Genomic DNA, 57,671 nt, shown 5'->3' with positions numbered 1-57,671 from the left:
TTTTCAAATCAAAACTTATCAAAGTCAGCTTGTCCTGCCACCTTGCTATATTTCACTCCGTCATTTGATTTTTCAGTCCAAATATCTAGTACCATACCAATTGTAAGTAAATCCAGTTCAGAAATGCTTATCCCTATTTCCACGCATCTTAGTAGAAATAGGGCAGTTGTCATTTCCCTGCTACTTTTTGGAAGTTTTTTTTAGACTGAACTTCCGTTTCAAGGTTTGCTCCCCAAAGTTCAAGAATCTCAGGGAGTATTTCATAGATTGAAAACATCTCAAATTGGTCAAGCCAATCATCAATATTTCCAGCAATACTCCTATCTGCATGGTAAGCCATAATATAGGCTACATTTTCAAATATCTCAAGGTCATCTATTTCAAATGAACCCTCACTTGCTTTGAAGGTTTTTTCTAGCTTTGATAGGTCCTTGAAAATATCTCTCTTAAATTTAATTCTGTATAGTCTTGGTATTGTAGCAGATGAACGAAACTTTACATCAACCTCTCCTACTTTTACTGTTTTCTCAAGCATATTTTCCCTCCTTATTCCCCTGCTGGTTTTGGTGTTTCAGAATTAGCCTGTGGAATATAAACGCTCTTATACCAATTAGCATAGGTATCAGCCGATGTAGTATCTCCAGTTCTTGATTTTACAAGTCCATCTTCTCTTGGATCTGCTGTAAGGGACAGTGTTTCTGTCCCTGGTTCAATGGTATCTTCCTTAGTTTCAGATTCAATGGACGGACGAGATGCGGAGCAGTTATATAGGACGTGCCTAATTGCATTTACATCACCGTCAAATTCAAATAAGAGTGCAAACTTTTCTGTTTCCGATACATTTGCCTTTTCTACAAGTACTCCGTTTTTATCCAGTTCTTCCTTTAAGATTTCCGTTCTAAACCATTCAGGTATCAGTGCAATTTCAAGGTCACCACTATATCCGTTATTTGCAGTAGACCTAAAATATACAATACCATCTGCATAAAAAGGACTGGATTCTCCTTCAGCTTCAAGGCTGATACTTACCGCCCCTGGGATTGCTTTAGGATTTTCATAAGAAAATGTCCCTTCGCTTGATTTTTTAAGTTTTGCTGCATGGACATTTTTAAGGTTATATTTCACTTTATTTCCCATGATTTTCTTCCTCCATTTCAAAAATATATAAGACTTCATAGAGCTTTTCTGACTCTATAAAGACCTCTGATTTGTTATAAAAAATGCCATGCTCATCGAGCACAGCTTCTACTTTCTTTTCTATGTTCGGACTTTTGTAATCCGTATAGATTTCAATATGAACTTCATTTGCTTTAAAATACACTCTTCCATCTGCTGAAAAGTTATCGCTTGCTGGCAGTAGATAAATAAGAAAAGGTGACTCTGGCGATTCCCCTTCAGCAAAGTGATGATAAGCATTTGGAAGCCCTATATCCTTTATAATTTCTAGTAGCTTATCCATTGGAAATAGTCTCCTTTATCTCTTCTTCAAAAACCTTTATGGCCTTTTCTTCAGCATTTGCTATATGTGGTCTTGCAGATACTCTTCCTCCACCACGTTTTACATGACCAAATTCAAGAAGGTGAGTAAGCTGATATTTGTTTCTTGAATGAACTACAAGCTCAAGGCTACTTGATGTTTCTCTCACAGTTTTTACAGTCCAGCTTTTCCCATATTTTCCTGTATCACTTGGAGCATTCGCACTGATTTCATCACGCACAATCTTTCCTGCTTTTTGAACTGCCTTTTTCACATTTTCAGTTGTAACATCAGCATATTTTTCAAGCTCCTTCATCACTTCAGATGAAAGACTATCAATTTTTACCTTACTCATCTTTCCACTCTCCTGCAGTGCAGTTTCACACTTTTCTTCTTGTAATTCATATGGTCTATGCCCTCAATTTCATAAATATCATTATGAAAAATAACTCTATATCCAACAGAAGATAAGACCGATACTTCCTTACTATAGCGAATGGTAAAGTCAATCTTGCTTTCATCCCATATAGCACCACTACTTGTTTCTTCCTTTGGACTTTCACTGCTGATAGTTGCATAGCAAGAGTAAAATTTACTCCATACATTTTTGTGGTTTCCTATCTCATCTACCTCGACCATACTTTTTTGAAGTTCGATGCGTTCACTTAAGAGTGATATCTTCATTTTTCTACCTCCATTTTCAATAACAAGAAAAATGTTCTCGTGCCCAACGATAGAAATATAGAAATCTTTGATTTCGTGATATTTCATCGGAAGGGTGCATTAAAATCCCGCCTTTCTTACTCCAAATAACATTGACCTAAGGGTGATCGTTAGTTCATGATGGTCAGCTTCTTCCCTATGCTCATAAAGATAGGCGACAGCATATAGCACTGCCACCTTATATTCTTCAAAATTTTCACCAATGATTTCTTCTTCATCTTTTCTTGCAATAGCAAGGCACATCTTCTCGGAAGACTTTATGAGGGTGCTAATCAGATTATCATCTTCACTGGTATCTACTCTGAGATAATTTTTCATTTCTTCAAGACTTACAACCATAACTAGCACCCCCTCCTTTATTTTGCTTTAATAGTTAAAAGATGAACCGCCTCAGGAAGAATCAGTTTTCCATCCACTCTTTCCTTTGCAATAAAGCCTGTCGTATCCGTTTCAGCATAAAGCTCCGTAAGTTCCTGCATAGACCTTGTTCCTCTGTCTGCAATGTTGTAATAAGAAAAATCACCGAATGCAATGGCAGGTTTTCCCGCTTCTACAAGAGGTGCATACGCTGATGTGAAAATAGGATAACCAAGCAGTCTATCCGGTTCTCCTTCTTTAATGGAAGGCTGCCACATATAGTTTCCGTTACCATCTTTCAGTTTTCTAATGATGGCAATGGTCTGGTCATTCATAATGAATTTAGCCTTTTGACGATATGGTCTTCCAAGTGCATACACGAGACTGATAATATCGTCAGATGAAATAGTTGCTCCTGCTGTTGTTACATCACTAATTGCACCACCATCTTTATGGAAAATTCCAAGTGGCTTTTTCTTTCCATCTCCATTAAGAAACGCATCTTCCTCGGCATTACCGATTGCCTTACCAAACTGCTCAATAATATAATTTTCAAGCGGGAACATACTGTCATATAAAAGCTCGTTTGTAATCTTAACTCCAACAGCAAGTTTAAAGGCATCAATGGTAATTTGGCCGAATGTCGCATCATCAAATGGAATCTTGCCACCTTCTTCAACCCAAAGTGCTGCAGGTTTTGTTGCAGTCACCGTAATTCTATGAAGCCCGGATGTGGTAATCTTTGTTCCAAGAGTTCTCATGATGTTATTTTCCGTTAATACATCAATCAGTCTCTTATCATATTCCTCCGGAACAAGATATCCTCCATCAGTGTCCACTCCTTCCTGCAAAAGGTTTGTAATCTGCTTAAAGTTACTTCTGATTGCCTTAAGCATATCCCTTCTGTATTCATCGGATGCTCTTCCCTTTTTCTCCGGATTGTCATCCACTTTCATTGGTTTTGTTACGATAGCATCAGACATAGGTTTAGATAGCTCTTTGTCCATCTCCTCCATCTTCTGCAATCTTTCAATTTCTAAGCTGTAGTTATGGACTTTCTTTTCCATTTCATCATAGCTTAAAGCATCTTCTTCAGAAATAAGTCCGTCTTTATCTCTCTTACTTTCAAGAAAAGCCTTAGCACCTTCCCAAGCCTTATTACGTTTTTCAATCATTTCTAAAATCTTACTCATTTTTCTTCCTCCTAATTTTATTAATCAATGAAAAATGTTCTCGTGCCCAACGATAGAAATATAGAAATCTTTGATTTCGTGATATTTCATCGGAAGGGTACATAGTGTTCTACCTCCAATTTTTCATTAAAAAAAGACGGTCCATTAATTCGTCCGCCTTAATACCTGTATTTCTTTCTTTGTTTTCTATCCTGCATTTAGAAGCAATCTTATCCATCAGTGAATTTACAACCTGTGCCTTTGAATACATCATGGAAACTTGTGGTACCTCTATGTCTGTAGTTTCACTTCTTTTTAAGATATCATCTGCAAATCCAAGTTCCACAGCTTTATGTGCATCCATCCAAGTTTCTGAGTCCATTAAATGTGACAATTTCGTTCTAGACAACCCTGTCTTAATTTCATAAGCATTGATGATGGATTCTTTTACTTCGTCCAGCATTGAAATTGCTTTTTCCATCTCCCCCTTATTTCCAAACGCTATGGTCATAGGATTATGGATCATGAGCATAGATACTGGACTCATTAATACATTTGTCCCTGCCATTGCAATAACTGATGCTGCACTTGCTGCGATACCATCAACTTTTACTGTGACATCTCCCTTATAGTCAATTAGCATATTGTAGATTTGAGCTGCTGCCACACAGTCACCTCCTGGCGAGTTAATCCAAACGGTAATGTTTCCATTCCCCTGATTTAACTCCTCTTTGAAAAGCTGTGGTGTCACATCATCATCAAACCACGATTCTTCAGCTATCGTTCCATTAAGGAATAGGATGCGTTCTGTCACTTCCTCTTCGTTTTGGTTTCTCATTACTTGATTCTTCCACTTCCAAAACTTCTTCATTAGGTTCTTCCTCCTTTCCATCTTCACCTGCAAATGCTCCTGCCTTTTTAAGCGGGAGCATATTTCCATTTATGAGATATAGGTCACCTCCATCTTCACTTGGAATACGGTCTAGGTTTTCTAATTCTCTAATATCATTGGCAGACATCCATCCGTTTTGTCTTGCTGTAGCATAGCCATTCATTCTTGATTGGTAATCGCCACGAAGGAGTCCGTCCACATTGAATTTGACATAGTACTTTTTCTTTTCCTCCTCAGTAAAAAGCCTTCTGACAATTGCTTGTTCCCATCTTGCTACCCAAGGGTCAAGGGTATACTTTACAAACTCAAGTGACTGCTGCTCAATATTAGAAAAGCTCGACTTCTCAAGGTCACCTACCATATGTGGTGGGACTCTAAAGATTCGAGCTATCTCATTGATTTGAAATTTTCTTGTTTCTAAAAACTGTGCTTCATTTGGAGAAATCGAAATAGGTGTATACTTCATTCCTTCTTCCAAAATCGCTATTTTATGACTATTGCTACCAGAGAATCCTTTTGACCAGCTTTCCCTCATGCCTTCAGGATCTTTTACTGTTCCGGGATACTCTAAGATTCCACTCGGAGTTGCTCCATTAGCAAAGAACTTAGCTCCATATTCTTCTGTCGCAATTGCCATACCTATGGCATTTTTAGCCATCGCAATTGGTGAATAGCCAACAAGTCCATCAAAGCCAAGTCCAGGAATATGAAGAACATCGGACTGGTTTAACTTCACTCTTCCTTGTTTTTCTGTTCCTGCATCAGAATCACTGACAAAGTATTCATAATAAATTTGACCTTTATCATCCCTATCTACATTCATCCTATCCGGCATAAGCGGATAAAGTCCTAATACTTCACCCTTACCGTTTCTAATTACTTGTGCATAAGCATTACCCCATAGAAGTAAATGTGTCATCATAGTTTCTCTAAAGACAAAACTTGTCATTTCAGGATTCGGTTCATCATGAAGGACCTTATATAACGGGTGTGCTATAGCTTTTTCTGTCCCTGTATCGATTCTTTCATACACATGAAGTGGCAAACTTGCCACAGCCTCAGATAGTATTCTTACGCAGCTATATACTGCAGTCATCTGCATAGCAGATCGTTCATTTACTCTTCTTCCGGATGATGAACCGCCCATTAAAAAGCTATATGATGATCCATTTGTTCTATTTGTAGGCTTATCCCTACTCTTAAATAGGCCACTTAATACGCCCATACACATTCCTCCTAATTTTTTGCAAAACAAAAGCACCTACTGTAATTAGTAGATGCCTTATATTATTATTTATGTTTGGGAAACAAATTTATAGATCACCATGCATAAAGTTCCCCAATATTAATTTTTATAACTACATTATCTTACTTTAACAACCAATCAATTATATCAATAGACTGAATTCCATCATATTCATCATCAATAGCTTTGTCTAAAGTAATAACCATTTTTTTATAATTATTATGGATTTTTTGTAACGGTTTTAATTCTCTTTCTCTTACAGATTCATTTTTCATGCTTTCTGTTACTTGAACATACATTTTTTCATTTGCATTTGTAACAATAAAATCGACTTCTAAATTGTCAATTTTTCCAATTGCTACATCAAACCCACGTCTTAACAATTCAAAGTAAACTATATTTTCTAATGCATGTCCTCTGTCTCTATCTCTAAATCCAAGTAAATAATTTCTTAGTCCAATATCTACGATATAATACTTCCCAAGTGTTCTTAGATATTCTTTTCCCTTTATATCAAATCGCTTAACATCATAAAACATGTAGGATTCTTTCAATGCTCCTACATATGATGCAATAGTTTTCGTTGCCGGTTTACCTTGCCTTTCACGATTTTGAATCATGTTTTCAGATACAAGTGTATTGCTTACCGAATTAAGAGAGGTATTATTTCCGATATTATCCGCTAAAAATAATATAATTTTTCTAAGTAATTCTGCATCAGTAATTTGTCTTAATCCTCTTCTTTTTTCACGTTCAAGGATATCTCTAACAACGACAGTTGAATATACTCCATCGAGTAATGTCATCGCTTTGTCTTGTTCAAGTCCAACATCAGCTATTCCAGGCATACCTCCATATCGCATATATGCATCAAATAGATCCCGGATTTCAACAATTTCATCATTCTCATTTACTGCTCTTTTTTTCTTTTCCCCAATTGGTGTTTTATATTCCTTTAGTTTATATCCATGAAAATCTATAAATTCCTTGAATGACAATGGATACATTTTTATTTCTACATATCTACCGGATAAATATGTGGAGTATTCCGATGACAATAGGTATGAGTTAGATCCGGTTATATATATATCACAATCAAAATCAACACGAAATGAGTTTATGGCATCTTCCCATCTTTCTATCCTTTGAAGTTCATCAAAGAATAAATATGCTCTTTTTGTAGTTGGAATTTTTTTCTTTACATAGTCATATAATTCTTTGTAATTCATCTCTTGAAATTCAAGGGATTCAAAATTTATCGCAATAATCTCATCTTGTTTAACTCCGGAATTCAAAAGATGTTCCTGCATTAGTTTTAATAAACTTGATTTTCCACATCTTCTAATTCCTGTTATAACCTTTACGGGTTCTTTGTCTTTAAATGCAATCAATTGATTCAGGTATATATTTCTAGTTTTTAGCTTTCTCTCATAACGCAACATACTATATCCCTCCTTTTTTTGATTACATTATACCCTAAACTTTTATTTTTATCAAGTTTGAGGTTTCAATTCCCTAAACTTTTCTTATTTTAATAAATCAACTTTTTCTGAAATAAGAGTACCATTTTCCTATCCATATTTCAAAACATGTATCTACATAAACAAAATCCCTCTGCTGTCGTACACACTTTCTGTATTGGCATTTCCACATCTTATTGCTCTATCAAGTCCCATGATGGTAGCAATTGCACCATCAATTTTTTCAGTAGACTTTTCTTTATCTGCTTTTATGTTTCCAGCCGGATCTGTTCTAATAAAGATATTATCCATCATCCATCTAAGAACTGGATTTCCACCATGAGCAAGTTTTTGCTCTAGTGTTAGTTTCATTAGTTCCTTAGTAGGGGGACTCATATCCTTAAATCCTTGTCCAAAAGGAACTACTGTAAAACCCATTCCCTCTAAGTTTTGTACCATCTGAACAGCACCCCAACGGTCAAAGGCAATTTCTCTAATGTTGAACCTTTCTCCTAGCTTTTCTATGAATTTTTCAATATAGCCATAGTGAACCACATTGCCTTCCGTTGTTTGGATATATCCTTGTCTTTCCCAGACATCATAGGGTACATGGTCACGTTTTACTCTTAAATCCAGCGTATCTTCCGGTATCCAAAAGTAAGGCATTACAACATACTTGTCATCTTCATCTATTGGTGGAAAGACTAAAACAAAGGCTGTAATATCCGTTGTAGATGAAAGGTCAAGTCCTCCATAACAGACTCTTCCTTCTAATTTCTCTTCATCTACTGCAAAAGAACAAGCATCCCACTTTTCCATTGGCATCCATCTAATTGCTTGTTTTACCCATTGGTTAAGTCTTAATTGTCTGAAGGAATTTTCTTCACCCGGATTTTGCTTTGCTGATTCACAGGCTGCCTTTACTTTATCTATTCCAACCGTCACTCCTAGAGATGGGTTTGCTTTCTTCCATACCTTTGGATCTGTCCAATCGTCAGTTTCATCTGCTCCATAAATGACCGGATAAAAAGTGGGATCAATTTTTCTTCCTTCTAAAATATCCTTAGCCTTTTGATGCGTTTCGTAGCAAATAGAATGAGTATCTGTACCTGCAGTTGTAATAAGAAAATATAAAGGCTGAGTTCTTGCATCACCTGAACCTTTTGTCATAACATCAAAGAGTTTTCTATTTGGCTGGGTATGAAGTTCATCAAATACTACTCCATGAATATTAAAGCCATGCTTGGAGTAAGCTTCTGCTGATAAGACTTGATAGAAAGAATTTGTTGGCTTATAGATAATTCTTTTTTGTGATGCCAGTATCTTAACCCTTTTATTAAGTGCAGGGCACATCCTTACCATATCTGCAGCCACATCAAAAACGATAGTAGCCTGCTGTCTATCAGCAGCACAGCCATACACTTCAGCTCTTTCTTCACCATCACCACAACAAAGAAGTAAGGCAACAGCTGCTGCAAGCTCACTCTTTCCCATTTTCTTTGGGATTTCAATGTAGGCTGTATTAAACTGCCTGTATCCGTTTGGCTTAATCACACCAAATAAATCTCGTATGATTTGTTCCTGCCAAGGGAGTAACTTAAATGGCTTACCAGCCCATGTACCTTTGGTGTGGCTTAGGCATTCAATGAAATTTACAGCATAGTCAGCATGACTTTTACTATATTTAGAATCTTTTGCTTTAAACTTTGTAGTCTTGTATTTTGCCATCAAATCACCTCCTTTACGTTATAATCGCATTTTGACAAATCACAGATTTGAAACAATGCGATATCTGACCTACTACGAAATTAAAGATTTCTGTTAGGTCATAAAAAAATACAGCCCTTTGGCTGCTACTACGAGAAACAGAGCCTAGGCTCTGAAATTCTTTTATTGTTAATTTTGTTTTAATGACCACTCAATTGCGTGACCATCATCTTCAAATCTTTCTTCGCTTACTTCCCTTAGTCCAATAAAACCTTCGCATGAATGGTCATCATCTAAAAATTCATAAACGGCTGCAAAGTAGCAGTTCCCATCTGAATGATAATAGTGTCCTACAAGAATCACCCTATCTCCAAAGGTTATGACCTTACCCCATCTAGTTTCTAAATCTTCCGGTGTTGCCTGTGTTGGTATCTTGTACTTGTTAGCCAAATCTTTCATCTTACTCATCGTATTTCCCCTCCAATTCTAAGAATTCATCGTAGGTGATGAGGTCTTCGTCATAGAGCTCAAAGTTTTCATTGCCCTTGTAGAATTCTCTTTCTTTTTCTTCTCTTGCTTTGGCTCTTTTTAGGTATTCATTCCAGCCAATCTTGCCTTCGTCATAAAGTTTTCTTTCAGGCTCTCTTTTATAAAATGCTGCTTTCTTCTCATTTAGTTTTTTTGTTGCTTCCTTAAAAATTTCTTGCTTTGTCATGTTCGTTTCTCCTTTGTTTTTGGTATGTGTATATTCCCGTAATTTGAAGGATATAGCAAGTCGTTTTTAAAGAAATATGTGCTTTATTTTCATAATAATAGTAGTTTTATTTGCCATAAATAATGAAATCAACATAAGCCTTTCTATCCGTTTCAAGAAAATCTACAAGCTCATAAAAGTCCATTTCGTAAGCGATTCTTTGAACAGTATTTACATCAAACATATTTGTGAGTCCCATTTTTCTTATTGCGAGGATTTGCTCCTTTATTTTATCGTTCATCTGAAACCCTCCTGCAGGAATCTTCACCATAAGCTATGCTTAGGCTACTTCCATTATCCCAAGAAACCATAATGGAGCCAATATCATCAACTCCCCTTACCGTTCCTTTTGTACCAATAGGCGGTGCTTGGATATCATCCATAGATACAAGGTCCACTCTACTTCCCACCGGATATCTTTTCCTTATTCCTTCAACAACCTCTCTACTTGGAAATCTCATCTTAATGACCTCCATTTCTAAAAGCTGATGAACCAGATAGTTTTTCAAGAAGTAATTTTCTGTCTTTCTTAAATTCATCTCCGATAAAGCCAAGCCTTAAAAGAAAACATCTAAAGGCATACTTTTCATTGACCACTTCTTTTGAAGATTCGTTGATGCGTTTGGCACCTACGCTCATCTTACAAAGTGCTGCAATGAATTTTGTGTATGTCATTAGATGTTCGTTATCGATATTTTCAAACCAAGGAAAACTTACTTTTTCTTCATCTTCCTCTATCTCAAAGCTTGTAACTCCCAGTGCCTTTTTGATTAAATCGCCCTTATTTTCAAGAATTTTATTGAGTTTGGATAAATCCACCTTCTCTCTTGGAATTGCCACTGTAAGCCCCTGTGTGGCCACTGGCTCCCTTTTAATCTCTTCTTTAGGTACAAAGCCGTCACCGATAAGATTGTGAACTAACCTTTCAAGTGCGAAATCATCTTCACATAAAACTGTCCCCGTCTTATCAATTATAAAGATTCCAACCTCATAAGCTGTACTTGGCATTCCTAAATACTTGGATTTTTCATTTGTGATTCTTTCAATCCCTTTGACAAGCTCTTTTCTCTCTTTACCTGTAACATTAAATTTTACTTGCACTTGTTTTTCCTCCTTTAGTTTTGGTATGTGTATATTCCCGTACTATCAGAGATTTATCAAGTTATATCTGTTCATTACTTAAAATAAAAGTGCTTAATTCCTGCAAGTACAAAGCATACATTAGGAAGTGCCACGCCATTCCCCCACATTTTGTATTCTGCTGAATCTGTATGAGGATTTGCAAGCCATTTTCTTATCTGCTTTTCACTTCTTGGCTTAGTAGCTTTCGTTACAACTTCTCTATAGGTTTCAAAGACTTCAGTCCAAAAGTTTAATTCTTCACTGCTAGGATTTTCTGTTTCAAGTCCTTCACACCAACCATCCGGGAAACCTTGAAGTCTGCCGCACTCCTTTGGAGTTAGTCTTCTAACAATATATCTTTGACCCGCCACGTCATTTACAACCGGAGGATCTTTATAGTCACTTGCAACTAAAGTGTTGGCTAGATTTTCCACTGCCTCAGTATGATGGGAGTTTTTGCTGGTTGAATAAATTTCCTTTTCTACGATAAGTTTACCTTGACCTGCCATCTCACTATGAACACCCTTTGGTCCATCCATCGCACATAATGTACCTGCTGTTTTGTCACAGTAGACAATGGCAAGTCCGCCTTGATTAGCTTCCGGTGAGTTTTGACCCGTGTTAATGGTTCTTGCCACATCGGTTTCATAGATATTGGCTCTGTGATTTTTGGTGTTTTCTGAGGTAATACGGACATCAAATGTTCTGGTACTATCTTCTACTACAAAAGGCTGATTGTTTCCTCCCGTTCCAAGACTTGCTCCTATAGTATTACTCACAGCAAGAGGTCCTTTAAATCTGGAATCTTGTCCATGATTTTCAAATACCAGTGGCGGATGATTTCCTACACTTGCAGTGATTGTTCCAGTCTTTTTTTCATGAACATCCATCCTCTGACCACCTTGGTCATTTAAGCACAGATTTGTGACTGCATCTCTAGTGCTTTCTTTAAGACCTCCGGCAGTTCTTTTCCACGGGCATTTGCTCTTTTCAAGATGCCAAGGCATGCCTTCGGACTCAAATAATATTTTTCCGGCACTTTCTCCATTAAAATCGCAGACAAGGTAGATACGTCTTCTTCTTTGGGGAACTCCCCAGTACTGAGCATCAAATACCCTCCAGCTAAGTGAGAAATCTCCTGCCACGATAAGACCTGCATTTTGCCATTTCTTAGGTCTAGCTTCATCAATTTGATGTCCTTTGATTTGACAGATTTCTTTGAGGACTGAGAAGAAGTCCTCTCCTTTGTTTGAGGAGAATGCGCCTGGCACATTTTCCCAAACGATATATCTTGGTTTTTCTCCATGCGTTTCCTCCCTCATTTCTTTAATAATTCTGATTGCCTCATAAAATAAATTAGAGCGAGAACCACTTAGCCCTGCTCTTTTACCTGCTATAGACATATCTTGGCATGGACTGCCAAAAGTGATAATGTCCACAGGTTCTATTTCATTTCCTTTAATACCAGATATATCTCCTAAATGTTTTACATCCGGCATTCTTTTTGTAGTTACCCTAATTGGAAAAGGCTCAATTTCTGAACAACTAATAGGCTTTATACCTACAAGTTTTGCTCCTAAACAAAATCCTCCTGAACCATCAAATAGAGAACAAAGTGTAAGAGGTTTATTCTGTTTTTTCTCCATCTATTTCTACCTCTTTCACCAAATCTTTATATGATAATTTCTTACCACTACGAATCACATAGACATTTTCACTATCTCCGGTATCTTCCACATATCGTCTTAAAATAACTGATGCATACTTTTCATCAAGTTCCATCGTATGACAGATTCGATTTGTCTTTTCACAAGCCATTAAGGTTGAACCACTACCTCCAAAGGTATCAATGACGATGGCATTTTCCTGACTTGAGTTTTGAATCGGATAGGAAAGTAAATCTAGTGGCTTTGATGTCGGATGATTTTCATTTCTCTTTGGTTTATCAAAGTTCCAAATAGTTGTTTGTTTTCTATCGGAATACCATGAATGCTTGCCATTTTTAAGAAAGCCATAAAGCACAGGTTCATGTTGCCACTGATAGTCACTTCTACCAAGAACAAGTGAGTTCTTTACCCATATACAACAGCCTGCAAGATGAAATCCTGCATCAATAAAAGCTTTTCTAAAATTAAGTCCTTCCGTATCAGCGTGAAAGATATAGGCTGCTCCACCACTTTCCAAATGCTCGGCCATATTTTGAAAGGATAGAAGAAGGAAATTATAAAACTCTTCCTCTTTCATCGAATCGTTTTTTATCGTAAGTCCACTGGCACTTTTAAATGAGACCCCATAAGGGGGATCGGTAATAATGAGATTGGCTTTTTTACCACCCATTAACTTGTCTACATCTTCCTTACTTGTTGCATCACCACACATCAGAGTGTGTTTGCCAACATTCCAGACATCGCCTTTTTCTACAAAGGAGGCTTTTTCAAGTGCTGATGTCAAGTCAAATTTATCATCTTCTACCGTTTCCTTTTCAGAGTTTCCAAATAACTCATCCAGTTCTGCTCCATCAAAGCCCGTTAGGGTTAAATCAAAATCCATGCCTTCTAATTCTTCAATCTCAATTCTTAATAGTTCCTCATCCCAGCCAGCATCCAGTGCCATTTTGTTGTCAGCTATGATATAGGCTTTCTTCTGTGCCTCAGATAGATAATCAACCAGTACGCATGGCACTTCTTCCATCTTTTCTTCTTTGGCTGCCATAACTCTTCCGTGACCTGCGATGATATTAAACTTGGAATCAATGATGACTGGATTGATAAAACCAAATTCTCGTAAAGAGGATCTAAGTTTCATAATCTGCTCTGGAGAGTGAGTTCTTGCATTATTCACATAAGGGACTAGTTTACTAATTTCCACCATTTCCATTTTTGTTTTCATAAGCTCACCCCATTAAAAAAGACCCCATTCAGCGAATTTTTCAAATCCACCAATAGAGTCTATATACTTTCTTGCGATATTTACGATTTCGCTATACAGCTTACCATCAACTACTTCATCACCAATGGCACAGCTAAGTTCAATCGGTCTTTGTTCTACCTGTGCTTTAAGAAAAGCGTAGATATTTACTGATACATCTGCTTTGGATAAGTCTTTACCATGAAGTCCGCCACCTGTAACCGAGCCTGCCATATCTGATCCAAGTTTTCTGTTGGTAGCTCCTGTATCAACATTAAATCCACCAGTCCAATCTCCTAAGGGATTGATGATTGCATTTGGATAAAGATTTTCAAGTTCATTTTTACTTGCATTACTTTGACAAATAATAAGCTTTGTATCATCTAGGATATATTTGCCATCATATGGGTATTTAGAATAAATTTTTCTTGCTATCTTAGATAACTGTTTTTGTTCAAGTGTAAGAGGTACTCCTTTAAATATGCCATTATCCCCACATCGGATAGTTTCTTCTTGGTTTTTAGATAGATATTTATCCTGTCTTACAATAACAATATCTTTTTTAACCTTTCCAGCAATACGAGCTATTGCCTCTTTAATATCCTTATACTTAAAGTTGACCGTGCTTTCTATAATCACATGGCACACGCCATGACCGATTAAGACTTCTACGGCAACTTTAGGATTATCACAATTTTTATATGCTATATCTACGATAGCACCTGCAATTCTATCTGCAATTTTATCCGGGTGTTTTGGATTTACTTTTTCTATCATTTTTCTTATCTCCTTCTTCTTAATAGCTGCTCCATAAGATCATCGCTATCTTCTTCATAAATTTCTGTACAGTTCTGTTTGACGATATCGTATATCTCATACCAAATAAGATTTGCTGTTTTTTGAAACTGTGATGACATCTGAATAAATGGCGAAGCAATTACTCCACCTGTTGTTGGATGCTTTCCAAGCATTCCATACCTGCTAATAGCATCCTCGCATTGAATATATCTGGCAAAGGCCTGCGAATATGACTCAAGCAATCTTTTATTTACTAACTTTTCGCATTTTCTCTCCTTTAGCCACAGCCATGTTTCTTTATATATTTCATCTGCGCCTAGTGGAATACCATCCTTTTGTTTTGCAGATAGGTACTCACCAGGTTTTGGCATATCTATTCCATCAAGTTCTACACCATCAGGTAAATCTACAGAATCAAGTTCTGCATAGTACATATCCGGTATATCATTTGCAAGCAGTTTTACTTTTTCTCCATTTTGTATTTTTTCAGCTATTGGTCTTGGTTTATCTCCTGCTTTTACTCTTCTGCCACCTCTGTATGTTCCGTCTTTGGCCACATTCATCACTTCCTTTCCATTCATATTTTTTAGTTTTCTTTAATACCCTCTTTGAACCTGCGTTTTTGTGCGTGAGACCCCACGCCCGTTCCACGTGGCTAGGTTCGTAGAGATAATGACCGCCCCTCCCCATTTACTATTTATTCCAACGGTCTCCTCTTTGGGCATGAATTCTCGCATGACACGATTTGCATAAAGATATCAAATTACTTTTATTATGATTTCCACCTTCAGAAAGAGGTTTGATGTGATGCACTTCTTCTACAGGAACTAAAATTTTCTTCTTAAAGCACTCCTCACAAAATGGATGCTCCTTAACATAAGCATCTCTTACTCTTTTCCACACTCGTCCATACCTACGGCGTACAGCAGGATTCCTGTCGTACTTCTCGTATCGTTTGTTCTCTTCCCTTTGATGCTTTTCGCAAAACCTGCCATCAGTTAAGTTAGGACATCCAGAGTAAGAACATGGACGCTTTGGTTTTCTTGGCAAGTCTTCCACCTCCTTTTGGGCATAAGAAAAGCCCTGAAAGATTTCTCTCTCAAGGCTTATATTCCTATAATTTTTGCTAAGTATAGCATACCACAAAGGCAAAACTATTAAAAGATAGTCAAACAGTATTATTTAGTCTCAAAGCGTCTCATTTTGTATCAACTTTTTATCTCTATAGGATTTTCAGGCATTTTTAACTTAACTAGTGCATTCCCATGCCACCTTAAAACTGTAGCTCTTGAAGCATGAAGTTCCTTTGCTATTTCATCCCATGTCATATTGTTTAAATAACGATAGGTAAGTAGCAGTTGTTCATCCACACTTTCAAGTTTTGAAATCATGTCAAGAATTTGCTCTTTAAGCCTGATAAACAATATAAGTTTCTCATTTATCTTTGCCTCTAAGTCCATTATTTTATTTAAACTTTTCACAAAAGGTGCTTCAGTATTTTTGCTAGTTTGAACTCTGTCTATATCATATCTTGGAGAGGATACACTTGTTGCCATTAACCTAAGTCTTTTTATATCTTCTAGGTAATGCTGTATTCTTTTATCAAGCAGATATGCTTGCTTTAAATATTCTTTTATTTCCATTCTTACCTCCAACTTGAGGTAAGTTCTCTCTAGAACCTCTTTTCCTCGTTACTTTAATCTTGCTTTAACTGAATCAATCAGTGCATCTTGCATTTTCTCTTTTGCCTTTAGTGCTTTCATCACATCTTCGTCAATAGTACCTTCAGAAACAATGTGATGAATAACTACTGTGTCTTTTTGTCCTTGTCTATAAAGCCTTGCATTGGTTTGCTGATAAAGTTCTAAACTCCAAGTAAGTGAAAACCATATAAGTGTTGATCCACCTAATTGCAAGTTAAGTCCATGACCAGCACTTGCAGGATGAATGATAGCTATAGGAATTTTCCCATTATTCCAATCACTTATATCCTTACTGGTCTTAATCTCTCTAACATCAAATCTTTTCTTTATTCTTTCCAAATCATGTTTAAACCAGTATGCTACAAGAACAGGTTTACCATTAGCACCTTCAATTAAATCTTCAAGTGCATCAAGTTTTCTATCGTGAATATGAATACTTTCCTTATCATCGTTATAGACAGCTCCACTTGCCATTTGGAGAAGTTTATTTGAAAGCGCTGCAGCATTTATAGCATCGATTTCTTCATCTTCAATGGATAGCACCATATCCTTTTTTAAGGAATCATATAGTTTTTGTTCCTTTTCCGATAAAGTAACTATCACTTCGTTCATGATACACTCTGGCATTTTCAGAAAATCTTTTGATTTCATGGAAATCGTAATATCTGATATAAGCTGATAGATTTCTTTCTCTGCTCCATCTTTAGGTTTATATGAAAATATCATCTGCTGATTTCTTTTGTCTGGTATAAAGAAGTTCTGTCTGTAGTGAGTGATATATCTTCCAAGCCTTTCTCCCATATCTAGGAGTCTAAACTCTGCCCACAAATCCATAAGTCCATTACTGGATGGTGTACCTGTAAGTCCTACGATTCTCTTTACCTTTGGTCTTACTTTAAGAAGTGACTTAAACCTTTTTGCCTGATAACTTTTAAAAGAGGATAGTTCATCAATGACTACCATATCAAATGTCCACTTGAATCCACTTTTTGTAATAAGCCAGTCTACATTTTCACGGTTAATAATATAAATATCAGCTGAATTGGATAAGGCTTTTTTTCTTTCTTCTTCTGTTCCAATCGCAATAGAACATCTAAGATTTTTAGTGTGTTCCCATCTTTCGCACTCTTGTTTCCATACATTCAATCCAATGCGAAGTGGACATATCACTAAAACTTTACACACATCAAAATAGTCATACATTAAATCATTTATAGCTGTAAGAGTTATTATTGTTTTTCCTAAGCCACATTCAAGCAATACCGCTGAAACAGGATGAGTTACTATATGATTGCTTGCAAAGTTTTGGTAATTATGCATCTGACTTTGCTTTAACAAATCTCCCAAATCTATCTCTCTCCTTTCCTGCTGCATGAATTATATGAACAGAAAAAATTTTTATTTCTATTACCATGCCTGCCTTGATATTCAAATCTGGTGCCACAGTTACTGCAATTTTTTAATTTCATCAATCACACCACCGATCATTTCTTTATCATCAATCACAAAACATTTAAAACCTAACTTCCTAAAATCAGCCATTCTTTTTAGCTGAAGAGGTCTTGGTTTTTTACCTTTTGTCTTAAGTTCTACAAAAGCAAACTTCCCTTCCGGGAGAAGAAGTAAACGATCTGGAATACCAGATAGACTAGGACTTACAAATTTTATTGCAAAACCACCTTTTTCTTTCACCTTACGAACTAAGCATTTTTCAATATCACTTTCTCTTAAACAGCTCATCTGCTCTCTCCTTTGCCATAGCCTTTATTTTTTCATCAATATCATTTCTTGTCTCACTAGCTAAATTGCCGTAAAACACATCAACATATTTATTTCCAAGATTAGGATAGTCAGAAAACATATTACTATCAGCCTTTGAACAGATTTCATCAATAGTATTTAATGCGTTTAATAACCTACCTGTATCCTTGGCATGAAGTATAGGACTAATTGCAACTACCGCTTTTGTCCCAACTGTCTTAAGGAGTCTCATATACGCTCCTGCATTTTCATAAACTTCAATTTTTCTTTCATTTCTTGTAATCATCGTATTTCTATTCCTTTCATCAAATTGTTAAAAATAGTTTTGTCCTATTTTGTCACGCTGTCGCTATATAGATAGCTTTTTTAAATTAATTTATTTATATATAAAGTATTGCTACATATAGAACTGTGTATGGGACGTGGGAACAGCGTGACAAAACCCTTATATGTGTGACAAAAAAGTCTTTTACTCCGATAAAACACTCGGATTGATGGAATACACCACATTCTTAGGTCTTCCATTTCTCATTTTTTCTGCCGGATCTATTTCTGAAAGACGGATATATCCATAGTCTTCAAGATTGTCCAGTATGCTCTGTGCCTCTTCTGCACTTCCAACCCACCTGCAAAGTCTCATGACTTCCCTTCTTGTAATGTTTACAAGTTCTTTTTCTTTTAATTTTTCAAGAACCATAAGAGCTGCCTTAAAGTCTGAACGAACTCCCATATCTCCATAGGCATTAACTGCATGGACTAAAAAATATTTTCCAATTTTACAAGCATTAGAAAAAACTTCTTCATCAATTACAATCGGTGAATCTTCTTCTAAAAGAGCATCTCCCACATCTTTTTTTATCACACTACTTCTTGCAAGTATCCCTGCAATGCGAAGCGTATTTCCCACTAGTTTTCCGAGCCAATCGCTGTACATAGTAAATTCACCTACAAGCTTTTGTTCCACCCAGTCAAAATACTCTTTTAAGAGTTCCTTTGCCTTTTCACTCAGCTTTATAATTTGTGTATTTCCCGTCTTTTCTTCCATCAGAATATTATCGATTAACTCCTTATATTCCCTATATACATCTTTGGAAATGCATTCTGATTCTAAGGTCCTTTTTCCAACAAAAGATTGTGGTGTAGTGTATAGAAATCTTGCGGTTAGCCCTCTATGACGAAACTTCTTATTTCTCATTAGCTCACCAATCACTACAGGTTGAACAGACAAAAGAATGCTAAGACACGCATTTTCAACATAAATAGAATTTCTCATAATTCTATCTACGGATATGTTTTCTCCGGAGTAGGCTTTAAGGAAAACATCAATATTTACCTTGCTGGAATAAGTGCCTGATATGACATCAAAAATTCCACCTTCGGATGAAATAATAGAAATAGCATTATTATTTTCTGCCAAACTTTCTGTGAGTTTTTCAGTAGTCGTATCATCCACATAAACCTTTAAAGGCTTACTTTCTGTAAAATTTACAAGTTCTTCTACCACACTTCTGATTTCATCATTAAATTCACTAGCAGTTTTGTCCTCTCCCTTTTTCTTACTTTGGCTCAGAAGACTGTTTTTCTTGTTTTCTAGTCTCTGTTTGATGACTTTAGACATTTCAAACTCCACTTTATGAATTTGGTTATATTTTTTGATATATTCATCCACAGGTTTTATGACAAGCGAAATAACTGCAGACTTTCTTTCCGAAGGCTCTGCTATAATTACGCTGTAAATATTAGTTGGTTCATGCCAATCCGCTTTTCCCTCAACTTTATATAAATTTTTCATACAAGCTGATACAGTAGCAAGAACTCCAACTGCTGCCATATCCACAGGAGTCTGTGTTGATTTTCCTACAGCAATTGCATAGTTTCGTAAAGCCTTAGGAAGGGCTTCAATAGGAAAATCTGGCATCTTTTCTCCCGTAAACGGTAATGGCTTCTCCCAAGAAACTTTTTTATATTCGTCTGGAGGTATATATCCTTTTTGTTTAGATATATTTTCATAAAAGCTGATTGCACTCTTCCAAATGAGTGAAAGTTCTTCCCTATCCAAAGGAGGGTTACACTTTTCAGATTCCTCTAAAAATGCTTTTTTTGCCTTTTCGCTTTTCCCGTATCGTTTTAAGATAATTCCTGCAAAATGGCTTAATGTAGAATTACGGCTTCCTTCTTGTATTTGGCTACCTAATATAGGTAGATCTTCAAATTTTCTTCTTCCTAAATAGTCAGTAACTGTTAAATCCCCTTCATAAAGTTCTACTTCCGGATTTGATGTTCCATAAATAAACCTTGCGGCATCTAAGGCATTATCATCAAAGTATGGAAATTTAGCTTGAATTTGCACTTTATAATCAGCGTATTCATCAGCATCCTTTATTTCTTCAATTGGAAAATAGACATGAAACCTCGGTCTTGCAGATTTACCTGCTTTGTCTTTCATATGGTTTCTACTATACGATGCAAAAAAGCATACTCCTGGAAAGGCTAATGCAACATCAAAAGGTGTCACCCAATCATCTGGGTCATCAGAATGGTCATTATCACAATCCATCGGTATACAGTCTGACTTTATGAAGTTATCTTTACTTCTGTAACTACCATTAAAACTTCCGCAAACATGGTCAAAAGAGATAGCTTTTATAAAGCTATCCCTATCAGATACCAAGACCTCATTTGGATATATACAATTGCTACTATTTCCAATACAAGTAGCAGTATGAATTTTAAAATTTAGCATTTGTCTTAACCTCCAAACCCTCACTTGTAAAATACTTAATAACCTGTTTTCTTTTTTCAGCGATTTCAATTTCTCTCTTCATGCCTTCGGTAATTTCACTACCAAACACCCATACTTCCTGGCATTTACCTAGAAGTATGATATCCATAAAAAGTGCATCCTTTCTTTGTTCTAACTCTCTATCATCCATAAAAGGGAACAAGAGATGTGGAGTTACAGGAATTGCACCATTCTTATAGGCAAGTTCTGCATAGTGAATGGCTTTCTTGATGTTTAACTCTTTATCACCACTATATGGAGAGCAGATATATGCAAGTGGTCTGAAGTTTGGATTTTCAAGGTGCTTCTTGTATGTCTTACTCATAATCTGCCTCCCTTCCAATCTTTCCTAAATACCATTCGAGTTGTCTTTTTCTTGATTGATAGTCCGGTGTTGAAATAAGTAACCCTGCATCAATTTTTTGCAATCTATCTATTAGATACATTTGACCAGAGTTTAGATAAGGACGAATACTTTGTCCTTTATCTAGCCCATACAATTCCCTGAACTGTTTTGCTGACATCCCAAGAACAAGTCGATTTATCATGTCGCATTCGTTACTGTAGTGGTAAGCCTTTGGATGGTCATGAATTAAAGTAATATTTTCAGTTAAGATAGGAAACATCTCTCTTGCTGAAATAAGCGTTGTTATGAAATCTTCCATCTCATTAAACTTTTTGATATATAGTTCTTTAAACTTCATAGCCTTTGGTCCGGTATAGCCCATTGCCAAAATGGTAAAACCGTCTCTTGTTAACAGATAGCATGGTAGTTTTCTTCCAGTAGTATCTCTATATTCACTGAGCGCAAAATTGAGCTCAGTGAATTCTTCACTTAAGCCAGAGTCAGTTGATACTACTTTTCTGATATCCCTTAGCACTTCTTTATGATTCTTCTCAAAGAACTGTGCAACAAATCTGCTGTCTACTCTGGCGGTGTTGTGCTTGTCAGCCATAATGCCATAATCATTCATTGGAATCATTGCTTTCATGATTAACACCTCCATTCACACATCCGCTTAATTCTTCTACTGCCACTTGGAGCTCTTTTATTTGCTGGTCTCTTACCTTATCCATTGTTTCCAAGTAGGTGATTTTTTCTTCAATAGTCATCTATTTGACCTCCTGTAATTTTTTTGAAGGCACTATTACCTTCTAAATCACAGGCAAAGAAAAAGAGCGGATAGTAAACCCCGCTCAAAATTTTTCTAATCTTTTTTATAAAATTCGCATTCGTAACCATCGGCACGAAGAAGTAATCCCTTCGCCCAAGGTGGTGTTCTTCCCATTTGCTCACATACTGCATCAAGGCTCATTCTTTTATCTGCCTCTATTATTATTTCATCATGGACATGTGCTACTATCTGGCAGTTTTTTAATGTCTTCATAGCAAAAATCAAAATATCTCTCGCTGTTCCTTGAATAATATTTTCTACAAATTTAGGACCATAACTTTCCAGCCTTTCCCACTTTTTAGCATTCCCAACACCTTCATAAGTAACTGACTCTCCACCGAATTTATTCTCGCCAATTCTAGGTTTTACATAGGCAAGCTTTCTTCCTGAAGGAAGTTCTATAAATAAAAATCCACTTTTCCATGAGAATTTTATGCCATGAGTTTTAGTATTTATTCTTTGCTTTATACAGGTTTTGACTGCTCTATCCACATTCCACCAAAGACTGGTAATCATAGGATTAGAGTTTCTCCATGCATCAACCAGTGGCTGAAGTTCATCTTCTGTAAGTCCCATATCAAGTGCTCCCATAGCTTTTAAGGCACCTACCGAACCACCATAGCCAAGTGCTAGTTCTGCGATTTTTCCTTTTTGTCTAAGGTGGCTATTTACCCCATGCTTTTCAACAGGAACGCCAAACATCTGACTAGCCGATGAACAGTAGATATCTTTACCTTCTTCAAAGACCTTCATTCTCCATTTTTCTCCTGCAAGCCATGCAAGGACTCTCGCTTCAATGGCTGAAAAGTCAGCTACAATAAATTTGTTATTGTTCTGTGATACAAAGGCTGTTCTAATCAGTTGAGATAAGGTATCTGGGATATCTTCATATAAAATTTCAAGTGCATCTACATTTCCTGATTTTACAAGTGATCTAGCATCAGCTAAATCTGGCAGATGGTTTTGTGGTAGGTTTTGTAACTGAACAAGTCTTCCTGCAAATCTTCCAGTTCTATTTGCACCATAATAACGAAACATGCCTCTTTCCCTATTGTCTGTACAGGCAGCATTTTTCATTGCTGTATACTTCTTAACAGAAGACTTTGATAACTGTTGTCTTAAAGTAAGGACTTCTACTAATTCTTTTGATGCAGTCTTTATTTCTTTTGCTACTTCCTTTTTGCCTAAAGACTCCATTTCAAGTCCATGCTCCGATAGCCAAGTTCTCATCTGCAGAACGGAATTAGGATTTTCAAGTCCGGTAATATCTACAAGTTTTTTCATAATGTTTTCTCTAACATTACTATCGATTTCTATCGCTGATTCAACAAGTACAGGATCAATAGCAATGCCTCTATCGTTGATTTCCTGGTCTAAATAAAACTCATCCCATATATCTTCTGAAACAGGAAACTTTGATAGTTTTGTTTGAATACCTATTTCTACTTCCACATCACGCTTGTTATATGCTTTGAATTGTTCCCATTTTTCTTCATCATGAAAGTACAGATTCCTTGTTCTTCCTCCGTTAGTTTTTGTCGGAGTGCAGGGGACACAAAAATACTTGATTAGGTTTTTACCTTCGCTTAATTTCTGCTTATCAAGTCCTAGCACAGCACCCACTCCTTCAAGAGATAGTGGCAATCCCAGTGTTGCTGACCAAATCATAGTGCATTTCCAAGAAGTCGGATTTAAAAACATAGCCATTGATGTACTCAGTTCATGATTATCATAGAAAGGATCTAGACTGGTGCCTTTATCCCTTAAATACCTTGATAAACAAACTCTCTCAAACTGTGCATTAAATGCCCATTTACTTATTTTCTCATCAGTGAGTGCGTCCAATATTTCAGCAGGGATTTCCTCTCCTTTTGCTAAATCTATGACTTTAACATCACTACCATCAACACTGTAAGCAAATAAGAGTATTTCAAAATCATCGGATTCAGCATATTTATATACACCAGCTTTTTGCAAATTGACACTACTATAGGTTTCAATGTCTATACTGATAGTTTCCATCTTCATCACCTCCACTAAAAATAAGGGTGGCAGATTAGTGCCACCCACCTTACTACTTTCCATTTATCTTTTCTCTGATGTCTAGATAAAGACTTACCAGTGTTTTTGCTACAAAATCTAAAAGCCATGTACCGATGAAAATAGCGATAAACCAATCAATTAATGTCATAATGACCTCCTATGCCAAGAAGTCATCATCTTCTAGGCTTGTAAAATCATCAGCAGCATTACTTCTTCCACCAAGTGGCTCACCATCTCTAATCTTTTGAATATTTCCAAGACCGCAGGCAATTCCCTTATTACCATTTGAGTTAAAGGCATAAAAGCTTATGGATACACGAGCATAACAACCTGAATATACTTCACTTCTATCAAGGATAGGTTTTACAGCTTTATCTACAATTTGAGGTGCTGTCACGCTATTTGCGTTGATGAAATAATGGCCTTTATATGCCTCATCATCACGCTCAATATCTCCATCACGAAGAGGAAGTTTAATTGCAGCCTTGTTTGGTTTCTTTCCACCAAACTTCCCGATTCCTTCTTCGATTGCAACATCAATTGCCTTTTCAATTGCCGTAATTGTTTCTTTATCATCCTTTGGAATAAGAAGAGATACACTATACTTCTCAGGTCCTCCATTAATTGACTTTGGCTCCCAGCCATTAAAATATGAAAGTCTTGTGTCTTTTCCTGTGATTACCTTTGTTCTACTAATATTTGCCATTTTAATTTTCCTCCGTTATTTCATTAAATTCGTTTTTTACATTTGATACATTTACTTTCTGACGCTTATCTGAGTTTGGTACAAGCGTCAACTTTCCAGGCGGTTTGATAATGAGGTCACCTAGAATATCCTCAAATTTCTTCTTTCCCATTAGTTTTTGCATTTCAGTGAGGGTAATAAGACTGGTTTTAAAGATATCGGAATAGCCATTTTCTTTCGCCTTTTCTATTACTGCATTTTCATCCTTATACTTTCTTACAGACCTACCCTCTACTACCTTAAAGCCTTCCCACTCTTTACCGTAATTAACTGCCATATCTGTTGCATATGCTAAGATGCTATTTGCCCATGAAGTTAAATCGGGAATAACCACTAGGATTTCTTCTACTTCAGCATCTGTTAATAGTGGGGGTAGTTTAAACTCATCCTTTGCAAGTTTCAGCTTTTCTTCAGCTCTTGCTCTACACCTAACTGCAGCCTTACAAAATTTGCACCAATCACCTGAGCAATATTCTCCCTCGCCTTTAATAGCAAGCTCTGCTTTAGGCTTTAGAACTTCCTCTGCCCACTTCTTCAGTTCTTCTGTAGCAATTATCCAAGTAGACACATTTTCTCTTCTAGGCTGAAAGATTGACATACTGACTTCCTTTATGTCATATAGACTCTCATAAATTGCCAATGCTCCAAGTGCATAGCATTTCATCTGTGAATTATCATAGGCATCCACAAGAACTCCCTGTCCATACTTAAAGTCAATAATGGAAAGCGTATCATCTGAAACGATCAAGCAGTCTGCCGTTCCGAATCCATCTGGGACATACTCTGAAAAATCCACTTTTTGTTCAATCAAAATAGCCGGATCCTTACATTTCTGCTTGGCTATTTCTAACTGCTCCAAAACAAAATCCACATAGGCATCAGTACATTCCTGCATTTCGTCGGAATCATAATCGGATACAGGTCGTTTACTTCGCATCTTTAATGCCTTTTTTAGTTTGTGCTCACAAAAAGCGTGTGCCGCTGTTCCTTCTTCTGCTGCAGATGAACTGGTATTTTCAAACTCCATCTCAAGCACAGCACTTGGTGTACAGTTAAGCCACCTATGGGAGCTTGATGGAGATAAAATTGCATGGCCCAGGCCAGTCTCTCTTGCACCTTTGGTACAATTCACCTTCTGTTTAGTCAATTTTGATTTCCTCCGCTTCTTTTAATAGCTGACTGTAGTTTTCCTTTGGTACATCAGATAACTTCGTTCCGCCAAACTTAACAATCAGCTCTTTAACCTCTGCAGTTTTCCCATGCTGACTTAAGGTAGCAAGCACAGCCCTTAAGTCTTCCAGTTTTACCTCTTTTGACTTCGGTACTTTTTCTTCCTTTTCATCTTTTATTAGCTCCTTTAGATTTTTCACGAGCGATTCTAAGTCTGTGATGATGTTTTTAATTACTTCTTTTTTCATGATTACATTTCTCCTTTTAATACTTCTTTGACATCTACAGATTCAACGGTTTCTCCGGGCTTAAGAAGATAGACCTGTGTATAATCTCCAAACAGCCACTTAATAATTTTTGATGGAAGTTTTCTGATTGCACCTTTAAGCACAGGTGTCTTTTTTCCATCTTCATTTGTTACATTAATTACGACTTTGTGTTTCATAACTTTGCCTCCTTTCTGTAGGGCTCGTATTCTCCCTTACAAATCACAGGCAAAGAAAAAGGCAAGGTAGTAAACCCTGCCTAAAAAATTTTTTATCTTTTCATGTTTTTTCTGATTACATCATACGCAGATGCCAGTCTCTTTGTTATTGCCATCTTGGTAACGCCAAGCATATCTGCAATTTCCTTTTGTGTGTATCCGTCAATAAACTTAAGGTCAAGAACCTCCCGCTGTTTATCTGATAGAAGTTCCCTTATATCTTCCATCTCCTCTGACCATTCAAACTTGTCATCAAATGGAACTGCTGTTGCTGCAATAACGCTGGACTTGTCTTCATCAATCTCATTTTCAAAAGCAAAATCTAAAGATAGATTATAATTTGATGGAAAAGCCTCGCTGACAGCATCTTTGATAGCGTCCTTATTTGGTTCATAACCATGTTGAAGTTTGAATTTTTGAACATACTCTTTTTCGAATGCCTTAATTCTTTCTTTTTCTTCAGCACTTCTTTCCGGTCTAAGATTCTTACAATTGTAATAAACCACACTATCATCCAGTGCATGAAGTCTTTTAATGTCCATCTCAGTTACACCATCTTCTCCTGGTCTAAGTACTACCATTTCTGTTGTGTACCCACCACTTTCCGTTCTAACTTGATATGAGTATTTGTATACTCCACGTTCTGCTTGTTTCGTTTTACGAATTCTCATTAGATATCCCTGCCTTTCTGTATTTGCAGAGAGATCTGACTCTATGAATTCATCACTACAATTTTTACGGTCTTGTGAGCAATTAGGCTTTTTGGTATAATCATATTGATATGATTTAATATGAATTGCTCGTAACTATAAAAATCATAATTACAAAAAATCCCTAGAGAAATCTCTCTAGGGTTACCTTGAAGTTTATAAGGTTTAAGCAGAATGCTTGATAAGGTTTATATGGTTTACGAGGTTTATATTTTCAAAAAAGAGTTTGCAGGAGGCAAATTAACATGAAAAATAGCTATCCCCGTCTATGTGGCGGAACATTTTTTGTTCTTCTGCTTCGTGCCAAAAGAACTAAAGCTAAAAAAGATATACGAAAATACAGTGCTAACGGTATTACAAACCCTGAATTTCTGAAGGGTTTAATTACGATATTTGATTCCAGTTACTACGAACCATCTGGCTCCTCCTTGGAAACCAACACATCACGTTACAAAAAATGTGAAATTTCCAAAGCTGATTGTTTGCCATTTGATGACAATGCACTAATTACTGCATTTGATAGACAAATTAAAGAAGACTATTACACTCTTTTAGTTAGAATGAAGGAGCTACTTGATTACTTTCTTACCATCGATAAGGCGCCTAAAATAGATGAGCTTGTTTATGGGATTCTTAATCTTATAATAAACGATTACTCTATTAATCAAGACGATATCTTTTATGCTCTACCTAACGGAACAGGAATAATTAAAAAAGATTTAATATCTACGCTAGACATAAATCTTTATTCACTTATTCTTGGCGTTTGGCATTTCATTTTAACAAGTCGCAAGGATAATAAAATTGGAGCTTCAACGATTAAGTCTTGGCATGAAGAACCTCTTGAAAAAGGTGAGGCTCACATTTTTACTAGTTCAATTGGCAGTACCTATCATCTAGATATAAAAATAAGCACTCTCATTGAACAAAATGAGAGTGTTGAGCGTGAAATCAGTGATGAAGTCAATAAAGATTTTTTCGAAGAACCTGAAATAGAAATTTTGGATTCTGTTGATACAAATGAAACATCACAACACCAAGAAAATAAACAACCTACAATTAACAATCAGTTTATTTTCAATCAATCTGGTAGTGGCGTAAACATAGGGCAAGTTACTAACGTAATTATAAAAAATGGAAAGGTGGTTGATGCTGAATGACAAATGATTTAGATATCGCAAAACAAGAATCTAGCCTTCCAACAAAAAATAACAACACCTATAAGTTTGAACAAACTGGAGAAGGAACTAACATAGGTCTTGCCCAGAATGTAACAAGTACAACTGTAAATATAATGCTTCCTACAAATAATAGTGGTAGTGGTTATACGCAAAACTATATCAAAAAAACAATTAACACAGAATTTTTCAATCTGTTTGTTATTTTAGGGGAGCAATATGATAAGCCATACTTTATTGTTGATGTTAAAAGGGCTTTGACTGTTAATGAAGGAACTGCCCAGAATATACATAATCGACTTGCTACATTTTCAGAAGAAGCAAAGGCTGAAATAATGTCATATCCTTGTATATTTGCCACAGAGAATTATCGTTATAGCCCACCCGAAGCACCTCATACTGGTCCGCAACTTGCACAGTACGGATTTATAACCAAGATACAGCAAATGCATAATGGAGATTTAAAAATCTACTTCCAATCATTACCTATGTGTCCAATCCCACAAGAAACACTCAACCATATGATTACTGAATTGGATTTACAAGGTAATGAGAAAGTTAACGAATTTGATAGAACACACTGGTCAATTAAAAATGTAAATATTGTTGAAGAACTTAAATTAAAAGGAATTAGCCTTTTAATCCCGTCTATATAGCAAACGGAGGATATCATGGCAGAATTAAATCAAGAAGCAGAAAAATGGGTAAATCTCGAAAATATTGCAGACCATCTAAGCGTTAGTAAAGATACGGTGAGACTATGGATAAAAGATGGAAAACTTCCCTTTTATAAAGCAGGAAAAATGTATAAATTTAAAATTTCAGAGGTTGATAAATGGGTGCGAGAGGGTCGCATCAAAGAATAATTTTTAATGAGGTACGCCTATGACTAATAAACTAACATCAGCGATAACGGAAGTATCGCTTAATCAAGCTACATTTCATAATAAAACATTTGCTCCATCCTATATCAATTTTTTATTTGGTAACAACGGATGCGGAAAATCTACCGTTGCCAAAGTTCTAAAAGATAAAATTGATCTTACATGGGATATTGGTTGTACTGCAGATGACTACCTTATGCTTGTATATAACGAAGAATTCATTAAAAACAATATTGCAAGTTATGGTGGTATGCCCGGAGTATTTACTATAAGCGAGCAAAACGCTCAGACTCAAAAAGAAATAGAAGATGCAACTGCAGAACTTGGAACAGCACAGAAAACCTTTGCAGAAGCATCGTTAAATCTTGCTGAAAAAGAAACTCTATTGAACAAACAATATGATGCTTTTCAAACTATATGCTGGGAAAATACTAAAGATTTTAGAAAATCCGTTGATGCTGCATTAGTTGGTAAAAAGACTAAAGATGGTCTTTCTAAAGCCTTGTTATCTGAAGCAACCCCTAAAATGTATGATGAAGCATCTTTGATTTCCATTTGTGAGGCCGCCTTTAGTAAGGATGCTACTACATACCCCGAATTATATACCGTTGATATAACAACAATACCTAATTCGACAATTCTAACTAAAAAGATAATGAGTAGTAGTGATAGTCCTTTTTCAACATTTATGAAGGCAATCAATGCAACTGATTGGGTACGTCAAGGTCATGAAGATTTTCATACAGATGGTATATGCCCATATTGCCAAAGAGAACTCCCAGAAAATTTTGAAGAAGAAATTGCTTATTGCTTTGACAAAGAGTATGAGTCAGATTTAGCTACTCTAAAATCATTTAAAAATAGCTATATCAGTGCAATAAATAAAATTGAGAACACATTGAAGACTAACCTGCAAAATGCGTACCCTAAAATTAAAACAGAGCTAACTGCATATTCAAAGCTCTTAGATGTTTTCAAAACAAACGTGGAATTAAATACTAGACGTTTTGATGAAAAATTTAGCCAATTAGACTCAATTATTGAGCTTGAGGATTTGACTGAAATTATAACCGAATTAAACAACATGATTTTGACTATGAATAGCAAGATTCAAAAAAATAATGAAGTTGTAAATGACAAATCAAAAATGCAACCGCAGTGTAAATCTGATGTTATTAAACATCTCGCATTTATACTGTCCGATGAAATTCAAAAGTATCGAAATAGCCGTAGTGCCTTACAAAAAGAAATTGATACTCTTACACTAGAAAAAAGTAAAGCTGATGATAAAATTAAATCTCTCCGCAGGCATTTATCTGATTTACGCAAGCAAATCGTCAACACTTCAGCTGCTGTTGAAGGTATCAATACTTTACTTACAGATACAGGATTTCAGGGATTTTTCATTCGTGAAAAAGAAGATATCCCGAATGTCTATGAAGTAATAAGAACCGGGACAGGAAAAGTCGCAGAGAACTTAAGCGAAGGAGAAAGGAATTTCATCGCCTTTCTATATTTCCATCAATTGGTTCTTGGTAGCTTAGAAGCTGATTCTGATGTCAAGGATAAAATAGTAGTTATCGATGATCCTGTTTCCAGTATGGACAGCTCTACTCTTTTTGTAGTTGGCGCATTGGTTCGTGATATGATTGCCATTTGTAATCCTGATTACATTACAAAGGAACATCCAAAAGATTATATCAAACAGATATTTATCTTAACGCATAATGCGTTCTTTCATCAGGAAGTCACTTATAATCAGGCACAACATTACAGGTTTGTATCTTTCTTTGAAATAGTAAAGCTCGATAATAACTCTGATGTGATACTTTGCACTCAGTCTAATCGTGAAACCCCTTCAATTAAAGAGAACAGAAACCCTATTCAAAATTCATATGCTGCTCTTTGGGATACCTATAAAGAAGTTTCATCTCCTAATACACTGGTTAATGTAATCAGACAAATTTTAGATTACTACTTCTTACAATTATGCGGATATAGCGGAATTGACATAAAAGATATAATTTTAAAGAATCATAGGGATGATTTTATCACCATACTACCAGATGGTACTGAGGACTGCTCAGATTTACATATGGCAGCATCATTACTCCAATATTTATGTACAAGTAATGACCGTATATCAGATGGTTTAAACTTCATTCATGCTAGTGTTGATACCGATAGCTGTCGCAGAATTTTTGAAAATATCTTCCGACATATGGGACAAGGTCAGCATTTTGATATGATGATGAAGAGGTAACAAATATTAAGGAAAAGAGGAAGAAAAAAATGAACCAAAACATTATCGAATACGCACGAGAGCTTTCAATTAAAAAATTATTTGAGACAAATGGTTTTTCAACCGTCTGGCCAACATGGAAAAATAAAATTCAAACAGATATATTTAATTCTGCACCACCGACAGAACATTTGATTTATTCTATTGGTGATAATTTAAGGGATATCTTTAGAACTACTGGCCAAGCAGGACGTTCACAAAGCGAAGTATCAGGTGGTGGAGCAAACTGGGAAGCCTTAGTGTGCTGGTATCTCAACATCTGTCTAATCGATAGGCGTACTTTCGTTCTAAAACATAATAAAGACCTAATACCTAGTCCAATAAAAGATGCCATTACAGTGAATTATGGGAATTTCCGCTCAAACACAGAGTCTGATTTGATTGCAATAACCTTTCCAGATAAAGCCGAATACACAATTGATAAAGAACAAATTTTAATAAAAGACATTCATGGTAATTCTGTAGATATCAGTAAAGGAAAAAATTATAATTTTTTACCTATATTGGATGCTCTTGTTGCAAGAGACTTTGATGACATTGAAATACATATTATTCAATGTAAGACAAACTGGAATGATAACGCTCAAATACCAATGCTATGGGATGCGGTATATTCTGCAAATACCTTTAGAAATGGAATATCAGTTGGAACTAACGGTTACTCTATCCACGATGCCAAAAGATTCACATATTCATTTGTTACTGTTCCGTCCAATCAAATTAAAAAAAATGGAAGATTAACATATAAAAACACATCTACCGCTGTACTTCGAGTTCTAAATCTTTCAGGTGGCAATTATTGGGGATTACCATCAGAAACTGGCGTTGCAAGTTCAATCAAAGAGCTTCTTGAACGAAATCTAAAAAGTGGACATAGCAATGGAATTATATCAACAATTCGCACCTCTATGTCCTACTTAAATTCTACCTATTCCTATTTTGATATCATATAAACTTTACAAAGCCTTCAGTATTTCCTCTGCTATTGCTTTAGCCAATAGTGGAGGAACTGCATTCCCAACCTGTGTATACTGAGGAACCTCTACTCTTCTTCTTAAACCGCCCGTAGTTCTTTTCCCTAGAAATTCGAAGGAATCATCAAACGATTGACATCTAGCCATTTCTCTTACACTAAAAGTTCTTGATTCCCAAGGACTAATATAATCATCAGCTATTGTAACAACTGTAGCAGATGGTTGATTTGAACTCCATCTTTGTCTAATATTTTTCTTAGTCAACAGCACATCTGCATCCTCTTTACTTGCTTTAGCATTCTTAAAAAGTGATATAACTTCCGATTTAGAAAGGTTTAATCTTTCTGAACATAACTTTATTAATGCTGGTTTATCTGAAATATCTATCCCTTCCTCTAGAACACGTTTCTTTAGGTTAGAGCCACTTTCACCTTCTTTAAATAAGCTAAATCTTTCACGTACTATATCTGTTTGTTTTGGCAAATCTATATTGCTATATTTTTTTGATTTGATAGGCCTTCCGTTTAATTTTGGAGTTCTACCATTTATACTATCTTTCTGATAATCAGTTAATTTGTTATTAATTATTTCTTTTATACTATCGTCAACAATTAAATCACCTATAGCATCTTGCAATGTTACATATTCTTCCGGTTTAACTGTCGGTTCTGGATAAGCTGGTTTTTTCAAACCCTTTCTATATCCAATGAATATAATTCTTTTCCTTCTTTGTGGAACGCCATAATCACACGCATTTAAAATTTTAGGCTCCAATGTATTATAGCCAATTTCATTTAATTCATTGGTTAATATTTCTGGAGTTACCGATCCATCTGGATATTCAATACCGGTTATACCTTTATATCCCATAAATTGCATGTCTACAAACCCTTCGACGTTCTCCAAAACAATATATTTAGGTCTTACTTCACTTATTACCCTTACATATTCTCCAAACAACATATTTCTTGGGTCTGATTTGTCTCTTCTACCAGCTCTAGAGAACCCTTGACAACTAGGACCTCCAATCATCAAATCAATTTCTGGTACTTTTTTATTCTTAAATATGTCTAATTCTGAAATTCTACGTGATATAGTTTCTCCTGTTAAATTTTTAATATCTGATCTTTCAAACCATGTATTTTTACCTTGTATTAATCCAAGTTGTTTATGTCTATTAACATAAGTTAACTCAACCATATCACTTATGTCAGAACTAAATAAAATGTGAAAGCCCGCTTGAATTAATCCTTCAGAACAGCCTCCAGCTCCACAAAATAAATCTACTGCATAAGCCATTAATAATTCTCCTAATATAATATATTTTGTAATGGTCATTACTTCCACTACACTTCTATAACCATTTTAACCTGTAAACTCATAAAAGTCCAGGAGTTTATTGTATATTGCCATTACTTTTTTTATTTATCAAGTTTATCAAACATAAGATCAATAAATTCTAAGGTGGGTGCATTTTTGCAAATATCCATTCTGTCTTGTCGACCTTTTACTGTCGATAAGTTTCCACACACCTATTTTATAGTCCAAAAAACAAGGCTTATTCCAGCCCACCTATACCTTTTAACGATAGCACTGGAAGAAGCCTATAATTTCTACACTTTATTTACTTAGTGGGTGCAACTCTTGACATCAATACGACACTCTCAACGTGGCTTGTCTGAGGGAACATATCGACCGGTTGGACTTTTTCTACCTTATAGCCTCCTGCCACTAAATCAGCAACATCTCTAGCTAAAGACCCCGGATGACAAGACACATACACTATACGCTTAGCTTGAACCTTAAGGATGCTTTCTCTAACAACAGGATCCAAGCCTTTTCTAGGAGGATCTACGACAATCAGATCTGGTCGTAGGTCTTTTTCTTCTACCCATACCGGTAGCAAATCTTCACATTTTCCTGCTTCAAAGTGAACATTATCAATGCCATTCAGCTGAGCATTTAATTTTGCTTGTTCAATAGCTTCTTTCACCACTTCTATGCCATACACCTTTTTAGCTTTCTTGGCAAATGGCAAGGTCATCGATCCCAAGCCGCAATACAAGTCGAATACCGTATCTTCTGCTGTAACTTGGCTAAAATCTATCGCTTCTTGATAAAGTCTTTCCGCTTGCTCAGTATTTACTTGAAAGAAAGATAATGGGGATATATGAAAGCTTAGCCCCATTAAGTCTTCTTCATAATAGTCCTTTCCCCACAACACTTTCGTTTTCTGCCCTAAAATTTTATTCGTCTTTTCACTTTGAATATTCTGAACAACTGAAACTAAATGAGGGCATTCTTTCGTCAAGCGATCTAACAACTGTAGCAAAGGCTCACTAGACGATGTACGTGTCACAAAAATAAGCATTAATTGCTGACAACGCTGACTGTATCTAACCACTAGATGGCGCAAGTAGCCACGATGTGTTCTTTCGTCATAGGCTTCTAGTCCGGCTTCTCTTAAGATATCCCTTACCTTTAAAATGTTTTGATCAATTTCTTTATATTGGATATAGTAATCCGTCATAGGAATCAAATCATGGCTTCTAGCCCTATAGATACCTGTTTCAATTTGACCCTTTTTATTTTGAAGAGGAATTTGTGCCTTATTTCGATAGCCTTCCTGTCTTTTAGCGCCTAAAGTCAGTTCCACCTCAACATCTAAGTGTCCAATTCGTTTAAAGGCCTCTTTCACTTGCTTTTGTTTAAAGCGTAGTTGCCCTTCATAAGACAAATGCTGTAAAGGCATCGTCCCAGTTTGGAAACCCAGCTTGTCTTTTAAAGCTACCCGCTCTGGGCTATCACTTATTCTTTCTTCCACTCGGGCGATGCCGTAATTTTTCCCAACTTTGATGACTTTCAAACGCACTTCTTCTCCTACCAAAGCATTCGATAGAAAAAGAGGGTAGCCATCTATTTTAGCTACCCCCATTCCATCATGCGTTAAATCGACAATCTTAGCGGTATAGCTGTCGCCTTTTTTGACGATAAACATGATTCATTCTCCTTTAATTAAGGGGCTTCCCCCACTTTTCGATCCTTGCGAATCTCTTTACTCTTCCATACTAGCAACAAGAAAGGGGATTTCCCCCTTTTCCTATCCTTAAGATCCACTAGGTCTTTCACTAGTTCAAACAAGTAAGGAAGGTTCTATACAAAGCTTGGCTACTTACGGATTCATTTCTCTTTACTTCCTAAAAATCACTTGCCTAGTCGCTAGTTAAGCATCATTTTCTTCTAGTCGTGCCATTTCCTCTTTAAACTGCCGTTCTGCTTCTTTCAACTGCATATCATTAGGGGTAACCAAGTTGTAATGGCTGAGATTATTATAAATTTTGAGATGTTGTTGCAAATTTCTAAAGACTGCCGGAGCATCCCCACCATATTCTCCATCCACGTTCAACATTAAACGACTTCCGTCAATGGCTTCTACACGAATAAAGCGTGTTTTTACATAAAGAATATTAGGGTTGTTGATGTGTTTGCCTCCTAAAAACATTTGATTGACCATGTGAGCTATATCAAACAAATTCGCAGTTTTTACCACTAGGAGAGTAAACATCCCATCGGTCAGATTAGCGTCTGGGACAATTTGTTCGAAACCACCAATAGAGTTCGTCAGGGCGACGAAAAACATGGAGGCCATCCCTTCATAAATGCCCTGATCGTGTTGAACTCGAACCATCATTGGGCGTATTTGTGGCAATTTTTCAGCACCTTTAACCAAATAAGCCAAGTAACCAAAGACTGTTTTAAGTTTGGCTGGGACATCATAGGTTAAGTCCGTTAAATAGCCACCTGCTGCAATGTTAATAAAGTACTTATCATTGACTTGTCCTACATCAACTGCCATTGGGTTACTTCGAACAATCAATTTTGCTGCTTCTAACACATCGTCTCGAGGAATGTTGAGTGCCCTTGCATAGTCATTGGTAGTACCAGCAGGAATAATGCCTAAATTGGGTCTTTCTTTTAATGGTGCTAAACCAGATACCACTTCATTAATGGTGCCGTCTCCTCCTGCTGCAACCACTAAATCAAAGCCTGCAAGCCCTGCTCTTCGTGCTTCTTTCTGCGCCGATAATGGTTCGGCTGTGGTGCGAAAGGCGCTAGTTTCATAACCGCCCCTTTCTAAAATATCCAAAATGTCCATCAAGTAAGGTTTTAAAGCCTCACGTCCAGAGCTAGGATTATAGATCAAGCGCGCTTTCACGCCGTCACCTTCCTTCACTTTTTTAGCGTTTTGCCATTTCTTCAGCTAATAGTTGATTAACCACGCCTGGGTTAGCTTGACCCTTTGTCTTCTTCATGATTTGGCCAACCAAGAAGCCTTTAGCACGGTCTTTCCCATTCTTGTAATCGTCAATAGATTGTTGGTTTTGATCGAGAATTTCCCTAATGATTGGCAATAATTTTGCTGGATCACTTAATTGCACCATGCCATGTTTGACAACGACTTCTTTAGGATCTCCACCTTCAGTCGCTAAAAGGCGGAAAACTTTTTTAGCCATCTTAGAAGAAATAGTTCCATCTTCGATCAAATTAATCATTTGAGCGAGGTTATTCGGTGTTAATTTAGTTTCTTTCAGTTCAAGGTGCTCGCTATTCATATAGGCGGAAACTTCTCCCATTAGCCAGTTAGAAGCCGACTTAGGATCTGCCCCAGAAGCAACCGTTTCATCAAAGAAGTTCGCCATATCTAAAGATAGTGTCAATACCATCGCATCATAATCAGGCAAACCATATTGTCCAGTGTAGCGTGCCCGGCGTTCTTCAGGCATTTCTGGGAAGTTATCACGAACTTTTTGTACCCATTCATCGGAAATTGTCAATGGTGGCACGTCTGGTTCTGGGAAGTAACGGTAATCACTGGCTCCTTCTTTGACCCGCATCAAGATAGTTGTTCCAGTAGATTCATCAAATCGACGAGTTTCTTGTTGGATAATGCCTCCACTTCTCAACACATTGGCTTGTCGTTTTTCTTCGTAAGCTAATCCCTTCTTCACATTGTTGAAGGAATTTAAATTCTTCAATTCTGTTTTAACCCCGAATTTCTCTTGCCCATAAGGACGTAATGAAAGGTTGGCATCACACCTCATAGAACCTTCTTCCATACGGACATCAGAGACTCCGGTAAAGAGGATACGTTCACGTAAAGCTTCTAAATAAGCATAGGCTTCTTCAGGGCTTCTCATATCGGCTTCAGAAACAATTTCTACTAAAGGCGTCCCTTGCCGGTTTAAATCGACTAATGAATGGCCGTTAACCCCATGCATATTCTTACCTGCATCTTCTTCCATGTGGATTCTCTCGATACGAATCCGTTTTTTCTTTCCTCCAACTTCTATATCGATATAACCATCATAGCCAATTGGTTTATCTAACTGAGATATTTGATAAGCTTTTGGATTGTCGGGGTAGAAATAATTTTTACGGTCAAAGTGTGTTTCTTGATTGATTTTGCAATGTAAGGCCATTGCAGCTCGCATACCTAATTCGACGACTTGTTTGTTCAAGACAGGTAGAACCCCTGGATAGGCCCAGTCCACCACATTGGTATTGGTATTGGGTTCGCTCCCGTAGGCGACTGGAGAGCCGGAAAAAATCTTGGTATTGGTTTTTAATTCCACGTGGACTTCAAGCCCAATAATTGTTTCAAAATTCATGCCGTACCTCCTAAAATTCTGCTTGGTCTGTAAACTTTAGATCTTGTTCCAAAGCATAACCAACATTATAAAGCGTTTGTTCATCGAAAGCAGGTCCTATCAATTGAATCCCCATTGGTAGTCCTTTGGCATTCAATTGTGTAGGTAAGGCCAAAGATGGTAATCCTGCCAAATTCACTGGAATGGTCAACAAGTCTGCCATATACATTTTCACTGGGTCGTCAGCGTTTTGACCAAACTTAAAGGCTACATCTGGTGATACAGGAGCCAAAATCAGGTCAATATCCGAAAATGCTTTGGCAAAATCTTCTTTAATCAAGGTTCTTACTTGGGCAGCCTTTTTAAAGTAAGCATCATAATAGCCAGAAGAAAGAGAAAAAGTACCTAACATAATCCGACGTTTCACTTCTTTACCGAATCCTTCTGAACGCGTTTTAACGAAGAGTTCTTCAAGGTTTTTCACATGGTCAGCACGGAAGCCATAGCGAATCCCGTCAAAGCGTTGTAAATTCGAGCTGGCCTCAGAGCTAGCCAAAACATAGTAGACAGATATCCCATAAAGAGCGTGTGGTAAGCTTATTTCTTGAACACTAGCCCCCAAAGCTTCTAAACGTTTTTTGACATCTTCCACATTTTTGCGTGTTTCTTCTGACACAGCATCCGTCATGAATTCTTTTGGTAGACCCACTTTAAGCCCTTTAATATCAGGATTAATAAGATCTGCAAAGTGAGGTACTTCTTTTGGCGAGGAAGTAGAGTCCATTTTGTCTAGGCCACAGATAGCTTCCAATAAATGGGCATTATCTGTCACCGTTCGTGTCATTGGACCGATTTGATCCAAACTTGACGCAAAGGCAATCAAGCCATAACGTGAAACTCGTCCATAGGTTGGCTTCATCCCCACTACACCATTGTAGAGAGCTGGTTGGCGAATCGAACCACCTGTATCACTCCCTAAAGACCCTGCCAACATTCTAGATCCAACCGCAGCAGCAGAACCACCAGAAGATCCCCCTGGTACATAGTCTTGATTCCAAGCATTCTTAGTCTTTTTGAAATAGGAAGTTTCTGTAGAAGACCCCATTGCGAATTCGTCTAAGTTCAATTTTCCGATGATCACAGCACCTGCATCTTTTAATTTTTGAACAACTGTTGCATCATAAATTGGCACAAAGTTTTCCAAAATCTTACTGGCAGCTGTAGTCGTTAAATCTTTGGTCACAATGTTGTCTTTAATCCCAATTGGAATCCCATTAAGGCTAAAAGCTTCACTATAGCCCCGTTCATCTGCAGCCCTTGCTTGACTAAGAGCGGCTTCTTTATCAATAGCTAAAAAAGCATCAATGACTTGATCACGTTCTGCTACCAAATCCAAGGCATCTTGAGTGAGCTCTACAGAAGTAAATTCCTTTTCATAAAGGCCACGATGCATCTCAACTAAAGTTCTTTCACTAATTCTCACGCTTGGCTTCCTCCTTCTAACATTGCAGGCACTTGGATCATTCCATCTTGCTGCGTTGGCACATTTTTAAGGAGTTCGTCCCGATCGTTAACTAGGCTCACTTCATCTTCACGATACACATTTTCAATTGCTTGTCCGTGAGTCGTTAAAGCCACCCCTGTCGTATCAACTTGTTCGAGTTCTTCCACCATATGGATAATATTTCGCATATCTTTGGTGAATTGATCGATATCATCTTCTGAGATGGACAGTTTGGCCAGTTGCGCAACATGCTGAATGTCCTCTTTTGATAATTCCATTTGCCGTCTCTCCTTTTTAAGACTCTTTGTCTTGTTTCTCCTTAATAAATATGATAGGTAAAGCTATGAGTTGCTTGATTTTGGATCAAGAGGGCTTCTGGCCCATTTATCGATTTAATGCGTACTTCAACAGGCACATTGTATTTTAAATACTTACTAGCCATATCCGTACAATGCTGAGCAAAGGCGATAATTTCTGCTTTACCATAAAATTGGGTAATAATTTCAACCTTCAATTCCGTTAAAACCCCATCTTCATAGCAAGCACGCCCTGTTACCCCTGATAAATTAGGGAAGAAGTTTTCTACATTAGTTCGGAAATTTTCAAATTGCGTGGAATCTTGAGTTGCTTCTTCTCCAACTAAAGGAAATACCTTATACTTCTTATTCACGCTAGACCAAGAAGAAATCAAAGCCCCCTTGGTAGAAGTTGCCGTTGAAAGATAGGTTCCACCAGCGATGTCATCTGGAGCAGCTTGTTTAAAAATACCAAATACAATTGCCACGTCTTTCAACGAATCAATTTCACGCAGACGTTGCAAAATAATGCTGGCCATTTCCTTTCCTTGTTGCTTCAAAGTTTCATCATCAATTTCTTGAGTATACTCTTTTCCATCTTTCGTATAACGATATTGCGAATTCATCGCAAGTCCTATCGAAAGTCCCGCCAATTCATAAGTATTGTCATTTTTTACAATATAGTCTTGTTCCAAAAGTTGCGCCAAATAATAAGGCTTAAGATTTTTAGAATCCTCTGCTGTGCCAGGGTTTAAACCATCTGGATTTTGTTTAGACTTACGGCCTATCCATTCTTTAATGGTATCCGAATCCAAGACCTGCCCTTCTCTAAAGAAGTATTGGTCAGTTGGAAAAACTTTTTTAGATAGATCCATTAAGCCTATTTCAAAATTGTTAATATTGTAGCCTGAATCTAAACTCAAGCTCACTCCTCTAGATTTACTTGGTTTATATTTTCCATCTTCAATCAAGGCGCGATAGAAATCATTGCTTAGTTGGTTGCTCGTCGTCTTGACAGGCACATGTGTTTCAGAATTGCTTTTTGTGTGGTCAGTTTGGTCATTCAATTGCTCTAAGCCGACACAACCGCTCAATAAAGTGGCCGTAACTAGACCAAAAATGACTCGTGAAATGCCATATTTCTTCATAATCTTCCTTCCAAACGGTCTCTCAAGTTTTCTTCCGTCCATACCTCTATACCAAGTGTTTTAGCCTTATCTAACTTACTACCTGGGTCTTCCCCCACAATTAAAAGGTCTGTTTTTTTAGATACTGATCCGGTGATCTTGGCACCTAATTTTTCCAATTGCTTCTTTAAATCAGAACGTGTCCACTGCTTTAACTTACCCGTTAAGACAATGGTTAGGCCCGTAACTGGACTATCTGTTGCGACCTTTTCTTCTTCCATAGTCAATTGTAAGCCAAATTTTTCAAAGTCATCAAAAAGTTCCCTGACTTCTTTTTGTTGAAAATATTGGTAGATGGTATTGGCCATGACTTCTCCAATTCCTTCGACGATCGCTAAATCTTCTTTTTCGGCTTTAAACAAGGCCTCGCTGGATAAGAAGTGTTGGGCTAAAAGTTTGGCCACATTTTTCCCGACATGGCGAATACCTAAACCAAATAATAACGCATTTAAAGGACGATTTGTACTCTTAGCAATAGCTTCTAAGATATTTCTTGCCGATTTTTCTTTAATATGTGGTAAATCGAGCAGATCTTCTTCTGTCAACCGATACCAATCCGACAGGGTCTTTAAAAGTCCTCTTTCGACTAATTGTTGAATCAGTTTGGGACCAACCCCCATCATATTCATAGCGTCTACTGAAGCAAAGTGAGTCATGCCTTCTACTAATTGGGCAGGGCAATTCGGATTGAGGCAACGTAAAGCGACTTCATCTTCCAAGTGTAACAAGGCTTCTTCACAAGCAGGGCAATGGGTCGGTACAGCAATTTTTTTTGCTCCACTTGAGCGTTTATCTTTATCGACTCGGTCCACTTCAGGAATAATATCTCCTGCTTTAAACAAGATAATGGTGTCACCTTCATGCAAATCTTTTTGACGGATAAAATCTACATTATGGAGACTGGCCCGTTGAACCGTCGTTCCTGCCAAACGGACTGGATCAAACACAGCAGTTGGTGTCACAACACCAGTTCTACCTACTGTCCACTCCACATCTCTCAGAAGACTAGCCTTCATTTCAGCTGGGAACTTATAGGCAATAGCCCATTTTGGTGCTTTACCTGTAAAACCCATTTCTGCTTGGGTTTGTCCGTCATTAACTTTCAAGACTAAGCCATCAATTTCATAAGGGAGGCTATGACGTTTTTCTGTCATCTCTTTGGTATAGTCAATAAATTCTTCTATCGATGATGTAGTGATATAGGCTGGGTTAACTGGAAATCCTAGCTCTGCTAATTTTTCCAACTGCTTTTCCTGATCCATGCTTTGCCCAGGAATCAGTAGCTGATAGAGATAGACCGCCAATTTTCTTTCCTTAGTCACTCGGCTATCAAGCTGTCTCAAACTACCAGCCGCCGCGTTACGAGGATTAGCAAAAGTAGGCTTGCCCTCTTCTTCCCTCAGCTGATTAAGTCCTTGAAAGGCTTCTTTTGGCATATAGCATTCACCACGCACTATTCCTGTAAAGCTGTCATCTTCTAAGTGCTTAGGAATACCGGAAATCGTCAATAGATTGGCAGTGATATCTTCTCCAACTAATCCATTGCCTCTAGTAGCTCCATATTGCAATTGACCTTCTTTATAAGAAAGCGAAATAGATAGCCCATCATACTTGTATTCTCCTACATATCGTGCTGATTGATTCACAGCTTTGACCCGACGATCAAAGGCTCTTAAATCTTCTGCTGAAAAGGCATTAGATAAGCTGTAGAGAGGGATCTCATGCGTTATTTTAGTAAAACTAGTGGAAACCGATCCCCCTACTCTTTGACTAGGCGAATCATGTTCCACCCAATCTGGATGCTCTTTTTCAACAGCAAGTAAGCGTTTATAGAGTTGATCATATTCAAAGTCATTAATCGTCGGTTGATCCAATTCATAATATTCATGGGCGTATTGATTCAGCTGTTTGACGAGCTCTAAATAAGCTGGGTAATCCATTCTTTTACTCCTTTACTGCTTAAACGTTATTTGGAGAAGTCGTGTCATTGACTAGTCCTCATTAAGGCCCACTCTTTTAAAACTTTAGACTTTGCTGAGTGGTGCAAAAGCAGCCAATAAGCGTTTGACCCCTACCCCATTAGGAAAGGCCACATCAATTTGTTGATCGTTACCTGCTCCGGTTACTTTCACAACGGTTCCCATTCCCCATTTTTTGTGCTTCACCTTGTCACCAGCCTGGTAGTGTCCAGTCGCCACATCAGATGGTGTTTTCACTGTCGCCTTGCCTCGTGTCATAAAGCTAGAAGACCGCTGTAGACTCTTTTCCTTTCGATTGGCATATGGAGAAGGCATCTTCGTTTCATGCGCTGGGCTAGTTCTTTTAAAGCTGACCCAAGTCTCTTCTTCTGGCTGTTCAATCAAATTCGCATCAATTTCATCTAAGAAGCGAGACTTTCTATTGGTCTTTGTTTGACCATACATCATCCGACTGTAAGCTCTTGATAGATAGAGCGCTTCTTCTGCTCGAGTAATTCCAACATAAGCAAGTCGTCGTTCTTCTTCTAACTCGTCTGGATCTTCCACGGCACGACCTAGAGGGAAAATGCCCTCCTCCAAGCCAACTAAAAAGACGACTGGAAACTCTAATCCCTTAGCAGCATGAAGGGTCATTAAAGTGACTTTCTCGTCCACTTCTTCCTCTTCTTGATTATCCGTCACTAAAGCTAAGTCGGTTAAAAATTGAACCAATAAGCTCTCTTCACTATCAGGGTCAGCGTGTTGCTCAAACTGAGAAGCTGCAGATAATAATTCTTCCAAGTTTTCTAGTCGACTTTGCCCTTCTAAATCTTCTTGGCTCTTGAGCATATGACTATAACCGGAAATTTCCATCGTTTCTTGCAGTAATTCTTTCAGTGATTTTTCTTCACTTAATCTTCTAATCCTTTGAATCAGGTCAGCAAATTCTTTTAGAGATGCCTTAGCTTTTGCACCCATTCCTTTTACATCTTGACCTGCTGCTTCTAATAAACTTAGTCCTGCTTGGGTAGCATAATTAGCTAATTTTTCCAAACTTGCTGGTCCAACCCCACGTTTAGGTTCGTTTATTACTCGAGTGAAACTCAGATTATCTAGAGGATTGACGGCTAATTTGAGATAGGCCAAGATGTCTTTGACTTCTTTTCGATCAAAGAAGCGTTGCCCCCCGATTAAGCGATAAGGGATAGACGACCTCAATAGGGCATCTTCAAAAACCCGACTTTGGGCATTGGTTCGATATAAAATAGCAAAATCATTTAGGGAACGATTGCCCTTATCCTTCAAGTCTTGAATGGTTTGGATCACATTATAAGCTTCATCTCGTTCAGATTGGGCGTTATAAAGTTTGATGAGATCGCCTTTCTTATTGTCCGTCCACAAATTTTTCACTTTACGATAAAAATTATGCTTAATGACAGAATTAGCCGCATCTAAGATCGTTTGGGTCGACCGATAATTTTGTTCCAAGAGAATCGTTTTAGCTTTTTTGAAACGTTCCTCAAAGTTCAAAATATTTTCCATATTAGCTCCACGCCAACCATAGATACTTTGATCCGCATCCCCTACCACGCAAACATTTTGATGTCCTTTTGCCAATAAACTTACGAGGCGATCTTGAGCTTCATTGGTATCTTGATACTCATCCACATGTATATATTGGAATTTATCTTGATAGTAGGCTAAACGGTCTGATTGACTTTCAAACAATTGGACAGTTTTCATGATCAAATCATCAAAGTCCATGGCTTGACTTTCTTCCAAGTAGTCTTGATAGCCTTTGTAGCAATCAGCCACCATTTTTCCAATAAAATCTTCTGCTTCATCCGCTAGATCTTTTGGCGTCTTAAGGTCATTCTTCGCCTGACTGATCTTCCCTAAAATCATTCGCTCAGGATATTTTTTGCTGTCAATATTTAAAGTCTTGAGGACCTTTTTCATAACTGTTTTTTGCTCGCTAGGATCAGCAATGGAAAAGTTTTTCGTGTAACCTATATATTCACATTCTCTCCGTAATATACGGACACACATGGAGTGGAAAGTAGAGATCCACATGCCTTCTGCTTCCTCTCCAATCAATTTTTCGATCCGTTCTTTCATTTCCTTAGCTGCTTTGTTGGTAAAAGTAATCGCTAAGATGCGCCAAGCCTTTACCCCACAATCTTGCACCAAGTGAGCAATTCGGTAAGTAAGCACACGCGTTTTCCCTGACCCTGCACCCGCCATCACCAGCAAGGGGCCTTCTGTCGTTAAAATAGCTTCTTTTTGTTGGGGGTTCATCCCCTGTGTTAATTGAGACTCGATCACAATTTATCCTTTCTAACTATCTTATGCTTCAAACTTATGCTTCAACAAAACTGACTTCCCTTTAGGAGCCTGACTGAAAAAATGAGCCAGAGCAGAGCTATGACTCATTGATCCTTCGTTATATCTACTTTTAGTAGGGTTTTTGCCATTCAAAATGGAATTGTTCATCTTCAATATCATTAAAACTACGGTATAATTCATCTGCCTTAGTCGCCATCACAGTGGCATCCCCAAAGCAATTCGGTTCTTTCGTATCATCACAATGATGAACACTGATATGCCAGTTATCTTTGGTCATTGTTTGCATGAAGATAGCTTCCATATTTTTCGGCTGAATTGGCGTAGAAATGGCCATAGAAAAGAGTTCTACTGCTGGCAAAGGCAGGCCAGTTATAGCACGAATATGCGTTTCATATTGAGATACTGTTGTAACAGTCATGGAATAATCCAACCATAAACTTGGTCGATTAGCCACATGTTGCACATAAAGGGTTCCTTGAGGGCTCAAAAGCAACTTGATGGATAACATCCCCACCGTCTGCAAGGCTTGGTTCAATTTTTCAGCCATGGACTGGGCTTCAATCACCACAGACATCCCATGTTGAGCTGGTACAAAAGCTCGTTTATAGTGATAATTTTCTTCCTCCAAGCTAACTAAAGGATATAAGACACTATCCCCTTGCGCATTTCGGGCTACCCCTAGAGAAAGAACTTGAGCCTTGTCAATGAAAACTTCTAATAGAGCCGATCCCGACGAGAGAATCTTTTCTACCCCATCTTGTTTTAAGTCTTTTTCCTTTTCCAAAATAACGGATGGCGCCACTTTCCGATGGTCATAGCGGGAACATTTTAAGATACAAGGATAGTCTAATTCCTCTACAGCTTCTTTCAATTCACTTGCGTTCGTTACTAATTGATATCGTGGAATCCGCACGCCTGCTGTTTCCAACAAAGCCTTTTCCATAAATGCATCTTGTTCTAAATAAATCATATCACTATTTTGATCAAAACGTGTCACTTCTGATAAGGTATTTAATACAGGAGATTCTACTGCACCTGTCACACAAGTGATCACATCTGTCGCCTTAGCGAATTCCATCAGAGCTTTTTCGTCTTGGTAACTTCCAACTGTGACCTTCACCGGTACATAATGCATGGCATCATCTGGATCTTCAACAAAAGAACTGACTGAGTAACCCATACGCGCTGCAGTTAAGGCAAGGAAGACTGCTTCGTGTCCCCCGCCGATAATTCCAAATACTTGTCCAGGTAAAATTGGCGCTTTCATCTAATCCCTACTTTCTGAATTCGTCATCTCACATTTTAGCAGAAATACGCCAATTTGTCTGATGATTTCCTTACTTTTCCTATGTTCATTTTTCATTTAGCTGATCAAATCGTTTGAGTTGGTATTGTTCGATCATTTCTTTTAATTTAGCGGTATAATCTGGGTCTGTTGCATAGCCCGAACTTCCTAAAGCTTGCACTTGCTCTTCAACAGTTTGCGCTAGAAAAACAGCTTGATACTGATTAGCGTTCCATGTCGTCCCATTCTGTAACAAGCGCACATGAGCCCACAAGCAATCTTCTTTTGACTTATACACCCGAAAAGGAGCCTTTATTTCTATCCATTCTCCATTTTCATACTCCTTGGTTTCAAGCAACACTTGCGGTTCATTAGGCCCTGCTTTAATCCCAAATAGATTATTATATTTTTGAGCTAGACCACTACTGCCAAAATCTGACTCTAAAGCCGCCTGTGCCAACCCCACGCTTGCTTTTAAGCCTGTTTGCCTAGCTATTTCTTTTGACATTGGTGCTAATTCTTGGAAAAAAGCTTCTCTCTCCTGCCTTACAGGGTCCATGGGCGGAGCTGGATTGAATACCCACCTACCCAAAAGACAGACAATAGCTATTGAAAAGAAGGCCAGGGTCAAAACTACCCCTAGCCCTCTCCCCATTCGCTTGACATAACTAGTTTTGCTTCGTCTTCTCCTTATTTTCATGCGTCACCTTTCTGAATTCTTTAGAGATCACCCGATCATATAACCTTTGAAGGTCTTCCATATGCGCATTTTCACCTTGATAGACGTTGATAAAATGACGAGATAGTTGGTCTTCACTATATTCACTTAATGGATAGAGTCGGAATTTAAAAGTATAGTTGACATGATCAGCATTTGGCGCATTTTTCCTTAAACTTTCCACATCAACTGGTATCTCACCAATCCGTTCAAAATGACTGACAATAGGCTCCATCTTTGGCTCTTTCAATTGGATCTTTTGATTTGCTTTCACGAACTTACAAGTGAACAAGCAGCCTAACATGTTTTGTGTCTCTAGCATACCATTTAAGCCATTCCCTAAGGAGTAAGTCACTAACATCTTATGATTCCCTTTACCTTTTACCCATTTGACGGGTTGGATAGTGTGAGGGTGAGTGCCGATAATTAAATCAACACCCCAATCAGCCATTTTTTTAGCCAATTTCACCTGCCAGTCATCAGGAGCAAAACTATTTTCAGTCCCCCAGTGCATGGAAACGATCACTATATCTGCTTGTTGACGAGCTTTTTTGACATCCCCTTTAATCCGTTTAGCATCAATATAATTCACTGTATAATCATGTTTAGCTTGAATCCCATTCGTTCCATAAGTATAGGCTAAAAAGGCAAAGCTTATCCCCTTCTTCTTCACTACTTTAATTTTTTTGGCTTCTTTAGCTGAAGCATTGATCCCAATGTAATCCATTTTATAGCGCTTAAAATTCTTGATGGCATTATAAGCCCCTTGATCCGTTCGATCTAGAGAGTGATTAGTTGTGGCATTAGCAATCGTAAATCCTGTATCTTTCAGGGCAGGCAGCACATCTTCTGGCGTATTAAACTTTGGATAGCCATACAAGCCATACTGTTTCCCTGAAATAATCGTTTCTTGGTTAACAAAAGCAATATCTGCCGACTTAACTCTTCCTTTAATCGCCTTATACATAGGTTTAAAATTATATTTCCCATCCATCACTCCATCTTCTGCATCGGCTGCATCATAAACCGAACTATGGATAAGATTATCCCCAATGGCAAGCAATTTCACTTCTTGGCCACTGCTCCCTTGTTTGTCCCAAAAATGAGACTGACATCCCGTTATTAAAAGGAGCATCGTCAACACGAGACCCGTCCATCCAACTAAGTTCCCTCTGCCTGTTTTCCCTTCCATTTTTATCCTCCCGTCCATCCAGCTCGTTTATCTCCATCAAAAGGAGGATGACCCGTTATATACTCTTTAGCTATTATCATAATATAAAGAATACAAGCTTGTCTATCGTTGGATAGATTTTCAAAAGGTCTCATATCTTTTATTCGACTTGCTTATCTTTATCCTATCGCTACAGCTATCCCTAAATCTATCTAGCGCTAGACCAGGGTTCTTTCATCGAAGTAAGTTAGCCTTCATATTCTCTTTCCCTAAGTCTTTTAAAATGCGTTTAAGCACGTGTCACACTTTCTATGGCATCTGTTTCTAACCACTCCAACAAGGCTTTAGGAGCTGTGGCTAATTTTATTTGAGTGGATTTTGGCACCCGTAATTCAATCATATCAGCGTAAGACCAAAAATCTGCTGCCATCACTAATCTTAGGCAAGCAACGCCATCTCTCATAATTTGATTATCGGTTTCTGTTTCATACCATTCCGACTGGCACAAACCACTTGCTAACCATTTTTTGGCTACAGCTATTTTTAATTGCTTGTATTCATAAACAGGGTCTCTTTCTACTTCGGTTAAAACTTGAGCATTACGAGTAACCTTTTGCACTAACATCCACTCATAATCCGTAAATAAACTAGAAAGAATCCGCATATTGTCATATTTAAAACCACGCTGTCCATTTTTCCACCTGGTCCAACTTTGCGGGGCAATCCCCAATCTGGTGCTATAAAAAGCATTCTCGCTCACATAACGTTCATGGATAGTGTCTAAGACTATTTTAACTAATGCATCTTGCATCTTACTCCCCCCTTTGAATAAAGAAAGCCTTTCCTTTATAATACACCTTTTAGGTTAAATCAGCTAGTTTTCTTTCTTCATTCTTCCTAGTGGGGGGTAAACGTGCTACTTCTCTTCATTCTTCCTAGCGGGGTAAACGTGCGCCTTTTCTTTATTCTCCCTAATGGGGGTAAACGTGCGTCTTTTCTTCATTCTTCCTAGTGGGGTTAAATAGCTCCTTTTCTTTCTTCATTCTTCCTAGCGGGGGTAAATAGCTCCTTTTCTTTATTCCTCCTAGTGGTAAACAGTCAAAAAGTCTCCATAAACTCCCCAATGATCCGCTACTAGTCTTCTTGAATAGGCTCCTTAAGCAATATAAGATAGGCAAAAAAAGCACTGCTTGTTGTTAGAAACACTTCTACAGTAAATGTTTCTTCTTCAAACAGTGCTTAGTCTTTATCAATCGTCTTCCCTTATCTTCTGACTATCCGCTATAGTTTTACAGCTGACCTTCTGCTTCCTCTCACTAGTCTTTCAGCTAATCTTCTGCTTTCAGGGCCTCTACCATATTGACTCGGGTGAGTTTAATTGCCATAAAGCCCATCACGATAGCCGCAAATAGCAGGGTTAAAAGCGCTGAATACAAGTAACTTTGCCAACTAACTGTCGGTGGGAAAAGCATCTTATTGATCTCACAAGTCTTGAGTACAAAGGCATTTAAGGCATACCCTAAGCCTCCTCCTAAAAAGATCCCCCAAGCCGATAAGATCAAGAGCTCTTGAAAAATATACCAAGAAACTTCTCTATTATAAAAGCCTAAAACTTTTATCGTGGCTAATTCTAAGCGACGTTCTTGAATGTTCATCTGAGTCAAAGTAAAGAGAACTACAAAAGCTAACAAGCCAGCTGAAATAACCAAGACTGTGGTAATAATCGATAAACCATTAATCGCATCTTGAAAGCTTCGATAAACAGCAGCCAAAGAGACATAAGAACTTACCGCCTTTTTATGGGATAGTCGGTTGATCAAATTCCGCTCCCAAGTCTTATTGGATGGGTCTTTATATTTAACCAAAACAGCATTACATTGGGCTTTTTGACCAAAGAAAGATTGATAGCCTTTGTCTGTCATATAGAGATAGTGCCCCAGATAATTTTCTGCTATAGCCTTGATCGGTAGGCGACATTCCCTATCTAATCCAGTAACTTGATAGGTCTTTTCTCCCTTTAAAAGTTTTGACAGCTTTTCTGTTGCAACGGCTCCATCGTCCTTTAACTTAATCTCTTCTTGTGATAGGCGCTTGCGCAAATCTACCACATCTTTAAACTGGCTATCTAAGGGAACCATCAGACTAGCCGTTTCCTCATATCCCCCAGCCACCTCAAGGGTTAGCTCTTTCGTATAAACTGGCACAATCTCCTGAATTCCCTTTTCTTTTTCAAGACTTTTTAGAACTTGCTTACGGCTGACATGTTCAGCTTTTTCATCCAAGCGAACGATTCCTTGATATGTAATGACTTCTCGGAACTGTTGGTGAGCCAAATTAGAAATCGAGTCATTAATCCCAAATCCCGTCACTATCAAAGCTGTAGAACCTGCCACTCCTAAAATAGTCATAGCATTTCGACCCTTATAACGGAAAAGGTTGCGTAGGGTCATTTTACGATTAAAACTGATTCTTTTCCAAAAGAATTCCCAACGTTCTAAGAAAATCTGTTTCCCTTTTTTGGGTGGTTTAGGCCGTAAGAGTTGTGCCGGTACCTCTCTTAACGTTCTCAAACTAATAAAAACTGCTGCCCCCACTGTACTGAAAAGGGCAAAAGAAACAGCAATCGTACTATCAACAATAGAAGTCACCACTTTAAAATCTGGAATATTATAGAGGGAACTATAAGCCCCATAAATCAAAGGAGGGAAAAGCGGATAGCCCACCATTAAACCTAAACCTGATCCTAACACTGTGGCTAATAGTGCATAAATGAGATATTTGGCCATAATTTGTTGCCGACTATAGCCCATTCCTCGGTACATCCCTATTTGTAACCGTTGTTCATCGATCATCCGTTTCATAGAGGTAAAACTCATCAAAGCAGCAACAAGGAAGAAAAAGACAGGGAATACGGAAGCAATAGCCGAAATCCGTTCTGCATTATCCGAAAATTCGGCGTAACCAGGATTGGCATTGCGATCTAGAAGATACCATTTAGGAAGTTGCCTATTCTTTACCGCCCTTTCCTGAATAGCAATCTCTTCCTCGGCCGTTCTGATCTCTTTCTCTCTCTTTTCTTTTTCTGCTAAAAATGCGCTTTCCTTTCTCTTAAAAGTCTCAGCTTTTGCCAGTAGAGCCGGCATTTGACTTTGACCAAATTGGCTCCTCATCAGCTCAATTTGCCGCTTTCCTTCATCTAATTGTTTCTGCCCTTCAGCTAATTTATGTTTCGCTTGAGCCAGTCTATCCTTAGATTTCCTTATTTCTTCTAATACCTTTTTATTGATCTCGTCTCGTCTAGCTATTCGCCTTGATTTGGATCCTCTTTGAATCTTCTTTTTTAATTGGTCTACCTTGTCCGTATAAGCCTTGCTATCAAAATGATCTCTATAATCATTAGCGACTAATATTTTGCTAAAAATTTCACCCTTAATGGCGCCTTCTCCTACATAAGCAAAATAATCATAATGTATATCACTTTGCGCTAAGCTTCTAAATCCTCGCTCAACAAACTCTGGTGATTGAACAAAACCTACTAGGGTAAAATCTGCTTGAAGCAATTGCAAAGATTGCTCCTGCGATCCTTTCCCTTCTTTATTCTTCTGATTCTCATCTAGTAAATGTAATTTTTGCCCCAAATGTAAGCCTAACCTTTGTTGCGCAAAACTATCCATCACTATTTCATGATCATTCTTGGGTAATCGTCCAGACTTGACCACTAATTGATTCAACTGGTTGTCCTTGTTATAAGCCATCACATTCAAAGTCGCCGATGGATTTTTTAAGGTTAAAGGCATGGCTTTCACACCATCTGCTCTTTTAACCTTTCCCTTCACCCAATCTAGATCATCTTTGGTGAGTCCATAGTTAGAAATAAGTGTCAAATCAGCCAAATGGGATTTGTGATAATATCGATCTGCCGTCCCCTTCATGCTGGGTCCTGCTGCCTTTACACCGACAAAGAAAGCTATCCCTAAGAAAATAATCATCAAAATCGCCATAAAGCGACCGATATGCGACTTGACATCTCTAAAAATAGCCCGTAAATATATTTTAGGCATTGCTATCACCTACCATTGTATCTCTTCAACATTCAAAGGATTGTCCTGATGAAGAGCCTTATATACCTGACCGTTTAAAATATGAATCACTTGGTCTGCCATCTTAGCAATTTCTTGATTATGTGTGATAACAATAACTGTAGTCCCAAGCTTTATAGAAGCTTCCTGCAATAATTTCAGCACTTGTTTCCCTGTTTCAAAGTCTAAAGCTCCTGTGGGTTCATCACATAATAAGAGTGCTGGTTGTTTAGCAATAGCCCGAGCAATGGAGACTCGTTGCTGTTCTCCACCCGATAATTGAGCTGGAAAATGATCTTTTTTATCCAATAAACCAACCGATTCCAATATCTCATCAGGATCAACCTTAGCTTGAGTGATTTCTTTGGCTAATTCCACATTTTCCTTAGCCGTTAAATTAGGGACAAGATTATAATTTTGGAAAATAAAACCCACTTGATAGCGACGATAATTGGTCAATTCTCCCTCATCCATTTGAGCAATATCTTGTCCATCTACTATCACCTTTCCTGAAGTTGGCTGATCCATACCTCCCAGAATATTTAACAGTGTAGACTTGCCGGCTCCGCTTGGCCCTAGAATAACGACAAAATGTCCTTTATTAATGCTAAAACTAATTCCATCATTTGCCCGGGTTTCGCTGTCGCCATCCCGATATATTTTGGATTCGTCTATCAATTGAATATGCGCCACTGACCATCCCTCCTTGCTTCCAAGAGCTTCCTTTCATCTATATTATAGTGTTTTTCATTTGCCTTTTCAGTACTTTCATCCTGCCTTTCAGCCTAGCAGACCCCTTTTAATCGACTTTGAGCACACGAACCTTCAAATAGTGGCTCAGCAAAGACTGCTTAGGCGTAGGAAAGTCATTGGGTAGGCCAAACGATTTGAGGTAGCTATACTTTCTCCCAGCTTTTTTCATGCTATCCGCAATCATTTGATCGTAGGCCTTAGCTGTCCAATTTGCCGCATTGGTGGATAGGATTAATTCCCCTCCTTTATTCAAAACTAAAAGGCTCTCTTCTATCAACTCTGGGTAATCTTTTGTTATTCTGAACACCCTCTTTTTCGTCCGAGCAAAACTTGGCGGATCAATGACAATCCGGTCAAAACACATACCTTTCCGTTTCGCATATGGAAGGAATTTAAAGGCATCGAACACATAAATCGATTGACTTTCAGGATCTATCCCATTGACCTGGAACTGTTCTTCCGTTAACTTCCTTGAACGATTGGCCACATCCACGCTGGTCGTATGTCCACCTTTTTTAGCCGTCCCAAGAGAAAAAGCTCCTGTATAAGAAAATAAATTCAACAGGCGGTCACTAGGTCGACTCGTTTCCAATAAATATCGACGAACTTCATGCTGGTCGAGGAAGATCCCAGTCATCCAGCCTTCATTTAAATAGCAAGCATAATTCAATCCATTTTCTTTAACGACTAATGGCTCAGGAGCAACTTCTCCCATAATCCACTTTGAATCAGCCTCATTAATAGAATGGTAGCGCCGTTTCAGGACAGCCCCCTTGACAGGCAAGAAATCTTTCATCAATTCCATGATCTTGTCTAAGTATAGCTGCATACTTTTAGTATAAATATTCACGACTAAATAACCTTCATACCAATCAATAGTAAGGCCAGGCAGTCTATCTCCTTCAGCGTTTACTAAACGAAAAGCTGTCGTCTCCTGATCAGAAAAATAAGTTTTCCTTTTCTCTATGGCTTTTTTGACAGATTGTGTAAGCCACTGATCGGCTGTTACATCACTTCTATCACTAATCAAACAAGCCACACTCTTTTGCTCTGCTCCCATTAAAGCCACTCCAATGTCTTGCCCTTGAGCCGTTTGAAGAAGCACTAATTCTCCAGAATCGCTACTATCCTTTTCAGCGATTTGCTCCCTCTTCAGCAAGGGCCTTTCTAAATTTGGATAAGGCTGATTTAGCTTGATATGCCGCACTTTTCATGCATCCCCTCTCAATTGATAAGATTTTACTAAAAAATAGTCATTACGACTTAGAATGGATTGACTTTATCGATCAGTATCAGTAAATTATACATATGAGTTTGAAGAGCTAATACTCCTCTGACTTGCCAAGCTAAACGTGACCCCTGTCTCATTTGCAAGAGGTCGTTCCGTCATGCATTGGTTTAAAGTAACAAAAAAACGATATCATAAAAAGGTAGATGATTATAAAATGAAGAGAATTTCTTTCAAGAACTTCTCAATCCGACGCTTGCTCATGCGTGGGGTAAATGAAATTAGACAAAACGCCAAGCATCCTCGGGTCAAATTAATCTTATTTGCAACAGCATTTCTTTGGTTAAAGACCCTTATAGCTTATTATGTGGATTTTTCACTTGGTGTTCAAGGGGTCTTCCAACATATTATTCTTTGGTTAAACCCTATCGCTTTTGGCTTATTCTTTTACTCTTTGTCCCTACTTGTTTCTAAAGAAAAGCACAGTCGTCGAGTACTACTATTATTAGTTGTTCTCCAAACGCTTATTCTCTATGGTAATATCCTATTCTATCGGGAATTCAGTGATTTCCTAACTGCCAAGTCCTTATTCAGCTCCCAAAGCTTTAAGATGACTGGTATGACAGGATCTTTAGGAGCATTAATGAAATGGTACGATTTCATTTACTGGATCGACCTTCCATTAATTGTCTGGGCCGCTAAGAAAAAATTCCTTGGTCGGGAACAATCTCACCGCTTTAACAAACGCTATGGTCTATCCTTAGCTGCTCTAGCGGTTGTGATTTTCGGTTTGAATTTGCAATTAGCAGAAATTTCCCGTCCACAACTCTTGTTAAGAACTTTCGACCGTAACTACTTAGTCAAATACCTTGGTTTGGACTTCTTCTCTGGTTGGGATGTTGCAAAAGCCGTCCACGCCAACAAAGTCCGTGCTGAAGCTGATGAATCCGAAATGGAACCTATCATGGATTACATCAAAAAGCACCAAGTTCAACCAAATCCAGAAACATTCGGGATCGCTAAAGGTCGTAACGTTGTCGTCCTTCACCTGGAAAGTATCCAACAATTCCTGATCGACTACAAGGCTAAAGACGAAAATGGTAAAGAAGTTGAAGCGACACCATTCTTAAATAGTCTCTATCACAGTAATGATTGCTTCTCTTTCTCCAACGTTTTCCACCAAGTTGGTCAAGGTAAATCTTCTGATGCTGAATTAATGCTGGAAAACTCTATCTTCGGTTTAAGCCAAGGTTCTGCCGTTAGCCAATTCGGTTCAGATAATACCTTCCAAGCTGCGCCAAATATTTTACGCAACAACGGAAACTATACTTCTGCTGTCTTCCACGGTAACGTAGGCTCCTTCTGGAACAGAAATGACAGCTACAAGAAATGGGGCGTTGATTATTTCTTCGACTCCCAATACTATGCTCTTAACAAAGAAAACTCCTTGGAATATGGCTTGAAAGACAAGTTGTTCTTCCGTGATTCAATTCCTTACTTAGAACAATTACCTCAACCATTCTACTCCAAGATGATTACCGTAAGTAACCACTTCCCATTCCCTTATGAAGAAAAGAATGCCTCTTTCCCTAAGATGCATACTAAAGATGAAACGGTTAACGGTTACTTCAATACAGCTCACTATGCAGACCAAGCTTTGAAAGAATTCTTCGACTACATGAAGAAAGCTGGTTTATTAGAAAACACCGTATTTGTTTTCTACGGGGATCACTATGGTATTTCTAATTCACGTAACAAAGCTTTAGCAACTGCTTTGCCTAATGCTGATGCTGAAAATTGGGGAGATTTTAACAACGCACAAATTCAACGTATCCCTGCTTTGTTCTACATCCCTGGCATTTCCAAGAAGGGTATTAAAGCTGGTATCCAAAGCACATTCGGTGGTCAAATCGATATGTTGCCAACCTTACTCCACCTATTAGGTATCAAGACTGATCAATATGCTATGTTTGGTCATGACCTCTTAGCAAAAGATCATCCAAATGAAGTCATCTTCCGTAATGGTACTTTAGTCACTCCAAAATATACTGTGATTGAAAGCAAGATTTACGATACTAAGACTGGTGAAGAGCTAACAGATCGTTTAACAGAAGAAGAAAAAGCAGCTATTACAGCTAAAGTAGAGGAAGCTCAAAAACCTCTAGACTTCTCTTCAGAAATTTTGTCCAACGACTTGCTACGCTTCTATCAACCAGAAGGCTTCAAAGCAATCGATCAAACCACATTAAATTATTCAGATAACCTCAGTCGCCTCGACAAACAAATCAAGGCACTTGGCAAGAACTACCGCTCCGTCCTTTCTCAACATGGGAACAAGACGACTTATGGTCTTTATAAAACTGATGCTCCTGAATTGGAATCTACCATTAAGGAAGCAAAAGCTAAAGCCAAGAAGAAGGGCTTGCCAGACTACAACACTTTAGCAGAAAAGGCTAAATAGAAGATTTTAAAAGTAAAATAGCTCGAGTTCCTCCATAAAAAGAGGGCTCGAGCTATTTGCATATAGCGGGGGCTGTCCTCCCCCAACATTTGACAAATTGCCCAAAAAGACCACTTCAGATATTATTCTCTCCTCTGAAGCGGCCTTTTTACTTATATTCTATTTGAAAGCAGCGCTACTAAAGCACTAAGAAACTATGCCTATAAAACCACATGGCTATCGTCAAATTTATAGCCTACTCCCCAAACCGTTTGAATGACATCTGGACCAGCTACAGACATTTTTTGACGAAGTTTCTTAATGTGAGCATCAATAGTTCGACCATCACCCAAATAGTGGTCTTGCCAGATTAAATTCAATAAATGATCTCTTGAAAAGACTTGTTTTGGATGTTCTGCTAGACTTTCTAGAATTTTAAATTCTTTTGGAGTGAGTTCTTCCAAAATTTTCGGTGGATTTTAGAATGAACTTAGCCACTCAATTGTGAAAAAAAAAGACGCCATGTAAATTT

Annotated in this window: 57 protein-coding genes and 1 pseudogene; 6 read left to right on the top strand and 52 right to left on the bottom strand. The window is 37.7% G+C overall.

The window, feature by feature from the left end; all coding sequences use genetic code 11:
• Window positions 1-169 precede the first annotated feature (169 nt).
• From D3H64_RS03945 to D3H64_RS03780, 35 genes are all read right to left on the bottom strand, one after another.
• Complete coding sequence (locus tag D3H64_RS03945) at window positions 170-535, bottom strand: hypothetical protein (RefSeq protein ID WP_121564970.1); 366 nt, start codon at window positions 533-535, stop codon at window positions 170-172.
• A gap of 11 nt (window positions 536-546) precedes the next feature.
• A complete protein-coding gene (locus tag D3H64_RS03940; RefSeq protein ID WP_121564969.1) occupies window positions 547-1,137 on the bottom strand; it encodes a major tail protein in 591 nt (196 codons plus the stop codon).
• Window positions 1,127-1,459 (bottom strand): hypothetical protein, encoded by a 333-nt coding sequence (locus D3H64_RS03935; protein ID WP_121564967.1) that lies wholly within the window; start codon window positions 1,457-1,459, stop codon window positions 1,127-1,129. Before D3H64_RS03935 ends, D3H64_RS03940 begins: the two co-directional genes overlap by 11 nt.
• The gene (locus D3H64_RS03930; RefSeq protein WP_121564965.1) at window positions 1,452-1,832 is read right to left on the bottom strand and encodes an HK97-gp10 family putative phage morphogenesis protein; all 381 of its coding nucleotides are present in this window, start codon (window positions 1,830-1,832) and stop codon (window positions 1,452-1,454) included. The genes D3H64_RS03935 and D3H64_RS03930 overlap by 8 nt, the downstream gene beginning before the upstream one ends.
• On the bottom strand, window positions 1,829-2,161 hold the full coding sequence (locus D3H64_RS03925; RefSeq protein ID WP_121564963.1) for a phage head closure protein: 333 nt from the start codon (window positions 2,159-2,161) through the stop codon (window positions 1,829-1,831). The genes D3H64_RS03930 and D3H64_RS03925 overlap by 4 nt, the downstream gene beginning before the upstream one ends.
• Before the next feature lie 99 nt (window positions 2,162-2,260).
• The gene (locus tag D3H64_RS03920; RefSeq protein ID WP_121564961.1) at window positions 2,261-2,539 is read right to left on the bottom strand and encodes a head-tail connector protein; all 279 of its coding nucleotides are present in this window, start codon (window positions 2,537-2,539) and stop codon (window positions 2,261-2,263) included.
• A 17-nt stretch (window positions 2,540-2,556) separates the two neighbouring features.
• On the bottom strand, window positions 2,557-3,750 hold the full coding sequence (locus D3H64_RS03915; RefSeq protein WP_121564959.1) for a phage major capsid protein: 1,194 nt from the start codon (window positions 3,748-3,750) through the stop codon (window positions 2,557-2,559).
• 109 nt (window positions 3,751-3,859) lie between these two features.
• Entirely contained in the window at window positions 3,860-4,600 is a 741-nt protein-coding gene (locus D3H64_RS03910; RefSeq protein ID WP_370448448.1) for a head maturation protease, ClpP-related, read from the bottom strand.
• On the bottom strand, window positions 4,518-5,846 hold the full coding sequence (locus tag D3H64_RS03905; RefSeq protein WP_121564957.1) for a phage portal protein: 1,329 nt from the start codon (window positions 5,844-5,846) through the stop codon (window positions 4,518-4,520). Before D3H64_RS03905 ends, D3H64_RS03910 begins: the two co-directional genes overlap by 83 nt.
• A 143-nt stretch (window positions 5,847-5,989) precedes the next feature.
• Window positions 5,990-7,309: an ATP-binding protein gene (locus D3H64_RS03900; RefSeq protein WP_121564956.1), complete on the bottom strand. Its 1,320-nt coding sequence runs from the start codon at window positions 7,307-7,309 to the stop codon at window positions 5,990-5,992.
• A 153-nt stretch (window positions 7,310-7,462) separates the two neighbouring features.
• Window positions 7,463-9,055 (bottom strand): terminase large subunit, encoded by a 1,593-nt coding sequence (locus tag D3H64_RS03895; protein ID WP_121564954.1) that lies wholly within the window; start codon window positions 9,053-9,055, stop codon window positions 7,463-7,465.
• 168 nt (window positions 9,056-9,223) lie between these two features.
• Window positions 9,224-9,502 carry a hypothetical protein gene (locus tag D3H64_RS03890; protein ID WP_121564952.1) on the bottom strand — a complete coding sequence of 93 codons (279 nt, stop codon included), beginning with the start codon at window positions 9,500-9,502 and terminating at the stop codon, window positions 9,224-9,226.
• Complete coding sequence (locus D3H64_RS03885; protein WP_121564950.1) at window positions 9,495-9,749, bottom strand: hypothetical protein; 255 nt, start codon at window positions 9,747-9,749, stop codon at window positions 9,495-9,497. The genes D3H64_RS03890 and D3H64_RS03885 overlap by 8 nt, the downstream gene beginning before the upstream one ends.
• A gap of 106 nt (window positions 9,750-9,855) precedes the next feature.
• Window positions 9,856-10,029 (bottom strand): DUF5049 domain-containing protein, encoded by a 174-nt coding sequence (locus D3H64_RS03880; protein ID WP_092086205.1) that lies wholly within the window; start codon window positions 10,027-10,029, stop codon window positions 9,856-9,858.
• A complete protein-coding gene (locus D3H64_RS03875) occupies window positions 10,019-10,249 on the bottom strand; it encodes a DUF4314 domain-containing protein (RefSeq protein WP_121564948.1) in 231 nt (76 codons plus the stop codon). The genes D3H64_RS03880 and D3H64_RS03875 overlap by 11 nt, the downstream gene beginning before the upstream one ends.
• A 1-nt stretch (window position 10,250) precedes the next feature.
• A complete protein-coding gene (locus tag D3H64_RS03870) occupies window positions 10,251-10,889 on the bottom strand; it encodes a virulence protein (protein ID WP_121564946.1) in 639 nt (212 codons plus the stop codon).
• Window positions 10,890-10,963: 74 nt separating this feature from the next.
• Window positions 10,964-12,556, bottom strand: coding sequence for a DNA cytosine methyltransferase (locus tag D3H64_RS03865; protein ID WP_121564944.1), 1,593 nt, complete (start codon window positions 12,554-12,556; stop codon window positions 10,964-10,966).
• Window positions 12,537-13,799 carry a site-specific DNA-methyltransferase gene (locus tag D3H64_RS03860; RefSeq protein WP_121564942.1) on the bottom strand — a complete coding sequence of 421 codons (1,263 nt, stop codon included), beginning with the start codon at window positions 13,797-13,799 and terminating at the stop codon, window positions 12,537-12,539. Before D3H64_RS03860 ends, D3H64_RS03865 begins: the two co-directional genes overlap by 20 nt.
• A 12-nt stretch (window positions 13,800-13,811) precedes the next feature.
• Entirely contained in the window at window positions 13,812-14,594 is a 783-nt protein-coding gene (locus D3H64_RS03855; RefSeq protein ID WP_121564940.1) for an S-adenosylmethionine synthetase N-terminal domain-containing protein, read from the bottom strand.
• A 5-nt stretch (window positions 14,595-14,599) separates the two neighbouring features.
• Complete coding sequence (locus D3H64_RS03850) at window positions 14,600-15,172, bottom strand: P27 family phage terminase small subunit (RefSeq protein WP_026064997.1); 573 nt, start codon at window positions 15,170-15,172, stop codon at window positions 14,600-14,602.
• Window positions 15,173-15,308: 136 nt separating this feature from the next.
• Window positions 15,309-15,665 (bottom strand): HNH endonuclease, encoded by a 357-nt coding sequence (locus D3H64_RS03845; RefSeq protein WP_121564938.1) that lies wholly within the window; start codon window positions 15,663-15,665, stop codon window positions 15,309-15,311.
• Window positions 15,666-15,823: 158 nt separating this feature from the next.
• The gene (locus D3H64_RS03840; protein ID WP_121564936.1) at window positions 15,824-16,258 is read right to left on the bottom strand and encodes a DUF1492 domain-containing protein; all 435 of its coding nucleotides are present in this window, start codon (window positions 16,256-16,258) and stop codon (window positions 15,824-15,826) included.
• A gap of 48 nt (window positions 16,259-16,306) precedes the next feature.
• Window positions 16,307-17,638 carry a DEAD/DEAH box helicase gene (locus D3H64_RS03835; RefSeq protein ID WP_121564984.1) on the bottom strand — a complete coding sequence of 444 codons (1,332 nt, stop codon included), beginning with the start codon at window positions 17,636-17,638 and terminating at the stop codon, window positions 16,307-16,309.
• Between the two features lie 126 nt (window positions 17,639-17,764).
• Window positions 17,765-18,058 carry a VRR-NUC domain-containing protein gene (locus D3H64_RS03830; RefSeq protein WP_121564934.1) on the bottom strand — a complete coding sequence of 98 codons (294 nt, stop codon included), beginning with the start codon at window positions 18,056-18,058 and terminating at the stop codon, window positions 17,765-17,767.
• Complete coding sequence (locus D3H64_RS03825) at window positions 18,036-18,365, bottom strand: hypothetical protein (RefSeq protein ID WP_070606218.1); 330 nt, start codon at window positions 18,363-18,365, stop codon at window positions 18,036-18,038. Before D3H64_RS03825 ends, D3H64_RS03830 begins: the two co-directional genes overlap by 23 nt.
• A gap of 183 nt (window positions 18,366-18,548) precedes the next feature.
• Window positions 18,549-20,822 (bottom strand): DUF3987 domain-containing protein, encoded by a 2,274-nt coding sequence (locus tag D3H64_RS03820; RefSeq protein ID WP_121564932.1) that lies wholly within the window; start codon window positions 20,820-20,822, stop codon window positions 18,549-18,551.
• Window positions 20,809-21,186, bottom strand: a complete 378-nt coding sequence (locus D3H64_RS03815) for a DUF4406 domain-containing protein (protein WP_121564930.1) — start codon at window positions 21,184-21,186, stop codon at window positions 20,809-20,811. Before D3H64_RS03815 ends, D3H64_RS03820 begins: the two co-directional genes overlap by 14 nt.
• Window positions 21,179-21,853 carry a Rha family transcriptional regulator gene (locus D3H64_RS03810; protein WP_063633218.1) on the bottom strand — a complete coding sequence of 225 codons (675 nt, stop codon included), beginning with the start codon at window positions 21,851-21,853 and terminating at the stop codon, window positions 21,179-21,181. Before D3H64_RS03810 ends, D3H64_RS03815 begins: the two co-directional genes overlap by 8 nt.
• Entirely contained in the window at window positions 21,828-21,974 is a 147-nt protein-coding gene (locus D3H64_RS10345) for a hypothetical protein (RefSeq protein WP_174222369.1), read from the bottom strand. Before D3H64_RS10345 ends, D3H64_RS03810 begins: the two co-directional genes overlap by 26 nt.
• Before the next feature lie 95 nt (window positions 21,975-22,069).
• Window positions 22,070-24,058 carry a DNA polymerase gene (locus D3H64_RS03805; protein WP_199700127.1) on the bottom strand — a complete coding sequence of 663 codons (1,989 nt, stop codon included), beginning with the start codon at window positions 24,056-24,058 and terminating at the stop codon, window positions 22,070-22,072.
• A gap of 178 nt (window positions 24,059-24,236) precedes the next feature.
• The gene (locus D3H64_RS03800) at window positions 24,237-24,785 is read right to left on the bottom strand and encodes a DUF2815 family protein (RefSeq protein WP_121564928.1); all 549 of its coding nucleotides are present in this window, start codon (window positions 24,783-24,785) and stop codon (window positions 24,237-24,239) included.
• Window position 24,786: 1 nt separating this feature from the next.
• Window positions 24,787-25,971: a DUF2800 domain-containing protein gene (locus D3H64_RS03795; protein ID WP_233554877.1), complete on the bottom strand. Its 1,185-nt coding sequence runs from the start codon at window positions 25,969-25,971 to the stop codon at window positions 24,787-24,789.
• Window positions 25,964-26,242, bottom strand: a complete 279-nt coding sequence (locus tag D3H64_RS03790) for a hypothetical protein (RefSeq protein ID WP_121564926.1) — start codon at window positions 26,240-26,242, stop codon at window positions 25,964-25,966. Before D3H64_RS03790 ends, D3H64_RS03795 begins: the two co-directional genes overlap by 8 nt.
• A 2-nt stretch (window positions 26,243-26,244) precedes the next feature.
• On the bottom strand, window positions 26,245-26,439 hold the full coding sequence (locus D3H64_RS03785; protein ID WP_063633222.1) for a hypothetical protein: 195 nt from the start codon (window positions 26,437-26,439) through the stop codon (window positions 26,245-26,247).
• A 92-nt stretch (window positions 26,440-26,531) separates the two neighbouring features.
• Window positions 26,532-27,149, bottom strand: a complete 618-nt coding sequence (locus tag D3H64_RS03780) for an RNA polymerase sigma factor (RefSeq protein WP_121564924.1) — start codon at window positions 27,147-27,149, stop codon at window positions 26,532-26,534.
• Between the two features lie 284 nt (window positions 27,150-27,433).
• Between D3H64_RS03780 and D3H64_RS03775 the strand changes: the two genes are divergently transcribed.
• From D3H64_RS03775 to D3H64_RS10395, 5 genes are read left to right on the top strand one after another with little or no spacing between them, the layout of a single operon-like run.
• Window positions 27,434-28,348, top strand: a complete 915-nt coding sequence (locus D3H64_RS03775; RefSeq protein WP_121564922.1) for a hypothetical protein — start codon at window positions 27,434-27,436, stop codon at window positions 28,346-28,348.
• Window positions 28,345-29,022: a hypothetical protein gene (locus tag D3H64_RS03770; protein WP_121564920.1), complete on the top strand. Its 678-nt coding sequence runs from the start codon at window positions 28,345-28,347 to the stop codon at window positions 29,020-29,022. The genes D3H64_RS03775 and D3H64_RS03770 overlap by 4 nt, the downstream gene beginning before the upstream one ends.
• 15 nt (window positions 29,023-29,037) lie before the next feature.
• The gene (locus tag D3H64_RS03765) at window positions 29,038-29,232 is read left to right on the top strand and encodes a helix-turn-helix domain-containing protein (protein ID WP_093999326.1); all 195 of its coding nucleotides are present in this window, start codon (window positions 29,038-29,040) and stop codon (window positions 29,230-29,232) included.
• Window positions 29,233-29,251: 19 nt separating this feature from the next.
• Window positions 29,252-31,513 carry an AAA family ATPase gene (locus D3H64_RS03760; protein WP_121564918.1) on the top strand — a complete coding sequence of 754 codons (2,262 nt, stop codon included), beginning with the start codon at window positions 29,252-29,254 and terminating at the stop codon, window positions 31,511-31,513.
• A 29-nt stretch (window positions 31,514-31,542) separates the two neighbouring features.
• The gene (locus D3H64_RS10395) at window positions 31,543-32,505 is read left to right on the top strand and encodes a hypothetical protein (protein WP_121564916.1); all 963 of its coding nucleotides are present in this window, start codon (window positions 31,543-31,545) and stop codon (window positions 32,503-32,505) included.
• A 3-nt stretch (window positions 32,506-32,508) separates the two neighbouring features.
• Here the strand turns inward: D3H64_RS10395 and D3H64_RS03750 are convergent, their stop codons facing one another.
• The 16 genes from D3H64_RS03750 to D3H64_RS03675 form a co-directional block, all read right to left on the bottom strand.
• Window positions 32,509-33,825 (bottom strand): DNA cytosine methyltransferase, encoded by a 1,317-nt coding sequence (locus D3H64_RS03750; protein ID WP_093999323.1) that lies wholly within the window; start codon window positions 33,823-33,825, stop codon window positions 32,509-32,511.
• Between the two features lie 325 nt (window positions 33,826-34,150).
• Window positions 34,151-35,524, bottom strand: coding sequence for a 23S rRNA (uracil(1939)-C(5))-methyltransferase RlmD (rlmD, locus tag D3H64_RS03745; protein ID WP_121564914.1), 1,374 nt, complete (start codon window positions 35,522-35,524; stop codon window positions 34,151-34,153).
• Window positions 35,525-35,749: 225 nt separating this feature from the next.
• The gene (locus tag D3H64_RS03740; RefSeq protein WP_121564912.1) at window positions 35,750-36,742 is read right to left on the bottom strand and encodes a diacylglycerol kinase; all 993 of its coding nucleotides are present in this window, start codon (window positions 36,740-36,742) and stop codon (window positions 35,750-35,752) included.
• Window positions 36,743-36,764: 22 nt separating this feature from the next.
• Window positions 36,765-38,195, bottom strand: coding sequence for an Asp-tRNA(Asn)/Glu-tRNA(Gln) amidotransferase subunit GatB (gene gatB / locus D3H64_RS03735; protein ID WP_121564910.1), 1,431 nt, complete (start codon window positions 38,193-38,195; stop codon window positions 36,765-36,767).
• A 10-nt stretch (window positions 38,196-38,205) separates the two neighbouring features.
• Window positions 38,206-39,627 carry an Asp-tRNA(Asn)/Glu-tRNA(Gln) amidotransferase subunit GatA gene (gene gatA / locus D3H64_RS03730; protein WP_121564981.1) on the bottom strand — a complete coding sequence of 474 codons (1,422 nt, stop codon included), beginning with the start codon at window positions 39,625-39,627 and terminating at the stop codon, window positions 38,206-38,208.
• Window positions 39,628-39,653: 26 nt separating this feature from the next.
• Window positions 39,654-39,956, bottom strand: a complete 303-nt coding sequence (gene gatC, locus D3H64_RS03725) for an Asp-tRNA(Asn)/Glu-tRNA(Gln) amidotransferase subunit GatC (protein ID WP_121564909.1) — start codon at window positions 39,954-39,956, stop codon at window positions 39,654-39,656.
• A gap of 41 nt (window positions 39,957-39,997) precedes the next feature.
• Window positions 39,998-41,122 carry a CamS family sex pheromone protein gene (locus D3H64_RS03720; protein ID WP_121564907.1) on the bottom strand — a complete coding sequence of 375 codons (1,125 nt, stop codon included), beginning with the start codon at window positions 41,120-41,122 and terminating at the stop codon, window positions 39,998-40,000.
• Entirely contained in the window at window positions 41,119-43,101 is a 1,983-nt protein-coding gene (gene ligA / locus D3H64_RS03715) for an NAD-dependent DNA ligase LigA (RefSeq protein ID WP_121564905.1), read from the bottom strand. Before ligA ends, D3H64_RS03720 begins: the two co-directional genes overlap by 4 nt.
• A gap of 84 nt (window positions 43,102-43,185) precedes the next feature.
• Window positions 43,186-45,417, bottom strand: coding sequence for a DNA helicase PcrA (gene pcrA, locus D3H64_RS03710; protein WP_121564980.1), 2,232 nt, complete (start codon window positions 45,415-45,417; stop codon window positions 43,186-43,188).
• Between the two features lie 157 nt (window positions 45,418-45,574).
• On the bottom strand, window positions 45,575-46,732 hold the full coding sequence (locus tag D3H64_RS03705; protein WP_121564903.1) for an ATP-grasp domain-containing protein: 1,158 nt from the start codon (window positions 46,730-46,732) through the stop codon (window positions 45,575-45,577).
• 85 nt (window positions 46,733-46,817) lie between these two features.
• Window positions 46,818-47,258, bottom strand: a complete 441-nt coding sequence (locus D3H64_RS03700) for a glycoside hydrolase family 73 protein (protein WP_158589217.1) — start codon at window positions 47,256-47,258, stop codon at window positions 46,818-46,820.
• Window positions 47,259-47,418: 160 nt separating this feature from the next.
• On the bottom strand, window positions 47,419-48,660 hold the full coding sequence (locus tag D3H64_RS03695) for a CapA family protein (protein ID WP_158589216.1): 1,242 nt from the start codon (window positions 48,658-48,660) through the stop codon (window positions 47,419-47,421).
• Between the two features lie 268 nt (window positions 48,661-48,928).
• A complete protein-coding gene (locus D3H64_RS03690) occupies window positions 48,929-49,450 on the bottom strand; it encodes a hypothetical protein (RefSeq protein WP_121564896.1) in 522 nt (173 codons plus the stop codon).
• Between the two features lie 517 nt (window positions 49,451-49,967).
• The gene (locus D3H64_RS03685) at window positions 49,968-52,700 is read right to left on the bottom strand and encodes an ABC transporter permease (RefSeq protein WP_121564894.1); all 2,733 of its coding nucleotides are present in this window, start codon (window positions 52,698-52,700) and stop codon (window positions 49,968-49,970) included.
• Window positions 52,701-52,709: 9 nt separating this feature from the next.
• On the bottom strand, window positions 52,710-53,411 hold the full coding sequence (locus tag D3H64_RS03680) for an ABC transporter ATP-binding protein (RefSeq protein WP_121564892.1): 702 nt from the start codon (window positions 53,409-53,411) through the stop codon (window positions 52,710-52,712).
• Window positions 53,412-53,517: 106 nt separating this feature from the next.
• Entirely contained in the window at window positions 53,518-54,678 is a 1,161-nt protein-coding gene (locus D3H64_RS03675; protein WP_121564890.1) for a class I SAM-dependent rRNA methyltransferase, read from the bottom strand.
• Between the two features lie 181 nt (window positions 54,679-54,859).
• Here D3H64_RS03675 and D3H64_RS03670 point away from each other — a divergent pair, with 181 nt between their 5' ends.
• Window positions 54,860-57,160: an LTA synthase family protein gene (locus D3H64_RS03670; protein ID WP_121564888.1), complete on the top strand. Its 2,301-nt coding sequence runs from the start codon at window positions 54,860-54,862 to the stop codon at window positions 57,158-57,160.
• Between the two features lie 200 nt (window positions 57,161-57,360).
• On the opposite strand, the pseudogene D3H64_RS03665 reads toward D3H64_RS03670, so the two are convergent.
• Window positions 57,361-57,609 (bottom strand): annotated as a pseudogene (locus D3H64_RS03665) (winged helix-turn-helix domain-containing protein); the annotation flags it as partial.
• Window positions 57,610-57,671 lie beyond the last annotated feature (62 nt).

The sequence above is a fragment of the Atopobacter sp. AH10 genome, from assembly GCF_003664595.1.
Lineage (GTDB): Bacteria > Bacillota > Bacilli > Lactobacillales > Aerococcaceae > Atopobacter.
The sequence above is the reverse complement of the archived record's forward strand: the minus strand, read 5'-3'. Positions and strand labels throughout refer to the sequence as shown.

What these genes read in the sequence shown, in the direction of transcription:
- D3H64_RS03945 (WP_121564970.1), bottom strand. Translation starts at nt 535, where the DNA reads ATGCTTGAGAAAACAGTAAAAGTAGGAGAGGTTGATGTAAAGTTTCGT.
- D3H64_RS03940 (WP_121564969.1), bottom strand. Translation starts at nt 1,137, where the DNA reads ATGGGAAATAAAGTGAAATATAACCTTAAAAATGTCCATGCAGCAAAA.
- D3H64_RS03935 (WP_121564967.1), bottom strand. Translation starts at nt 1,459, where the DNA reads ATGGATAAGCTACTAGAAATTATAAAGGATATAGGGCTTCCAAATGCT.
- D3H64_RS03930 (WP_121564965.1), bottom strand. Translation starts at nt 1,832, where the DNA reads ATGAGTAAGGTAAAAATTGATAGTCTTTCATCTGAAGTGATGAAGGAG.
- D3H64_RS03925 (WP_121564963.1), bottom strand. Translation starts at nt 2,161, where the DNA reads ATGAAGATATCACTCTTAAGTGAACGCATCGAACTTCAAAAAAGTATG.
- D3H64_RS03920 (WP_121564961.1), bottom strand. Translation starts at nt 2,539, where the DNA reads ATGGTTGTAAGTCTTGAAGAAATGAAAAATTATCTCAGAGTAGATACC.
- D3H64_RS03915 (WP_121564959.1), bottom strand. Translation starts at nt 3,750, where the DNA reads ATGAGTAAGATTTTAGAAATGATTGAAAAACGTAATAAGGCTTGGGAA.
- D3H64_RS03910 (WP_370448448.1), bottom strand. Translation starts at nt 4,600, where the DNA reads ATGAAGAAGTTTTGGAAGTGGAAGAATCAAGTAATGAGAAACCAAAAC.
- D3H64_RS03905 (WP_121564957.1), bottom strand. Translation starts at nt 5,846, where the DNA reads ATGGGCGTATTAAGTGGCCTATTTAAGAGTAGGGATAAGCCTACAAAT.
- D3H64_RS03900 (WP_121564956.1), bottom strand. Translation starts at nt 7,309, where the DNA reads ATGTTGCGTTATGAGAGAAAGCTAAAAACTAGAAATATATACCTGAAT.
- D3H64_RS03895 (WP_121564954.1), bottom strand. Translation starts at nt 9,055, where the DNA reads ATGGCAAAATACAAGACTACAAAGTTTAAAGCAAAAGATTCTAAATAT.
- D3H64_RS03890 (WP_121564952.1), bottom strand. Translation starts at nt 9,502, where the DNA reads ATGAGTAAGATGAAAGATTTGGCTAACAAGTACAAGATACCAACACAG.
- D3H64_RS03885 (WP_121564950.1), bottom strand. Translation starts at nt 9,749, where the DNA reads ATGACAAAGCAAGAAATTTTTAAGGAAGCAACAAAAAAACTAAATGAG.
- D3H64_RS03880 (WP_092086205.1), bottom strand. Translation starts at nt 10,029, where the DNA reads ATGAACGATAAAATAAAGGAGCAAATCCTCGCAATAAGAAAAATGGGA.
- D3H64_RS03875 (WP_121564948.1), bottom strand. Translation starts at nt 10,249, where the DNA reads ATGAGATTTCCAAGTAGAGAGGTTGTTGAAGGAATAAGGAAAAGATAT.
- D3H64_RS03865 (WP_121564944.1), bottom strand. Translation starts at nt 12,556, where the DNA reads ATGGAGAAAAAACAGAATAAACCTCTTACACTTTGTTCTCTATTTGAT.
- D3H64_RS03860 (WP_121564942.1), bottom strand. Translation starts at nt 13,799, where the DNA reads ATGAAAACAAAAATGGAAATGGTGGAAATTAGTAAACTAGTCCCTTAT.
- D3H64_RS03855 (WP_121564940.1), bottom strand. Translation starts at nt 14,594, where the DNA reads ATGATAGAAAAAGTAAATCCAAAACACCCGGATAAAATTGCAGATAGA.
- D3H64_RS03840 (WP_121564936.1), bottom strand. Translation starts at nt 16,258, where the DNA reads ATGGAAATAAAAGAATATTTAAAGCAAGCATATCTGCTTGATAAAAGA.
- D3H64_RS03835 (WP_121564984.1), bottom strand. Translation starts at nt 17,638, where the DNA reads ATGCATAATTACCAAAACTTTGCAAGCAATCATATAGTAACTCATCCT.
- D3H64_RS03830 (WP_121564934.1), bottom strand. Translation starts at nt 18,058, where the DNA reads ATGAGCTGTTTAAGAGAAAGTGATATTGAAAAATGCTTAGTTCGTAAG.
- D3H64_RS03825 (WP_070606218.1), bottom strand. Translation starts at nt 18,365, where the DNA reads ATGATTACAAGAAATGAAAGAAAAATTGAAGTTTATGAAAATGCAGGA.
- D3H64_RS03820 (WP_121564932.1), bottom strand. Translation starts at nt 20,822, where the DNA reads ATGCTAAATTTTAAAATTCATACTGCTACTTGTATTGGAAATAGTAGC.
- D3H64_RS03815 (WP_121564930.1), bottom strand. Translation starts at nt 21,186, where the DNA reads ATGAGTAAGACATACAAGAAGCACCTTGAAAATCCAAACTTCAGACCA.
- D3H64_RS03810 (WP_063633218.1), bottom strand. Translation starts at nt 21,853, where the DNA reads ATGAAAGCAATGATTCCAATGAATGATTATGGCATTATGGCTGACAAG.
- D3H64_RS10345 (WP_174222369.1), bottom strand. Translation starts at nt 21,974, where the DNA reads ATGACTATTGAAGAAAAAATCACCTACTTGGAAACAATGGATAAGGTA.
- D3H64_RS03805 (WP_199700127.1), bottom strand. Translation starts at nt 24,058, where the DNA reads ATGGAAACTATCAGTATAGACATTGAAACCTATAGTAGTGTCAATTTG.
- D3H64_RS03800 (WP_121564928.1), bottom strand. Translation starts at nt 24,785, where the DNA reads ATGGCAAATATTAGTAGAACAAAGGTAATCACAGGAAAAGACACAAGA.
- D3H64_RS03790 (WP_121564926.1), bottom strand. Translation starts at nt 26,242, where the DNA reads ATGAAAAAAGAAGTAATTAAAAACATCATCACAGACTTAGAATCGCTC.
- D3H64_RS03785 (WP_063633222.1), bottom strand. Translation starts at nt 26,439, where the DNA reads ATGAAACACAAAGTCGTAATTAATGTAACAAATGAAGATGGAAAAAAG.
- D3H64_RS03780 (WP_121564924.1), bottom strand. Translation starts at nt 27,149, where the DNA reads ATGAGAATTCGTAAAACGAAACAAGCAGAACGTGGAGTATACAAATAC.
- D3H64_RS03775 (WP_121564922.1), top strand. Translation starts at nt 27,434, where the DNA reads ATGAAAAATAGCTATCCCCGTCTATGTGGCGGAACATTTTTTGTTCTT.
- D3H64_RS03770 (WP_121564920.1), top strand. Translation starts at nt 28,345, where the DNA reads ATGACAAATGATTTAGATATCGCAAAACAAGAATCTAGCCTTCCAACA.
- D3H64_RS03765 (WP_093999326.1), top strand. Translation starts at nt 29,038, where the DNA reads ATGGCAGAATTAAATCAAGAAGCAGAAAAATGGGTAAATCTCGAAAAT.
- D3H64_RS03760 (WP_121564918.1), top strand. Translation starts at nt 29,252, where the DNA reads ATGACTAATAAACTAACATCAGCGATAACGGAAGTATCGCTTAATCAA.
- D3H64_RS10395 (WP_121564916.1), top strand. Translation starts at nt 31,543, where the DNA reads ATGAACCAAAACATTATCGAATACGCACGAGAGCTTTCAATTAAAAAA.
- D3H64_RS03750 (WP_093999323.1), bottom strand. Translation starts at nt 33,825, where the DNA reads ATGGCTTATGCAGTAGATTTATTTTGTGGAGCTGGAGGCTGTTCTGAA.
- rlmD (WP_121564914.1), bottom strand. Translation starts at nt 35,524, where the DNA reads ATGTTTATCGTCAAAAAAGGCGACAGCTATACCGCTAAGATTGTCGAT.
- gatB (WP_121564910.1), bottom strand. Translation starts at nt 38,195, where the DNA reads ATGAATTTTGAAACAATTATTGGGCTTGAAGTCCACGTGGAATTAAAA.
- gatA (WP_121564981.1), bottom strand. Translation starts at nt 39,627, where the DNA reads ATGCATCGTGGCCTTTATGAAAAGGAATTTACTTCTGTAGAGCTCACT.
- gatC (WP_121564909.1), bottom strand. Translation starts at nt 39,956, where the DNA reads ATGGAATTATCAAAAGAGGACATTCAGCATGTTGCGCAACTGGCCAAA.
- D3H64_RS03720 (WP_121564907.1), bottom strand. Translation starts at nt 41,122, where the DNA reads ATGAAGAAATATGGCATTTCACGAGTCATTTTTGGTCTAGTTACGGCC.
- ligA (WP_121564905.1), bottom strand. Translation starts at nt 43,101, where the DNA reads ATGGATTACCCAGCTTATTTAGAGCTCGTCAAACAGCTGAATCAATAC.
- pcrA (WP_121564980.1), bottom strand. Translation starts at nt 45,417, where the DNA reads ATGAACCCCCAACAAAAAGAAGCTATTTTAACGACAGAAGGCCCCTTG.
- D3H64_RS03705 (WP_121564903.1), bottom strand. Translation starts at nt 46,732, where the DNA reads ATGAAAGCGCCAATTTTACCTGGACAAGTATTTGGAATTATCGGCGGG.
- D3H64_RS03700 (WP_158589217.1), bottom strand. Translation starts at nt 47,258, where the DNA reads ATGTCAAAAGAAATAGCTAGGCAAACAGGCTTAAAAGCAAGCGTGGGG.
- D3H64_RS03695 (WP_158589216.1), bottom strand. Translation starts at nt 48,660, where the DNA reads ATGGAAGGGAAAACAGGCAGAGGGAACTTAGTTGGATGGACGGGTCTC.
- D3H64_RS03690 (WP_121564896.1), bottom strand. Translation starts at nt 49,450, where the DNA reads ATGCAAGATGCATTAGTTAAAATAGTCTTAGACACTATCCATGAACGT.
- D3H64_RS03685 (WP_121564894.1), bottom strand. Translation starts at nt 52,700, where the DNA reads ATGCCTAAAATATATTTACGGGCTATTTTTAGAGATGTCAAGTCGCAT.
- D3H64_RS03670 (WP_121564888.1), top strand. Translation starts at nt 54,860, where the DNA reads ATGCATTGGTTTAAAGTAACAAAAAAACGATATCATAAAAAGGTAGAT.